At 69.3% G+C, this 57,671-nt stretch carries 44 protein-coding genes and 1 pseudogene (2 of these 45 running past the window's edge); 26 read left to right on the top strand and 19 right to left on the bottom strand.

The genetic code is table 11. From position 1 onward, the window contains the following. From AC6CH2_RS02315 to AC6CH2_RS02215, 21 genes are all read left to right on the top strand, one after another. Window positions 1-370, top strand: partial view of a phage tail protein gene (locus AC6CH2_RS02315; protein ID WP_435393752.1) — the 3' portion only. Its footprint begins 83 nt before the window's first position; 370 of the gene's 453 nt are visible here — the last part of the coding sequence; its start codon lies off the left edge, out of view; the stop codon is at window positions 368-370. Between the two features lie 5 nt (window positions 371-375). Continuing rightward, complete coding sequence (locus AC6CH2_RS02310; RefSeq protein ID WP_498267751.1) at window positions 376-3,306, top strand: phage tail sheath C-terminal domain-containing protein; 2,931 nt, start codon at window positions 376-378, stop codon at window positions 3,304-3,306. Between the two features lie 2 nt (window positions 3,307-3,308). Continuing rightward, window positions 3,309-3,770, top strand: a complete 462-nt coding sequence (locus AC6CH2_RS02305) for a phage tail protein (RefSeq protein WP_498267750.1) — start codon at window positions 3,309-3,311, stop codon at window positions 3,768-3,770. 19 nt (window positions 3,771-3,789) lie between these two features. Then, window positions 3,790-4,674 carry a CIS tube protein gene (locus AC6CH2_RS02300; RefSeq protein ID WP_498267749.1) on the top strand — a complete coding sequence of 295 codons (885 nt, stop codon included), beginning with the start codon at window positions 3,790-3,792 and terminating at the stop codon, window positions 4,672-4,674. Between the two features lie 11 nt (window positions 4,675-4,685). Continuing rightward, complete coding sequence (locus AC6CH2_RS02295) at window positions 4,686-4,862, top strand: hypothetical protein (protein ID WP_498267748.1); 177 nt, start codon at window positions 4,686-4,688, stop codon at window positions 4,860-4,862. 18 nt (window positions 4,863-4,880) lie between these two features. Further along, window positions 4,881-5,948, top strand: coding sequence for a phage late control D family protein (locus tag AC6CH2_RS02290; RefSeq protein ID WP_498267747.1), 1,068 nt, complete (start codon window positions 4,881-4,883; stop codon window positions 5,946-5,948). 3 nt (window positions 5,949-5,951) lie between these two features. Beyond that, on the top strand, window positions 5,952-6,674 hold the full coding sequence (locus AC6CH2_RS02285) for a phage baseplate assembly protein V (protein WP_498267746.1): 723 nt from the start codon (window positions 5,952-5,954) through the stop codon (window positions 6,672-6,674). 61 nt (window positions 6,675-6,735) lie between these two features. Next, window positions 6,736-8,793 carry a hypothetical protein gene (locus AC6CH2_RS02280; RefSeq protein WP_498267745.1) on the top strand — a complete coding sequence of 686 codons (2,058 nt, stop codon included), beginning with the start codon at window positions 6,736-6,738 and terminating at the stop codon, window positions 8,791-8,793. Continuing rightward, window positions 8,790-9,179 (top strand): GPW/gp25 family protein, encoded by a 390-nt coding sequence (locus tag AC6CH2_RS02275; protein WP_435393744.1) that lies wholly within the window; start codon window positions 8,790-8,792, stop codon window positions 9,177-9,179. Before AC6CH2_RS02280 ends, AC6CH2_RS02275 begins: the two co-directional genes overlap by 4 nt. Before the next feature lie 10 nt (window positions 9,180-9,189). Beyond that, window positions 9,190-11,502, top strand: a complete 2,313-nt coding sequence (locus AC6CH2_RS02270) for a baseplate J/gp47 family protein (RefSeq protein ID WP_498267744.1) — start codon at window positions 9,190-9,192, stop codon at window positions 11,500-11,502. Then, window positions 11,502-14,561, top strand: coding sequence for a phage tail protein (locus AC6CH2_RS02265; protein ID WP_498267743.1), 3,060 nt, complete (start codon window positions 11,502-11,504; stop codon window positions 14,559-14,561). Before AC6CH2_RS02270 ends, AC6CH2_RS02265 begins: the two co-directional genes overlap by 1 nt. Window positions 14,562-14,586: 25 nt before the next feature. Then, the gene (locus tag AC6CH2_RS02260; protein WP_498267742.1) at window positions 14,587-16,062 is read left to right on the top strand and encodes a hypothetical protein; all 1,476 of its coding nucleotides are present in this window, start codon (window positions 14,587-14,589) and stop codon (window positions 16,060-16,062) included. Window positions 16,063-16,069: 7 nt separating this feature from the next. Then, window positions 16,070-17,425 carry a hypothetical protein gene (locus AC6CH2_RS02255; RefSeq protein ID WP_498267741.1) on the top strand — a complete coding sequence of 452 codons (1,356 nt, stop codon included), beginning with the start codon at window positions 16,070-16,072 and terminating at the stop codon, window positions 17,423-17,425. A 21-nt stretch (window positions 17,426-17,446) separates the two neighbouring features. Beyond that, entirely contained in the window at window positions 17,447-18,400 is a 954-nt protein-coding gene (locus tag AC6CH2_RS02250) for an IPT/TIG domain-containing protein (protein WP_498267740.1), read from the top strand. A gap of 35 nt (window positions 18,401-18,435) precedes the next feature. Continuing rightward, window positions 18,436-20,919: a hypothetical protein gene (locus tag AC6CH2_RS02245; RefSeq protein ID WP_498267739.1), complete on the top strand. Its 2,484-nt coding sequence runs from the start codon at window positions 18,436-18,438 to the stop codon at window positions 20,917-20,919. Window positions 20,920-20,943: 24 nt separating this feature from the next. Continuing rightward, window positions 20,944-23,022: a hypothetical protein gene (locus tag AC6CH2_RS02240; protein WP_498267738.1), complete on the top strand. Its 2,079-nt coding sequence runs from the start codon at window positions 20,944-20,946 to the stop codon at window positions 23,020-23,022. Between the two features lie 9 nt (window positions 23,023-23,031). Next, on the top strand, window positions 23,032-25,101 hold the full coding sequence (locus tag AC6CH2_RS02235) for an ATP-binding protein (RefSeq protein ID WP_498267737.1): 2,070 nt from the start codon (window positions 23,032-23,034) through the stop codon (window positions 25,099-25,101). Between the two features lie 2 nt (window positions 25,102-25,103). Beyond that, window positions 25,104-28,280 carry a phage tail protein gene (locus tag AC6CH2_RS02230; protein WP_498267736.1) on the top strand — a complete coding sequence of 1,059 codons (3,177 nt, stop codon included), beginning with the start codon at window positions 25,104-25,106 and terminating at the stop codon, window positions 28,278-28,280. Next, a complete protein-coding gene (locus AC6CH2_RS02225; protein ID WP_498267735.1) occupies window positions 28,277-30,991 on the top strand; it encodes a glycosyltransferase in 2,715 nt (904 codons plus the stop codon). Before AC6CH2_RS02230 ends, AC6CH2_RS02225 begins: the two co-directional genes overlap by 4 nt. Beyond that, entirely contained in the window at window positions 30,988-32,388 is a 1,401-nt protein-coding gene (locus tag AC6CH2_RS02220) for a methyltransferase domain-containing protein (protein ID WP_498267734.1), read from the top strand. The genes AC6CH2_RS02225 and AC6CH2_RS02220 overlap by 4 nt, the downstream gene beginning before the upstream one ends. A 156-nt stretch (window positions 32,389-32,544) precedes the next feature. Next, the gene (locus AC6CH2_RS02215) at window positions 32,545-34,872 is read left to right on the top strand and encodes a glycogen debranching protein (protein WP_498267733.1); all 2,328 of its coding nucleotides are present in this window, start codon (window positions 32,545-32,547) and stop codon (window positions 34,870-34,872) included. Window positions 34,873-35,114: 242 nt separating this feature from the next. Here AC6CH2_RS02215 and AC6CH2_RS02210 read toward each other — a convergent pair whose 3' ends face one another. Beyond that, window positions 35,115-35,909 (bottom strand): AraC family transcriptional regulator, encoded by a 795-nt coding sequence (locus tag AC6CH2_RS02210; RefSeq protein ID WP_498267732.1) that lies wholly within the window; start codon window positions 35,907-35,909, stop codon window positions 35,115-35,117. Window positions 35,910-35,980: 71 nt separating this feature from the next. Between AC6CH2_RS02210 and AC6CH2_RS02205 the strand changes: the two genes are divergently transcribed. Further along, window positions 35,981-37,258: an MFS transporter gene (locus AC6CH2_RS02205; RefSeq protein ID WP_498267731.1), complete on the top strand. Its 1,278-nt coding sequence runs from the start codon at window positions 35,981-35,983 to the stop codon at window positions 37,256-37,258. 54 nt (window positions 37,259-37,312) lie between these two features. After that, a complete protein-coding gene (locus AC6CH2_RS02200; RefSeq protein WP_498267730.1) occupies window positions 37,313-37,891 on the top strand; it encodes an alpha-ketoglutarate-dependent dioxygenase AlkB family protein in 579 nt (192 codons plus the stop codon). A 64-nt stretch (window positions 37,892-37,955) separates the two neighbouring features. Here AC6CH2_RS02200 and AC6CH2_RS02195 read toward each other — a convergent pair whose 3' ends face one another. The 6 genes and pseudogenes from AC6CH2_RS02195 to AC6CH2_RS02170 all read right to left on the bottom strand — a co-directional run. After that, a complete protein-coding gene (locus AC6CH2_RS02195) occupies window positions 37,956-38,147 on the bottom strand; it encodes a hypothetical protein (protein WP_498267729.1) in 192 nt (63 codons plus the stop codon). Window positions 38,148-38,217: 70 nt separating this feature from the next. Continuing rightward, complete coding sequence (locus tag AC6CH2_RS02190) at window positions 38,218-38,841, bottom strand: GIY-YIG nuclease family protein (RefSeq protein WP_498267728.1); 624 nt, start codon at window positions 38,839-38,841, stop codon at window positions 38,218-38,220. A 125-nt stretch (window positions 38,842-38,966) separates the two neighbouring features. Further along, window positions 38,967-39,200: a metallothionein gene (locus tag AC6CH2_RS02185; protein ID WP_498267727.1), complete on the bottom strand. Its 234-nt coding sequence runs from the start codon at window positions 39,198-39,200 to the stop codon at window positions 38,967-38,969. Between the two features lie 105 nt (window positions 39,201-39,305). Beyond that, entirely contained in the window at window positions 39,306-39,683 is a 378-nt protein-coding gene (locus AC6CH2_RS02180) for a DUF3247 family protein (RefSeq protein WP_498267726.1), read from the bottom strand. 12 nt (window positions 39,684-39,695) lie between these two features. Continuing rightward, the gene (locus AC6CH2_RS02175) at window positions 39,696-40,055 is read right to left on the bottom strand and encodes a BON domain-containing protein (protein WP_498267725.1); all 360 of its coding nucleotides are present in this window, start codon (window positions 40,053-40,055) and stop codon (window positions 39,696-39,698) included. A 122-nt stretch (window positions 40,056-40,177) separates the two neighbouring features. Continuing rightward, window positions 40,178-40,348: pseudogene (locus AC6CH2_RS02170) on the bottom strand (HupB); the annotation flags it as partial. Between the two features lie 194 nt (window positions 40,349-40,542). Here AC6CH2_RS02170 and AC6CH2_RS02165 point away from each other — a divergent pair. Then, window positions 40,543-41,019, top strand: a complete 477-nt coding sequence (locus AC6CH2_RS02165; RefSeq protein WP_498267724.1) for an MgtC/SapB family protein — start codon at window positions 40,543-40,545, stop codon at window positions 41,017-41,019. Window positions 41,020-41,022: 3 nt separating this feature from the next. Here AC6CH2_RS02165 and ligD read toward each other — a convergent pair whose 3' ends face one another. The 6 genes from ligD to AC6CH2_RS02135 form a co-directional block, all read right to left on the bottom strand. Then, window positions 41,023-41,883 carry a non-homologous end-joining DNA ligase gene (gene ligD, locus AC6CH2_RS02160; protein WP_498267723.1) on the bottom strand — a complete coding sequence of 287 codons (861 nt, stop codon included), beginning with the start codon at window positions 41,881-41,883 and terminating at the stop codon, window positions 41,023-41,025. Window positions 41,884-41,990: 107 nt separating this feature from the next. Next, window positions 41,991-42,878: a non-homologous end joining protein Ku gene (gene ku / locus AC6CH2_RS02155; protein ID WP_498267722.1), complete on the bottom strand. Its 888-nt coding sequence runs from the start codon at window positions 42,876-42,878 to the stop codon at window positions 41,991-41,993. A gap of 285 nt (window positions 42,879-43,163) precedes the next feature. Then, a complete protein-coding gene (locus AC6CH2_RS02150) occupies window positions 43,164-43,772 on the bottom strand; it encodes a hypothetical protein (protein WP_498267721.1) in 609 nt (202 codons plus the stop codon). Between the two features lie 11 nt (window positions 43,773-43,783). Continuing rightward, window positions 43,784-44,233: a low affinity iron permease family protein gene (locus AC6CH2_RS02145; RefSeq protein WP_498267720.1), complete on the bottom strand. Its 450-nt coding sequence runs from the start codon at window positions 44,231-44,233 to the stop codon at window positions 43,784-43,786. Beyond that, window positions 44,230-44,598: a hypothetical protein gene (locus tag AC6CH2_RS02140; RefSeq protein ID WP_498267719.1), complete on the bottom strand. Its 369-nt coding sequence runs from the start codon at window positions 44,596-44,598 to the stop codon at window positions 44,230-44,232. Before AC6CH2_RS02140 ends, AC6CH2_RS02145 begins: the two co-directional genes overlap by 4 nt. Window positions 44,599-45,516: 918 nt before the next feature. Beyond that, entirely contained in the window at window positions 45,517-49,971 is a 4,455-nt protein-coding gene (locus AC6CH2_RS02135) for a DEAD/DEAH box helicase (protein ID WP_498267718.1), read from the bottom strand. 272 nt (window positions 49,972-50,243) lie between these two features. Here AC6CH2_RS02135 and AC6CH2_RS02130 point away from each other — a divergent pair, with 272 nt between their 5' ends. Together AC6CH2_RS02130 and cueR are read left to right on the top strand one after the other, a co-directional pair. Then, a complete protein-coding gene (locus AC6CH2_RS02130) occupies window positions 50,244-52,781 on the top strand; it encodes a heavy metal translocating P-type ATPase (protein ID WP_498267717.1) in 2,538 nt (845 codons plus the stop codon). An 11-nt stretch (window positions 52,782-52,792) separates the two neighbouring features. Continuing rightward, window positions 52,793-53,242, top strand: coding sequence for a Cu(I)-responsive transcriptional regulator (cueR, locus tag AC6CH2_RS02125; protein ID WP_498267716.1), 450 nt, complete (start codon window positions 52,793-52,795; stop codon window positions 53,240-53,242). Window positions 53,243-53,605: 363 nt separating this feature from the next. Here the strand turns inward: cueR and AC6CH2_RS02120 are convergent, their stop codons facing one another. The 6 genes from AC6CH2_RS02120 to AC6CH2_RS02095 all read right to left on the bottom strand — a co-directional run. Next, window positions 53,606-53,911 (bottom strand): hypothetical protein, encoded by a 306-nt coding sequence (locus AC6CH2_RS02120; protein ID WP_498267715.1) that lies wholly within the window; start codon window positions 53,909-53,911, stop codon window positions 53,606-53,608. Then, window positions 53,908-54,147 (bottom strand): hypothetical protein, encoded by a 240-nt coding sequence (locus AC6CH2_RS02115; RefSeq protein WP_031373914.1) that lies wholly within the window; start codon window positions 54,145-54,147, stop codon window positions 53,908-53,910. Before AC6CH2_RS02115 ends, AC6CH2_RS02120 begins: the two co-directional genes overlap by 4 nt. Window positions 54,148-54,387: 240 nt before the next feature. Further along, window positions 54,388-55,143: an SDR family oxidoreductase gene (locus tag AC6CH2_RS02110; RefSeq protein WP_498267714.1), complete on the bottom strand. Its 756-nt coding sequence runs from the start codon at window positions 55,141-55,143 to the stop codon at window positions 54,388-54,390. 25 nt (window positions 55,144-55,168) lie between these two features. Continuing rightward, entirely contained in the window at window positions 55,169-55,888 is a 720-nt protein-coding gene (locus tag AC6CH2_RS02105) for a histidine phosphatase family protein (protein ID WP_498267713.1), read from the bottom strand. 1 nt (window position 55,889) lies between these two features. Further along, on the bottom strand, window positions 55,890-56,987 hold the full coding sequence (locus tag AC6CH2_RS02100; protein ID WP_498267712.1) for a phosphotransferase family protein: 1,098 nt from the start codon (window positions 56,985-56,987) through the stop codon (window positions 55,890-55,892). Further along, window positions 56,984-57,671: the 3' portion of an SDR family oxidoreductase gene (locus AC6CH2_RS02095; RefSeq protein WP_498267711.1), read on the bottom strand. 149 nt of this gene lie beyond the right edge of the window; the window shows 688 of its 837 coding nt (coding positions 150-837); its start codon lies off the right edge, out of view — the gene reads right to left on this strand; it ends in the stop codon at window positions 56,984-56,986. The genes AC6CH2_RS02100 and AC6CH2_RS02095 overlap by 4 nt, the downstream gene beginning before the upstream one ends.

Raw genomic sequence — 57,671 nt, 5'->3', positions numbered from 1 at the left:
CGGTTTCCAGGAACTCAGCGGCATCGGCATGGAAGTGACCGTGTCCGAGTACCGCACCGGCAACGCCAAAGAAAACAGCGTGATGAAGATCACCGGCATGAACAAGTCCACCGACGTGACGATGAAACGCGGGGTGATCGGTTCGCTGAACCTCTATCAGTGGCTCGACCAGATCCGCAACGGCGACCAGAAGGCCATGCGCACGGTGACGATCCATCTGCAGAACGAGGACCACACCCAGATCGTGCAGACCTGGAAGTTGCTGCGGGCGCGGATCATCAAGCACACCAGCGGGCCGTTCAACGCCAAGGGCACCGACGTGGCCCTGGAAGAGCTGACTCTGTCCTACGAACGGCTCGAGATGGAGTGAGGACCGTGGCGAACGCGCGCCGGCTGCCCGGCATCCAGGTCGACGTGGCGCCGCCGCTCGCGGCGGAGGCGCTGCCGCGCCTGGACGTGGCGGTGTTCGTCGGCTTCGCCTCGACCGGCCCGCTGCACCTGCCGGTCGCGCTGGAAAGCGCGGCGCAGTACGCGACCGTGTTCGGCGCCGACGCGCCGCTGGCCTGGGACGCACGCCGCGGCGAGCGCGTGCATGCGCACCTGGGGCCTTCGGTGCGCGCCTTCTTCGCCAACGGCGGCCGCCGCTGCTGGGTGATACGGGTAGCGCACAGCGCCGAAATGGAACGCGTGCGCGCCGAGGTCGATCCAAATGCCGATCCCTCGCTCGCGCTCGCCGTCGCCAACCGCTTCGCATTGTCCGGGATGCTCTCGATCGCCGCGGCCGGCGGCGAGGCCGAGCCGGCGATCGTCGCCGCGCGTTGCGAAGGGTCCTGGTCCGATTCCCTGCGCGCCAGCGTGTCGGTGCAGTCGCGCGGTTTCGCCCTCGATGCCTGGTCCGGCGTGGATTCGCCGGCCTCGGGCCAATACGAATTCCTGACCCGGCAGCCGCTGCGCAACGGCGACCTGCTGCAGTTCGGCCGGCCCATCGGCGACTGCGCTTATGCCCGGGTCGACGCCGTCGCCGCAGGCCCGACCCCGGCGTCGCCGTATCGCGTTTCGGTCCGCATGCTCGCCGCGTTCGGGCGTATCCTCGCCGATGCCTCGCCGGCGGGCGATGTCGCCGGTGTCGCCCGTCTCGCCGGCGTCGAACTGCCGTTGACGGCGACGCTGTTGGCGCCGCCGGCTTTCGACGAAGATCCGGAGTCGGCCGCCGAACCGCCTCCGCTGAGCCTGCGCTTCGACCAGGCGCTGCCCGAATCCGCGTTCGAAATCGGCGCCTGGGTGCGTTTCGACGCGGCCGGCGCGGTCCACTGGTTGCGCATCGACGAAGCCGACCGCGCACCCGACCTGTCGGCGAGTCCGCCGGCGGCGAGCACCCTGCAGATGCTCGCGACCGTGCACGGACCGGCCTGGCGCGAGGTCGAGCTGGCCGCCGCGCCGTTCGGCACGGTGAGTTCGGCGCAAGTGGTGGAGATCGAACTGCGTGCGACCTCGGAACAGGGACCCCAGGCGCGGCTGCGCAAGTTGGGCCTGACCCCGGAGCGGCCCGGCAACTTCTGGGAACTGCAGCGCGACAGCGAATTCTATCGCATGCACGACGATCTCGCCGCCACGCCGGCGCAGTTGCAGCGCTTTCCGCTGGCGCCCGACGAGGCGCCGCCGCCCCTGGCCTGGCTGCCGCTCGGCGCGAGCGGGTTGTTCGGCGCGGCCGTCGGCCCCCTGCATCGCGAACAGACTGCGCTCGAACGCGACGGCCTGGCTGGGTTCGGCGCCGGGCTATTCCTCGACCCGGAGCTCGCCGACGACGGCGTCGACGCCCTGCTGGGCCATGCCGACGACATCCGCCTGATCCGCGAGCGCACGCGCCCGCTGTACGGGCTGCATGCGGTGTTCGGCATCGGCGCCGGCGGCCTGTTCAACGAGGCCAGCCTGATCGCCGTGCCCGACGCCGTGCACTGCGGCTGGCAACGGCGCGGCGCGGACGACCCGGAACCCGCGCAAGCACCGCCCGTGACGACGCCGGCGCATTGGCGCGCGCATCGCGGCGCCTGCCTGGCGACCGTGGCCGCCGATTCGGTCCTGGCGACGCCGGATTTCGGCCGCTTCCTCGATTGCAGCACGCGCCTGATCGAAGCGCCGCTGCTCGACGGTCCGCACGCGTCGGTGCCGCCCGGCACCTATCGCCTGAGCTGGACCGAGAGCGAGCCCGGCGCGGTCTATGCGCTGTTCGAAGCCGGCAGCGCCGACTTCAGCGACGAGCGCGAGATCTACCGCGGCGCCGACGGCGAATACCTGGCGATGAGCCAGCGCGAAGGCCTGTATCACTATCGGGTGTTCGCCTGGGTCGGCGACGAGAGCAGTCGGGGTTCCAATCCGGTCGCAGTACGGGTGCGCGCCGACGACTGGGAACAGGTGGCGCCCGAGTCGGCCGGCGACCTGCACGAGACCGACTGGCTGCAGGTGCACCGGGCCAGCCTGCGCCTGGCCGCGGCCTGCGGCGATCTGTTCGCGGTGTTGTCGATGCCGCGCCATTTCCGTACCGCGCAGGCGTTGCGCTACATCCAGCGCCTGCGCGCCGTGCGCACGCCGACCGATCGAATCGGGCCGGGCGACCCGCAGGCCTTCGGCTTCGACGAGGCCCGCGCGCTCAGCTACGGCGCGCTATATTTCCCCTGGCTGCAGTCGGATGCGCGCGCGAGCGGCGCCGACCGCGCCAGCCAGCGCCCGCTGCGGGTGGTGCCGCCGGACGGCGTCGCGGTCGGTGTGCTGGCCAAGCGCGCCTGGCTGCGCGGCGCCTGGATCGCCGCCGCCAACGAACCGATGAAGGACGTGGTCGCGTTGACGCCGCCGATCGCCGAGAGCGACCGCCAGGCGCTGCAGGATGCGCAGATCAATCTGCTGCGCAACGATCCGCGCGGGTTCTTCGCCCTGTCCGCCGACACCCTGGCGCTGGACGAGGCGCTGCGGCCGATCAACGTGCGCCGCCTGTTGATCCTGCTGCGACGCATGGCCCTGCGCCACGGCACCCGCTACGTGTTCGAGCCCAACGGCCCGGTGCTGTGGCGTTCGGTGCAGCGCGGCTTCGAGTTGCTGCTGAGCGAGCTGTTCCGCCGCGGCGCCTTCGCCGGCGCCACCGCCGCGCAATCCTTCCGGGTGGTCACCGACGAGGGCGTCAACACACCGCAGTCGGTAGACGCAGGCCGCTTCGTGGTCGAACTGCGGGTGGCGCCGTCGCTGCCGATGCGCTTCATCGCCGTGCGCCTGGCCCAGAACGGCGAGCGCCTGGCCGTGATCGAGGAGCTCTGAGCATGGCCGCCCAGCCCTACCCGTTCACCAATTTCAACTTCGCCGTCGAGATCAACCGCGGCGACGACGCCAAGCCGCTGGCCGCCGCCGCGTTCGCCGAGTGCGACGGCCTGGAAATGAACATGGAGGTCAAGACGATCCGCGAGGGCGGCGCCAACGATCGCCAGATCCGCCTCAACGGCATGGTCAGCTACGGCCAGCTGACCCTCAAGCGCGGCATGACCGAGAACTTCGACCTGTGGCGCTGGTTCAAGGACAGCGTCGCCAATCCGCGTTTGCGCGCCAATGCCGAGGTGGTGCTGTTCGCCGCCGACGGCAGCACCGTGCGCGCACGCTTCCTGCTCTCGCGCTGCGTGCCGGTCAAGCTCAAGGCGCCGGCGCTGAACGCGCGCGACGGCCAGGTCGCGATCGAGGAACTGCAGGTGGCCTACGAGACCCTGGCCCTCAAGGAGCTCGAGGCATGAAACGCGCGGAGGCCACGCCATGAGCCTGGAAAAAGCCCAGCTGATCGAACTCGACCAGAGCTTCGCCAACGAAAAGTCCGGCGGGCGCAAGGTCGCGGTGCAGTTCAATCCGGAAACCCTGAAGGTCACCTTCGCCAACCAGATCGTGCAGCCGCAGGGCGGCGACCAGGCCGCCGGCAACGCCGGCCGCCAATTCGTCGGCGCCGGCACCACCAAGCTGGCCCTGCAGCTTTGGTTCGACGTCACCGCGATGGAGAAGGACGCGGTCGACGACGTGCGCCGGCTGACCCAGGACGTGGTCTATTTCATGACCCCGCAGAAGTCCGAAGAAGACCCGAAGAAACTCTCGCCGCCGGGGCTGCGCTTCCACTGGGGCACGTTCCTGTTCGACGGCATGGTCGAGGGCATGGAAGAGACCCTGGAGTTCTTTTCGCCCGACGGCAAGCCGCTGCGCTCCAGCATCACCATGACCCTGTCGCAGCAGAAGATCCTCGAAGCGAAATTCGAGGGCGAAGGCAAGGTGCCGAACCAGCCCGGCCAGGCGCCGCTGAAGAGCGCCAACGAAGGCGATTCGCTGCAGTCGATGGCCGGCAAGAGCGGCAAGCCCGACTGGCAGGGCATCGCCTCGGCCAACGGCATCGAAGATCCGCTGCGCATGTCGCCGGGCCAGCTCGTCGATCTCAATCTGTCCGCCGGCGCGTCGATCGGCGGCGGCGCCGGCATCGGTGTCGGCCTGGGCATAGACGCGGGCATCGGCGGCAGCGCTTCGCTGGGCGCCGGCTTCGGCAGCGGACTGGGTGCCGGCCTCGGCGGCAGCGTCGGCCTCGACGCCGGAGCCAGCGCCGGCGCCGGCCTCAACGCATCCCTCGGCGGCAGCGCCGGCGGCTCGATCTCGTTCGGATAAGGAGCCCGGTCATGGCGGTCGTCATCAACGAATTCGAAGTGCTGGCCGAGCCGCGTCCCGCGGCCAAGCCGGACGCTGGCGCCGGCGCCAGGTCCGAGGGCGAGCCGCCGGAAAAACTCGAACCGCGCGACGTGCAGACGGCGTTGCGCCAGATCGACCAGCAGTCCCTGCGCGTCTGGGCGCACTGACGGAGCCATAGCCGACCCATGGGCGATACCGCGACATTGCCGATCAAAGCTTCGCGTCCGTCGGTGGAAATCGACGGCAAGCGCGAAGCCACGCTGACCAGCTCGCTGATGTCGCTCGACATCGTCGAGTCCGAGGCCGGCCTGGCCCGTTGCGAGTTGGTGTTCGGCAATTGGGGCGGCCCGGACAAGGGCGGCTTCCAGCATTTCGGCCGCGACCTGCTCGAGTTCGGCAAGCCGCTGACGATCACGCTCGGCGACGGCAAGTTGTTCGAGGGCCGGATCAGCGCGCTGTCGGCGAAGTTCCCCGATGGCGGCACGCCGCAGATCGGCGTCTGCGCCGAGGACCGCCTGCAGGACCTGCGCATGACCCGGCGCACTCGCGCCTTCGCCGATGCCAGCCTTGCCGACATCCTGCGCAGCATCGCCGGCGACCACGGCTTGCAGGCGCAGGCCGACGTGCAGGGAGAAACCTATAAGTTGCTGGCCCAGGTCAACCAGAGCGACCTGGCGTTCCTGCGCGACCTGGCCCGGCGCGAGGACGCGCAGATCTGGGTCGAGGGCAGCCAGCTGAAGGCGGCGCAACGCGCGCAACGCAACGGCCAGTCGCTGGAACTGTCCTGGGCCGGGCCCTTGCGCGAGTTCGAAGTCTGCGCCGACCTCGCTCATCAACGCACCCGCCTGGTCGGCGCCGGCTGGAGCGTCGCCGACAAGCGCGTCGCCAAGCACGAGGCCGACGAAGCGGCGATCCGCGCCGAACTCAACGGCGGTCCCAGCGGCGCGGAGACCCTGCAGCAGGCCTTCGGTGCGCGCGTCGACGCGCTCGCGCACGGCCTGCCGAGTTCAGACGGCGAAGCGCGCGCCCTGGCCGAAGCCAGCTTCCGCCACATGGCGCGGCGCTTCATCACCGGTCACGGCGTCGCCGAGACCAAGGACGCGCTGCGGGTCGGCACCAAGCTGAGCATCAAGGGCGTCGGGCCGCTGTTCGAAGGCGACTACACCGTGACCGAAGTGCAGATCCGCTTCGATCCCAAACTGGGCGTGCGCACCGAGTTCTGGTGCGACCGGCCCGCGATCGGACGGGGCTGAGCCATGCGCATCGTCGAGCTGCCGCCGTTCGAACAACTGCTCAGCGAACGCCTGCCGAGCGGCTGGGGCGGGCGCTGGTACGGCGTGCTGGTGGCGTTGGTCACCGACATCAAGGACCCCGACCAGCAGGGCCGGGTGCGGATCACCCTGCCCTGGTCGCCCGATGCCGGCGGCCAGCGCTACGAGGGCTGGGCGCGGCTGGCGACGATGTTCGGCGGCAACAACCGCGGCAGTTGGTTCGTGCCCGACGTCGACGACGAGGTGCTGGTCTGTTTCGAACACGGCGACCCGCGCCGGCCCTACGTGATCGGCGGGCTGTGGAACGGCCGCGACCAGCCGCCCGAATCGATGGACGGCGCCGGCAACAACTACAAGAAGGTGCTGCGCTCGCGCAACGGCGTGAAGATCACCCTCGACGACCAGGACGGCCGCGAACAGTTGCTGCTGGAAACGCCGGGCGGCCAAAGCATCCTTCTCAAGGACGGACCGGGCGCGGTCGAGATCGAAGACGGCAACGGCAACTCGGTCAAGCTGGAAATGTCCGGCATCACCGTCACCGCCGCGGCCAAGGTCACCGTCAACGCCAGCCAGGTCGCGGTCAGCGCCGGCATGGTCACGGTCGACTCGGCGATGTCGCGCTTCTCCGGCGTGGTCCAGGCCGACACGGTGATCTGCAACTGCATCATCAGCGCCTCCTACACCCCCGGCGCGGGGAACATCTGGTGAAGCCGATGACCGCCAGCCGCCGAGATCGCCGAGATCGCCACGCCCGCCCGCGGAGGACGCCATGAACGCCCATCCCCTGCGCTGGCAGGCGCCGCAACCGCTGTGGTCGCGCTTCGGCGACGATGCCGCCGGCGCCGCGGCCAGCCCGGAACAGGCGCGCCCGGCGATCCTGCGCTTCGCCAGCGACGACTTCATGGAGCAACTGCTCGGCACCCTGGCGCGCGACCCGACCCGCATCGACAAGCTGGTCGCCCGGTACGAGACCTGGCGCAAGCCGATGGTCGACCCGCCGGACCTGGTCGAGCGCGCGCCGATGCCGCAACTGGTGCAGGCCTCCAGCCGCGCCGCCGCGGCCAGGCAACCGAAGCCGCGGCTCGTCCCGGCCGACGCCGAGGCGCCACCGCTGAAGCTGTATCAACCCGCGCATCAGCGCCATTACGTCGCGACCGCGAGCCTGGTCTGCGGCATCCAGGGCCTGCCCGAACATGCGCTGGTGCGCGGCGGCGGCGAAGAAGTCGGCATGGTGCTGCGGCGGCTGATGCCGGTGCCCGGCGATACCAGCGGAGCGCTGCACGAGTTCGCCTATCTGAAAGACCTGCAGGGCGCGCGTTGGCAGCGCTGCAACGACAACGCCGACTTCGTGCCCGGCGAGGAACGCCTGCCGGCGTTCGCCCTGAGCTTTCTCGACGACAGCCAAGGCCGCCGCGCACTGTGGGCCGGCAGCGTGCCGGTCGGCCGGCGCGAGGAATACCTCGGCTGCCGCGTCGATACGGCGCCCTCGCCGGCCTACGCGAGCGCCCAGCGGGAGCAGCTGTCGGCCAGCGTTCCGGCTCCGGCCAATTCCAAGCTCGCGCGCACCGCGCAATTCCAGATCGACGTCAGCGAGCCGTGGAAGACCATGATCCGCTCGGCCTTCAAGCTCGCCGCCGCGCCGGCCTCCACGCCGACCATCGGCGACGAAGCCGAGCCGCCCGGCGACCGCGTCGCCCGTGCATTCAATTTCAACCTGCAACAGCAGAGCGCGTCGTGGCTGGTGCTGCTGGATTGCGCCGACCATCTGCAGACCTATCTGCCCGACGTCTGGAACGCGATCGACCATAACGGCGCCGGCTATGCCCAGTTGCCGGCGAACCGCCGCGTCCTTTACGACTGGCTCGGCACCGTGGTCATGAGCGCGCCCCTGATCGCCGCGCTGCAACCGACCGCGCAATATCCGGTCGCGGCCTCGATGCGCGCCGCGCTCAAGGCCATCCGCGCGCCCGGCGTGCGCGAAAAGCTCGAAGCGAGCACTGCGACCTTCGCCGCCACGCCCGACACCCGCGGCCTGCCCGACTGGCCGCGCTTCAGTTTCTGCCTGGCCGGGGTCGAGCAAAGCCTCGCCGCGAACGGGCCCTACAGCGCGCTCGACAGCCTCGGCGAAGACGCCTCGATCGATCCCGACCCGGTCGCCGGCAACGTGCCCGGGCAGGACGTCGCGCGCAAGGTCGACCGCTTCACCGCGCTGTACGCGCGCGCCCTCGAAGCCACCGCCGAAACCGACGCGCCGCCGGTGCCGTTCGCACTGCAGGTCAAGAACGCGCTCGGCAACAGCCTCGGCGCCAACCTCGGCGACGGCGGCTGGTTCGTGCTGCGCTTCGTCCACGGCCGCCGCGACTGCGGCCCGCTGCATCCGCCGCTGTTGTCGGCACCGAGCGAACGCTTCCGCCTGGCCAGCTTCTTCGATTCCGATGCGCCGGCGCGGCCGATCCGCATCTCGCTGCCGGCCGACACCAGCCCCGCCGGCCTGCGCAAGTATCAGAAGAACACCGCCTTCGTGCTGTCGGACATGCTCTGCGGCCAAGTCCAGCGCGCCAAGGGCATGGGCCTGGTCGACCTGGTGCTGTCGGTGTTGCCGTGGCCGTTCCACAAGGACCTGCCGGCCGGCGACGGCGCGCCCTGCCAGAGCGGCGGCATCAACATCGGCATGATCTGCTCGCTGTCGATTCCGATCATCACCATCTGCGCGCTGATCCTGCTGATTATCATCGTCATCCTGTTCGACCTGATCTTCCGCTGGCTGCCCTACTTCGTGATCTGTTTCCCGGTGCCCGGGCTCAAGGGCAAGAAGGACTCGTCATGAGCAGCATCTTCGGCCAAAGCCTGTCGTTTCCGCCGCGGGTCGGCGCCGACGGCCGGTTCGTCTGGTCCTCCGGCGAGGACAACATCCGCGAATCGATCGCGGTGATCCTCAAGACCGAACCCGGCGAACGGGTCGGCGTGCCCGAGTTCGGCGCCGGCCTGGCGCGGTTCCTGTTCGAACCCAACAACCCGGCCACTCATGCGCGCATGCGCGATGCGGTGCAGCGCGCGCTGACCCGCTGGGAACGGCGCATCGAGGTCGAAGCGGTCGAAGTCGCCGCGCACCCCACGCAAGCCGAGACCGCAGTGGCCACGATCACCTACCGGCTGGTGGCGACCGCCTCGCGCGAACGCATCAGCCTCGCCATTCCGCTGGCCGTGACCTGAGGCCCGCACCATGCCGCTGACGCCCCCGCCCATCGACGATCGCCGCTTCGCCCAACTGGTGGAAGACACGCTGGCGCGGGCGAGCGTGCACACGCCGGAGTGGACCAACTTCAACCAGAGCGACCCGGGCGTGACCCTGGTGCAGTTGTTCTCCTTCCTCACCGAGAACCTGCTGTACCGCGCCAACCTCACGCCGGAACGCAACCGCCTCAAGTTCCTGCAGATGCTGCGCATTCCGCTGGCCAGCGCGAGCGCCGCGCAAGGCCTGGTGGCGATCGCCAACGAGCGCGGCCCGGCCAAGGTCGAGACCTTGCCGGCCGACCTGGAAGTGCGCGCCGGTTCGGTGCCGTTCCGCACCCAGCTCGGCCTGGACGTGCTGCCGGTCGAGGCGCGGGTCTACTTCAAGCGCCGCCTCGACGATCCCTCGCAGGAACTGCTGGATTACTACCGGCTGCTGTACGCCTCCTACCAATTGCCGTTCCCGTCCGAGGTGCAGCTGTACAAGACCCTGGCGCTGGATCGCAAGGTCGTCGACAGCGTCGACCTCAATGCCGACACCGTCGACCGCTCGCTGTGGATCGCCCTGCTGGCGCGCAAGACCGACGCGCCCGGCGAGCCCGACGATCCGTGGAAGGCGCTGCGCGATGCGCTCGGCGGCCGTACCCTGACCCTCGGCCTGGTGCCGGCGCTGGACACGGTCGGCGCGCAGCTGCTGCCGGCCGGCAACGCCCAGAGCCGGCAACTGCTGCGCTTCGAACTGCCGAACGTGCCGGCCGACGGCCGCGTGCCGCGCGACGGCAGCGACCGTCCGGCGCCGAGCTATCGCCAACTCGAACCGCGCACCGAAGTCGATCTGTTGTCGGTGCCGGGCGTGGTGCAACTGGCGCTGCCGCCGGCCGCGCAACTGAAAGTCTGGCAGGACATCGACCCGCTCGAAGGCGGCGTCGGCGACATGCCGCCGACCCTCGACGACGCGGCCCTGGCCGGGCGCGTGATCACCTGGCTGCGCGTGCGCGCCGACGGCGCGGCGCAGGCACGGATGCGCTGGGCCGGCATCAACGCCACCCCGGTGCGGCAGATCCAGCGCATCGCCGCCGAACCGCTCGCCGACGGCGACGGCCGGCCCGATCAAGTGCGGCGGTTGTCGCGCCGGCCGGTACTGCGCCACTCGGTCAGCGTGTCGACCCGGGTCGGTGCGGCGGCGCCGCGACGCTGGAGCGAAATCGACGACCTCGCCGCGGCGGCGTCGGAAGTGCCGGTGTCCGACCCGCGTTCGAGCGCGCGCGACCTGGCTTGCGTCGAGACCGGCCCGACCGAGGTGTTCGAACTCGACCCGGAAGCCGGCGAACTGCGTTTCGGCGACGGCCTGCGCGGGCGCCGCCTGCCGCTCGGCGCGCGGGTGTTCGCCGCCTACGAATTCTGTCTCGGCGCCCAGGGCAATGTCGCCGAAGGCAAGATCGACAACGCGCCGCAACTGCCGTCCGGCTTCGCCGTGCTCAACCCGGTGCAGACCTGGGGCGGCGCCGATGCCGAATCGGCCGACACCGGCGAGAAACAGGTGCGCCGGCATCTGCAGCATCGCGACCGCATGGTCAGCATCGACGACTTCGAATCGGTCGCCTATCGCGCCCCCGGCGTGCAGATCGGCCGCATCGAAGTGTTGCCGGCGTTCCATCCCGACCTGGCGCCGAACGAACCCGGCTCGGCGCCCGGCGTGGTCACCTTGATGGCGATCCCGCGCTCCGATCCGGCCCAGCCCGACGCGCCGCGCGCCGACCGCCTGTTCCTCAACGCGCTGTGCCGCCATCTCGATCCGCGCCGCCTGGTCACCACCGAGTTGGTCGTGCGCGGCGCCGACTACAAAGGCCTGTGGATTTCGGTCGGCATCGAAGCCGCCGCGGGCTACGCGATCGCCCAGGTCGTCGACGACGTCAAGCGCCGCCTGCGCGAAGTGCTCGCACCGATCGGCCCGGCCGGCGCGATGCCGCGCAACGGCGCCCTGTTCACTCCGCGCGGCGCCGACCCCGCGCGCGGCTGGCCGCTGCGCACCGCGGTCGCCAGCCGGGTGCTGCTGGCCGAAGTCGCGCGCGTGCCCGGGGTGACCTCGGTCGCCGACGTGCTGCTCGCCGAGGGCGAGCTCAGCGCCAGCGACGTGATCGAGATGAGCGGGCTGGAGTTGCCGCGCATCCTCGGCATTTCGGTGGTCGCCGGCGAGGCGATGTCGCTGGATGCGCTGCGCGGCGGCGGCAACGCCGGCGGCGGCGGTTCCACCGGCGCCGCGACGCCGCTGTTGCCGGTGCCGGTCGTGCCGGAGACCTGCTGATGAACGTCAACGGCGCCCGCTTCCAGATGCTGTACGGCCGCGACGACTGGGCGCGCTGCACCACCGCGGACGCAGACGAGGCAGGCTTCAACGAGGCCGTCGTCGCGCAATCGCTGTCGTTCTGGTGGGAGCTGTTCGCCAGCCCGATGCCGGCGGCGCCGGCCACCCTGCCCGGCTGGGACCCGGCACGCAGCGAGATCACCCTGCAGCCGCAGGCGATCGAATTGCCGGCGACGCTCGGCGAAACGCCGCTAAGCCTGGACGCGCGCCGCCCGGCCGCCGCCGACCGCCACGGCAATGTCTATCGCGTCGCCGACGATGCTGCGTCCCTGCGCGTGGTGTCGAGCGAAGGCGGCGACGAAACCGCGTTCTGGCCGGCCGACCCGGCCGATTGCGCGCAGACGCGGCGCGAGCGACGCCTCGCCTTCGAGACCCATCAGGCCGCGCAGGCGCCCGCCGCAGATCGCTACTTCGCCGTGGTCGTGACCGAAGACGACTACCTCGTCGCCGCGTTCGCGCGCGGCGACCTGCGCGGCCTGATGAGTTTCGACCTGATCTCCGGCGGCCCGCCGCTGGAAACCGGCTGGCCGGCGGCGGTGCCGTTCGAGCCCTTCGACCTGTGCCCGCGCCATGGGGGCGGCGCCTGGGTGCTGGATCGCGCGCACCGGCGCCTGTGGGAACTCGACTGCACCCTGGCCGTGGTCGACCGCGGACAGACTGCCTTGGCGTTGGCGGCGGCGATGATCGACGACTTTCAACCGCATGCCGGGCCACTGCGCGAGCAAGCCGCGGTGAGGTTCCCGGCCGGCCTGGATCTGTCCGCGCTCGGCGTGCCCCTGCTCGATCCGATCGCGATCGAATCGACCGGCGCGGGCACGGTCCTGCTGCTCGATCGCGATGCGCCGCTGCAACGCTCGCGGGTGGTGCGGCTGCGCCGGGAAGGCTCGGCCTGGTCGGCGGATGCCTCGCAATGGCTCGACGCCCTGCCCGCGCTCGCTCACGACATGGTCCATGCCAGCGGCCTCGGCCATGCCGCGGCCGCCGAGCCGGCACCGCCGCGCTTGTTCATCGCCAGCGAAGTCGGCAACCAGGTCCACGCCTTCGAGGTGGTCGATAGCGACGGGCAGTTCGCCCTGCGCGCGCCGGCCGAGCTGTATCCGCTGCGCCGCTACGGCGGCCGCGCGCTGGTTTCGGTCGCGGGCAAGGCCCACTACGACTGCGGCCTGAGCCTGCCGCGCTGGACCCCGGTGGTACAGCAGCACCGGCAACGCTACGCGGCGCAGGCGGTATTCGTCACCCCGGTGTTCGACAGCAACGAGCTCGGCACGGTCTGGGACAAGCTGCTGCTCGACGCGGCGATACCGCCCGACACCGCGATCGCCATCGAAAGCCGCGCCGGCGACGAGCTCAGCGGCTGGTTCGACGGCGAAGCGCAACCGGCGGCGGATGCGCAGGTCATCGGCAGTTGGCTGCGCGAACCGATGCCGCGCTTGCGCGCGAGCGGCCCGGAGCTGCCCTGGCTGCGCCGCGAGGCCGCACGCGCGACCCGCCGCGAAGCCGGCGCCGGCACCTGGGAGCTGTTGCTGCAGCAGGCGCACGGCCGTTATCTGCAATTGCGCGTGACCCTGGTCGGCCGCAACGGCACCGCCACACCGCGCCTGCGCGCGCTGCGGGTGTGGTCGCCGCGTTTCTCCTATCCGCAGCGCTTCCTGCCGGCGCTGTACCGCGAGGACGGCGCCAACGGCGATTTCCTCGAACGCTGGCTCGCCAACTGCGAAAGCACCCTGACCCAGATCGAAGACCGCGTCGCCAACGTGCAGTCCCTGTTCGATGCGCGCACCGTGCCGCAGGACGCGCTCGCGTGGCTCGCCGGTTGGTTCGACCTGGCCCTGGACCCGTCCTGGGACGAACGCCGTCACCGCCTGCTGGTCCGCCACGCTATGGATTTCTTCCGCTGGCGCGGCACCGTGCACGGCCTGCGCGTCGCCCTGAGCCTGGCCTTCGAGCCCGGCTTCGACGCGGCGATGTTCGACGGCCCCGATCCCGGCGACGAAGGCGCCGGCCGCATCCGTATCGTCGAGGCCTACCAGACGCGTTTGGTCGAGACTCTGGTCGCCGAGGCTGCGCTCGCCGGCGCCGCACCCGACGATGGCCTGCGCAACGTGATGCGGCAAAGCCTGTGGACGCCGGCCGAAGGCAATGCCGGGCTGGTCGACCGCTATGCCGCCTGGCAGCAGCGCAGCGCCACCGCGCTGGAACAGATGACGCCGTTCTCGCTGGCGCCGCCGCCGAACACCGCCGCGCACCCGGATGCCGCGCAGGAATGGAAGGCGTTCTGCTCGACTCACCTGGGTTTCGTGCCGGGCGTCGGCGCCGCCGACCGCGGCCGCTGGCAAGGCTTCCTGCTGTCGCGCTACGGCAGCCTGCAGGCTTTGAACCTCGCCCATGCCAGCGCTTATGCGCAGGTCGCGCAGATCCTGCTGCCGAGTGCGCCGCTCGCGCGCGAAGCCGCCGCCCAGGACTGGCAGGACTTCTGCGCACGCAGCGACGGGGCGCGCGAGCGCAAACGGTGGCACGACTTCCTGGCCCGGCGCTATCGCCGCATCGAGCGTCTGCGCAGCGCGCACCTCGCCGCCTGGCCCGAGTTCGAACAGGTGCCGCTGCCCGACCGCCTGCCGGCGAGCCTGGCCGCGCAGACCGACTGGCTGCAGTTCGAGCGCCAGTTGCTGGCGATGCACCGCACCGCGCACCGCTTCTCGGTATTGCTGCCGGTGGCGAGCGTGATCGCCGATCCCTACCGCCTCGACGAACGCCTCGGGCTCGCCCGGCGCATCGTCGAACTGGAAAAACCCGCGCACACCGTGTTCGACGTGCGCTTCTACTGGGCCTTCAACCGCGTCGGCGAGGCGCGGCTCGGGCTCGATACACAGTTGGGTGCCGGCAGCCGCGCAAGCGAGCTGATCCCCGATGCCGTGGTGGGCCGCGCCTACCTCGGAGCCAGCTTCGTCGGCGGTGCGCCGCGCCCTCAAGGGCGCGACCGGCTGTCGCTCGAATGCTGAGCCGCCAAGACTCCAGGAGCGAATCATGGGCTGCTGCAACGAACCGGTGACCACGCTGACGGGCCTGCCCGCAGACCCGACCCAGCATGTCAATTACGAGCGCGGCATGGTGCTCGGCGTGGACGACTTCACCCAGGAGTTCGCCTACCTGGCCGGACGCGACCAATGGCTGGCGCGCGAGGCGCTCGGCTACGGCACCTTGAGCGGACTGCGCATCCAATTCGAGAACGACGGCAGCGAAGGGCCGCGCCTGCATGTCGCCGCCGGCTCGGCGCTGGTGCCGAGCGGCAAGCTGGTATGCGTGCCGGCCGATCAGTGCGCGGCGCTCAACCGTTGGCTGGCCAAGCCGGAGAACGCGGCGCTGGTGAACCGTCTGCTCGATCCGGGTTCGCCGCCGTTGTCGCCGCCGTTGTCTCCACCTCTGTCCCCGCCGGCGGTGAGCTCGGGCGAGATCTCGTTGTACCTGACTCTCTGCCATGCCGACTGCAAGACCCGGCCGGTGCCGATTCCCGGCGAGCCCTGCCGCTCCGAAGACGAGCTGATGAAACCCTCGCGCGTCGCCGACGACTTTCGGCTGGAGCTGCGCGAACACGCCCCGGCCCAGGTCGAAGAAGACGCCTTGCGCGATTTCGTGCGTTGGCTGCGCCGCAACATCGCGGTGCTCGACAGCAGCCCGCCGCAGATCGCCGATCCCGCCGCCTGGCTCGAGGCGATGCGCGGCGCGGTGCAACCCTGGCTCGATGCGCAATCGATGTCGCCCCCGCTGTCGCCACCGGCCTCGTTCGCGACCCTCGGCGATTATCTGTTCGACCTCGGCTCGCCGCGGCTGAGCCTGGCGCGCGAGCAACAATGCGAATTCCTGCGCACCGCCTTCCGCTTCTGGGTGACCGAACTGCGGCCGCTGTGGACGGCGATGCGCTGCCATCGTCCGCAATACCCGGATGCCGACTGCGTGCTGTTGGCGCGGATCAGCTTCGAGGTGGTCTGGGTCGGCGGTTCGCCGAGCGGCGCCTGGCAGGTCGACGGCAGTCCGGCCGGCCTGCGCATCGACGAAGGTGCGCGTCCCTTCCTCGCTCATCTGCGCCTGCTGCAGGAGTGGGCGCTGTGCGGCTGCGATTGCGCCGGCAGCGGCGACGGCGCCGGCGACGGGGCCGCGTTCGGCGGACCGATGGCGATGGACTTCATCGCGCCGATGACGATTTCGCCGATGCAGGTGCCGATCCAGTTCTTCGATCAGGACCTGGCGCTCGACGACAGCCAGTACCTGGTGATCGGCCGCAACGCGGCCAAGCTCGCCCTGAACTTGCCGGCCTCGGTGCCGGCGACCGCCGGGCGCACCTACGTGATCAAGAACCTCGACGTCGGCGCCCTGACCGTATTCGCCGACACCGTGGTCGGCGACGGCATCGACGGCTTGCCCGAGTTCTCGGTCAAGAAGAAGAAAGCCGTTACCCTGGTCGCCGACGGCGCCGGGCAATGGCATTCGATCGGGACCGCATGAGGCCGCCATGAGCACTCTCGACAACGTCCTGCAGTTGCAACAACCCGTCAAGGAAGGCGGCATCCGCAGCGTCAACTTCTTCAACGGGCGCCTGCTCACCAGCAAGGACCTGACCCGCGAACAACTCGCCCGTCGCGACGCCGATGCGCGGCTCGGACTGGCGCTCGGCGACGGCGTCGCCTTCGGCCTGGAGGCCGCGCGCGACGCCGACCTCGACCAGGCCAACGCACCGGTGTTGCGGGTGCGCGCCGGCCTGGCGGTCAATCGCGCCGGCCAGACCCTGTGCCTGACCGCCGACACGAGTGTCGCCCTGACCCGGCGTTTCGACGCCGGCGAAGCCGCGGCCTGCGACTGCGTGTTCGCCAACTGCAATCCGCTCGCCGACGGCGTCTACGTCGCCGGCGCCGGGGTCTACGTGCTGACCATCGCGCCGGCGCAGACCAGCGAGGGCCGCGCCCCGACCAACGGGCTCGACCCGGGCAACGTTCGCTGCAACAGCGATGCCACCGTCGACGGCGTGCAGTTCCGCCTGCTCGCGATCAACCCCTTGCGCTTCGCCGACCTCGATCCCTCGTCGTCGCAGTTCCGCAATCGCCTAGCCTACCGCTGCTTCGGCATCGAGGCGCGCGAGCGCAACGCGCTCGACCCGTGGCAGAGCGACCCGCCGGACTACGGCCTGGTCGACGAACTGCGCGACAGCGCACTCAGCGACTGCGACGTGCCGATCGCCCTGGTCTACTGGACCAGCGCCGGTCTGAACTTCGTCGATACCTGGGCGGTGCGGCGGCGCCTGCTCGAACCCGATGCCCTCTCAGGCTACGCCTTCCACCGCAACCCGCTCGACCCGGCCGAACTGTCCTCGTTCGCGTTCCAGGCGCGCGCCCGCCGCCTGGTCGAAACCCATGCGATGTGCGCGCAGTTCCAACAGCATCTCGCCGACTTGCTCGCCGCGTCGGCGGCGCCCTCGGCCCTGATCGCGACCCAGTATTTCCGCTACCTGCCGCCGTTCGGGATCGTGCCCCTGCACAGCCTGTCCCTGCGCGGCTTTTCCGACACGACCTTCTTCACCGGCATCGTGCGCCGGCCCGCGCCCGGTTCCGGGCAGAGCACGCCGTTCATCGACGCGCGCCTGCTCGGCGCGCTGCAGGCCCAGGCCATGGCCTCGACGCCGACCGACGTGAACCAGAAGGAGTTCGTCTGGGTGTACCGCCCCTGGCAGAACCTCAAGGCCGTGCGCGAAGGCGAGCCGGTGCAGCCGATGCTGGTCTTCGCAAGCGGGCAACTCCCCGACATCGCGGTCGCGCGGTTCGACATGGCGCGCCTGGACTACAGCAACCTGGCCGGTTGCTGCGGCGCCCCATAGCCAGCACTCAGGAGAACTTCCATGGCACTTCCCTCACAGGTACAGCCCGGCGATGTGGTGTCGTCGGACCTGATCAACGCGATCCTGGATGCGCTCGCGCAACTGCAGGGCGGCCCCGGAGGCGGCACCCAGACGGTGCCGAACCTGTTCGGCTCGCTGCTGAGCGAGGCCCGCGCGATCCTGCTGCAACCCGGGCGCCAGCTCACCCTGGGCTTTACCCTCGATGTCGCCGGCGCCGCGGTGGACCCGCTCGCCGCCGCCAACGCGAACCTGGTGGTGCTCAACCAGAGCCCGCCGGCCCAGATGCGCGTCGCGCCCGGCACGCCGATCAACCTGGTGGTGTCGCGCGCCGCCGGCAGCGTGCCGAATCCGGGCAACCAGCCGCCGACCATCTCGCGCACCGAAACCGTCAGCGGCGTGGCCTCGACCAGCTTCGCGGTGAATACGCCGCTGGCGATCGTCGGCACCAACTTCAGCGCCACCGCGGCGCAGAACACGGTGACCTTCAACAATATTCCGGCGGCCTCGGTGAACCCCGACCCGGCCGACCCGACCCGGCGCCTGCTGGTGGTGGTGCCGGCCGGCATTCCCGGCGCGCCGGCGACCGGCGGTGCGCCGCCCTTGCCCGGAGTCACGGTCCGCATCGTGACGCCGAACGGCACGCCGGCGACGACCCAGATCACCGTCACCGCACCGGTCGCGGCGCAGCCGACGATCAGCAACGTCGCGCCGGCCGCCCAGCTCGAAGGCAACAACATCACCATCACCGGCACCAATTTCACCGCCGCCGCGCAAGTGCGCATCCGCGGCACCAGCGCGGCGATCGTCAGCGCCAACGCCACCACCATCGTCGCCACCGTCCCCAACTTCCCCGACATCCCGCAGGGTCCCGTGGTTTCGGCGACCGTGATCGTCTCGGTCCCAGGTTTCAGCGACATCGCATACACCGGCACCTTCAACGTAGTGGGCGCCTGAACCAGGAGAGTTCCATGACACGCATGACACGTCCTATGGGTTTTTCCCGCGCCGCGTCTTGGCTGGTCGGCGGACTGCTGGCGATCGGCTCGTCCGCCGCGTGGGGCCAGACCTTGACCTTGCAGGTGCCTTCGCGCGGGCCCAGTCCGCCCACCATGCAGACCGCGATGTCGGCGATCGAGTTCGACGCCGCCTCGATCGGCGGCGGCTCGACGATATCCGTCGACGGCACCAGCATCGCGGTCGCCGACGCCGGTTGCGCCGGGGTGGCCTGCAAGGCGGTCGGGGTCAGCCCGACCGGCGACATCGCCACGGTGACCCGCATCAGCGGCACTCAGCGCGCGCGCCTCGACATCAGCTACAAAAGCGTGTTCCCGGGCAACTTCTGCGCACCGACCATCGGCCCGGGCGGCCTGTCGATCACCCTGGAACTCACCGGCTTCACCTTCGGCGCCGGAAAGGGCTATCGCATCACCAGTTTCATGGCGCCCTCGGATGCGTCCTGCGACGTGGCCTATGTGCGGGTGCCGACCAGCCGGCCGTCGATTTCCGGCGCCGGCGTCGCTTATATCGGCCGCCTGCCGCTCAACATCGTGCTGGTGCTCGACAAGTCGCCGAGCATGGACTGGGTCATTCCCGGTTCGCCGGACAAGCGCTGGGACCGGCTGAAATCTTCGGTGCAGCTGTTCGCCTCGGTCTGGGACGCGGTCGGCGCGCCGCCACCGCCGGCGACGGTCTCCTCCGAAGGCCATGTCGACGATAGGCTCGGCATGGTCCTGTTCGGCGGCACCGCAGTCGAATCGCCGCTCGACGGCGCCAATTTCTTCAAGCAGCGGCAAGCGATCCCCGCGCCCTGGGCCGGCCCGGTCGCGGCCGGCCTGGCCGACGACAGCTACATCGGCGGCACCTCGATCGGTGCCGGCACAACGATGGGACGCGCGCGCCTGGTTCCGGTCGAACAACTGGTCGGCGACACCGCCATCGTGCTGTTCACCGATGGCGAGCAGAACAACCCGCCGTGCATCTCGCGCCAGGGCGAGGTCCTGGCGCCGGTCGAAAAGCCCTATCCGGGCAAGCCGCCGGGCACCACCTACCTGGACAAATGCGCGGTCGCCGCGGCGATGCCGAGCAGCGCGCTGCTGACCTTGAACGGCGGCATCCTCGCCCGCGACGTGTTGCCGCGCGGCCCGGTCTTCACCATCGGCCTCGGCGAAGGCGGCATGGCCGCGAGCGCCGAGCTGCTCGACGAAATCGCCGGCGAAACCGCCGGCCGTTCGGCGTTCCCGAACAACGGCGTGGCGATGGACAACAGCTTCGTCGACAACCTGGTCACCCACCTCAAGGGCGGCACGGTGTCGCTGCTGGACCGCACCCTGGGCGAGCTGGCCGCCGGCACGCCGGCGTCGACGCCGTTCGGCTTCATCGTCGATCCCTCGCTGACCCGCGTCACCTTCGTGCTCAGTTGGGAAGGCAGCGCACGTGAGGCCGGGCTGGAGATCCGCCGCCCCGACGGCACCATGACCACCGCCATCCATAACGCCGCCGGGCCGAACTTCCGCGTCGCGACCGTCAATATTCCGCAGGCCGGCCCGGCCGGCGACTGGAAGGTCACGGTGCGCCAGTTCGGCACCGCCGGCCTCAAGTACCAGCTCTCGGCCTACGGCGTGGAAAGCCGCTTCGGCGCGCGCGTCACCGAAACGCCGCGCCTCGGCACCGCCAGCCCGATCGGCGTCGTCGCCGAAGTCGGCTGGGACCACGGCCCGCTCGCCGACCTGCCGGCCGGCGCGATCCGCGCGATCATCGAACGTCCCGGCGCCAACCTCGGCACTTTGCTGCACGACGCCGGCGCCCAGGCCATCGCCGGCGAGGTCCGCAACGATACCTCGCCGCTGTCGATGAAACTCGACCAGCTGATCCGCAATGCCGGCCTGCTCGACAAGATCGAACCCAGGCCGGTCGGCGACGCGATCGAGCTCAAGCATGTCGGCAACGGCCGCTACGAAGGCAAGTTCGACGCCACCAACGTCGGCGGCCGCTATCGCATCCGCATCGAGTACGACTGGAACGACCCGCGCACCGGCACGATCCGCCGCCGCGACCTGGCCGAGCGCCAGGTGCCGGTGATCCCAACCGCCAAGGACTCCGCGGTACGGGTGCAACGCGAGCCGCGCAGCGAAAATGCGTTGATCGTGATCACACCGCGCGACCGGTTCGGCAACTATGTCGGTCCGGGCCATGAGGGCGGTTTCAACGTCAAGATCGACGCCGGCACGATCGCCGGCGCGCCGGTCGACCACGGCCTCACCGGCGAATACACGATCAAGGTAGGCGGACTCGCGCCGGGCGACGACCCCAAGGTCAGCATCGTGTTCGCCGACCAGACTCTGCGCGACGGCCCGTTGTCGAGCCTGGGCACCGGCACCGAGCCGCCCTCGCACGAGCCGTGGTGGAAGCGCTGGTGGTGGCTGATCCTGATCCTGGTGTTGCTGGTGCTGTTCCTGCTGTTGCGGCGCAAGTAAGCGCCGCGACCCGCCGAGGCCCGCATGCTCCGACCGGACACGCGCCGCGAACCGAACCGACTGCGCAGCGTCAGGCTGCGCAGTGCGGAGCGCGACACGCTGCGGGCCCGGCAGAGCCTGGAGCGGGCCTTGGCGGCTGTCGACTGGAGCCTGAGCGAACTGCCGCCGAATGCGTTGCTGCTGGTGCGCAGGCTGCGGGCCGGGCCTCATGCCACGGCTGCGTTCGGCGCGCAGGTGTCGCAAGCCCTGCGCGAGCAGCAACGCAAGGCGAAACGTCCTTGGCGCGACGACGGCGCCGCGACCGCCGAGGCGGTCTGGTTCGACGACGGCGAACTCGCCGCCTGCCTGGTGCGCGACTGGTTGCGCGGCCATGTCTCGCAACACTGGTGGTGGCGCACCGTGCTGGGGCGTGCCGCGGTGGACGAATGGCTGCGCGAGCAGGTGCTCGACGACGGCCGGCAGGTCGCAGCTACGCTGAGCCTGTTGGCGCCGGACGGCGACGCCGCGGCCTGGCTGTCGCGCCTGCACGACGGCGACACGCGGCGCGGCTTGAACGCGCTGGCGCGGGATTACCAGGCGCCGCTGGCTTTGCTGTCCGGTCATGCGGTTCCAACGGCAGATCCGGGAGACGGCATCGACGCTGCGACTCCGGACTCGCAACATGCATCGCCTTCAACGCCTGCGACGATTGCCGCGCCCCCCGACCATCGCGTCAGACCAGCGACCTGCGCCTCGCGTCGCGACGCAGCTCGCCTGCTCGCGGCGATGCCCGAGTTGCGCAATGAGGCCTTGCGGCCGACGACGGTCCGCCTGCTGGCGTTCGCCCTGGCCGCGGTGCGCGAACCCGGCTGGCTGCGCAGCGCCGACTTCGCCGATACGGTCACGGCGTGGACGCAGTCCCGATCCGCTGCTGCGCCGAAAAAGCCGAGACCTGCGCCACCGGGGGCTGCGCCGCTGGCCCATCCGCAGCGCGGCCGCCCGACGCGGCCGGCGGCAGCCATCGCCCCCGACACAGCGCTCGTGTCATCCGTTGAAGCCATCGCGGCGACGACGGCCGCCAAGCCGCAGATCGGCTTGGAACCATCGGCGGCGTCACCGCCCGGCCCGTCGCTGCCGCCCGAAATCGCCTCGGCCGCCAAGCGCAGCAAGCGCAGCCCCACAGCGGTTGCACACGACAGGCGATCTCGGGTCCGCGCCACCGGCGACACTGCAGCGGCCGTCCACACGACCGCGGCGGCAAACGACGCGCGCGGAACTGAAACGCCCACCGGAATACCGGCTTTCGATACCGCCACCGCGACCGACGCCGAGCCCGCACCCGCCGACACCACGCCGCAACCGACCTTCAACCTCGGCGACGGCGTGCGCATCGACAGCGACTACGGCGGCCTGCTGTATCTGCTCAACGCCGCCCTGGCCCTGGAGCTGTACGGCGATTTCACCATGCCGCGCGCACGCGGCCTGGCCTTGTCGCCATGGAACTGGCTGGCGCTGGTCGGCGAGGCTTGGTTCGGCGCGGCGTTTCGCCGCGACCCGTTATGGCGGCTGTTGGCCGATCTGGCCGGCCGCAAACCGCAGCAGGCGCCGGCCCACGGTTTCGTCGCAGCGCGCGACTGGGCCGTCGACGCAGCCTGGCTGCAGCCTTGGGACGCGGTCGATGCGCTCGGCTACCGCGCCGGACCGCGACGCTTGCGGCTGTGGCACCCGCAGGGCTTCGTGCTCGCCGACCTGCCCCGCTCGCCCGCATCGACTCCGTCCGCACAGGCCGTCGCCTGGTGCGCCGAACGCGCCGGCTTGAGCGCGGCCCGGCTCGTCCGCCTCGCGCACGCGCCGTCGCACTCGCCGCGCCAGCACAACCGCCGCTGGCTGCATTACTTGCTCGCCTATCTGGAAGCGCGTCTGGCCCGCGCACTCGCCGTCGACGCCGCCGAGGTTCCTGCGCTGGTGTGCCGTCACCGAGCGCAGGTGCACTGCAATCTCGTCGACGTCGAGGTGCGCCTGTCTTTGGAGGCGCTGCCGCTGCGCCTGCGCCTGGCCGGGCTGGACCGCGACCCCGGCTGGATCCCGGCCGCCGGCCGCAGCGTCCGTTTCCGTTTCGCCTGAGGGCCGCGCATGAACGCCTTCCTCGCTCCGACCGCCACCGCCTTCGCCGGCACGCCGTTCACCGCGCCCGCGCATCTCAAGCTGGCGCTGTACGGGGTGGTGGCGAGCATCGCCGAGGCCTGCACCGACGGCGACATCGACGATGCCGTGCAGGCCTATCCCTTCCTCGCCGATTACCTCGAGGAGATCGAGCGCGAAGTCGGCGCCGGCCCATCGCTGTCGACACGCTGGCAGTCCGCGCTGAGCGAATGGGAAGGCCGCGCCGCCGCCCAGGCGCAACGTCTGCCGCTGTCGGCGCTGCGCCGCGCCGGCCTGAACCCGCTCGACGTCGAACTGCTGCTGGCGATCGGCCTGATCGAGGAAGATCCGCGTTTCGGCCTGGTGTTCGAGCAGGCGCAGCGCCGCGACCAGCGGCCGAGCTTCGGTCTGCTGATGGCCTGGTGGCGCGAGCGCGGCGACGGCGACGATCGCATCGACGAGGTGCGCAAGTCGCTGCAAAGCCTGATCGAACACGGCCTGGTGCAGCTGTCGAACCCGGAAGCGCCGCGCCCGGACTGGACTCCGAACGTGACCCTGGCGGTGTGGGACGGCCTGCGCGGCGAACTCGGCTCGACCCGCTGGCTGCACCATATCGCCCACGCGCAACTGCCGCGCTTGAGCGATTACGTCTTCCCCGTCGCCAGCCTCGATGGGCGGGCCATCCTCGATGCGCTGCATACCGGCGCTTGCGCGCCGGCGCTGCTGATCCGCGGCCCGATCCACAACGGCCGCAAGACCCTGGCCGGCGCACTCGCCCATGCGCTCGGCAAGGGCGTGCTGGTCGCCAGCGAAGCGGTGTTCGAAGACGAGACTCGTTGGCGTCTGTTCGGCACCCTGGCGGCGATGCTCGACGCGCTGCCGGTGGTCGAAGCCGACTCCCCGCCTGGCGAGACCCGGCGCCTGGCGCCGCTGCCGCTGGTCGACACGGCCTTGTTCGTGGTCACCGGGCGCCATGGCGCTTGGGCCTGCGAAGACCGCCGGCCGATGCTCGACATCGAGCTGCCCCTGCCCGGCCCGGCGCAACGGCAACGCCATTGGGCGGCCTGCCTGCCCGAACCATCGGCGCAGACCCTGGCCGAGCTGTCCGGGCGCATGCGATTGTCGAGCGGCCACGTGCGCCAGGTCGCGGCGGCGGCGAACGCGTTCGCCCGCCTGGCCCAGCGCGAGCGCCCGCAACACGACGACCTGCGCCGCGCTTGCCGCAGCTTGCAGACCGCGCGCCTGGAAACTCTGGCCACGCGCCTGCAGACGGCCGGCTCGCTCGACGACCTGATCGTCGACGACGCCACCCGCGAAGAGATCGACGCGCTGGCCACGCGCTGCCGTTGGCGCGAACCGCTGGCGAGCGGCTCGGCCGAGGTGGCGATGCACGGAGTCGGCGTGCGCGCCCTGTTCGCCGGCGCCAGCGGCACCGGCAAGACCCTGGCCGCGCGCCTGCTGGCCGCCGAACTCGGCAAGGACGTCTACCGCATCGACCTGTCGGCGACGGTCAACAAATACCTCGGCGAGACCGAGAAGAACCTCGACCAGGCCTTGAGCGCGGCCGAAGAACTCGACGTGGTGCTGCTGCTCGACGAAGGCGACGCGCTGATGGCCAACCGCACCGAGGTCGGCTCCTCGCACGACCGCTACGCCAACCTGGAAACCAATTTCCTGCTGCAGCGCATCGAGTCGTTCGAAGGCATCTTGCTGGTCACCAGCAATGCCGCCGACCGCATCGACCGCGCTTTCGCCCGACGCATGGACGTGGTGGTCAACTTCCGCGCCCCCGACGCCTGGCGGCGATACGAGATTCTGCGCCTGCACCTGGGCAGCGATGCGTGCGACGAAAACTGGCTGCAGGATGCCGCCAGCCGCTGCGCCCTCAGCGGCGGCCAGTGGCGCAACGTGGTCATGCATGCGCGCCTGCTCGCCCTGCAGAGCGGCAACGGCATCGCCGCGGCGCACCTGCAGGCGGCGCTGACCCGCGAGTACCGCAAAATCGGCGCGAACTGCCCGATGCGCGCGCTCGATCCCCCGCGCGGCGGCCCCGGACATTGACCGTGGCCGTCGCGCGCGTCGCCAAACGGGCCAACCCGCGCAACGACCCGCGCTACAAGCGCGTGGTCGACAAGCTCAACGCCGACAGCCGCAAGCTCAAGCAGCATCCGCCGCCGTCGCGCAAGTCCGACGAGTCCGGCAAGGCCGCCAAGGGGCCGGCCAACGAAAAGGCCGCCGGCGCGCGCGCCAAGCAGGTCGACCAACTCGAAGAGGCCGAGACGCCGAAGCCGCAGACCGCGAGCTTCCTGTCGATCCTGCGCGCCGAAATCGCCAAGGTCATGCCCAAGACGCTCGGCGACACCGAGAAGTTCATGAAGGGCGGCACCGGCAACCAGATCAAGGGCTCGCTCAAGGGCGAGGTCGGCAACCAGAAGGAAGCCGCCACCGGCGATCTCAAGCAGACCTCCAACGCGCCGCCGTCGGAGGCCGGGGTCCCGGCCAAGCCGGTCACGCCGATCCCGCCCGAACCCGGCGTGCCGCCGCCGCAGGTCGACGCCGCCGCCGCGATGCCCGCGCCGAAGCCCGCCGCCGAGATCTCGCTGGAGGCCAGCAAGACCGAAGTCGCCGACGCCAAGAAATCGACCAAGCAGACCGATACCCGGCTCAAGAACGCCAACGACCCGCGCTTCTCGGCGGTGATGGCCGCCGAGAAGGCGGTCCAGAAGGATTCCGATGCCGGTCCCGGCAAGTACCGCGGCAAGGAAGGCGCGACCCTGGCCAAGGCCGCCGGACAGGCCAAGACGGTGGCCGGAAAGGGCGTCAGCAGCCTGCTCGCGGTCAAGGGCGGCAGCAAGACCAAGGTGCTGTCCAAACAGGAACAGCAGAAGGCGCGCGAAGAGCTGGAGCTGAGCAAGTTCAGCAATTTCGTCGTCGCCACCTTCAACACCGCCAAGGCCGCGGTCGACAAGCGCCTGGAGAACCTGGAGACCTCGGTCAACACGATCTTCGACCAGGGCACCGACGCCGCCCTGGCGCAGATGAAGAGCTATGTCGAAGACGCGCTGTTCGACTACAAGCTCAGGCGTTATCTGCTGATACCCGGCGGTTCGCTGCTGTGGATCAAGGACCAGATCCTCGACCTCCCGCCGGAGGTCAATCGCTTCTACGAGGCCGGGCGCAACCTGTTCACCGCGGCGATGGACGCGCTGGCGGTCAAGGTCGCCGACCTGGTCGAGCGCGAACTCGCCGCGGCCAAGGCCGAGGTCGCCCAGGCCCAGGCCAAGATCGCGACCGCGCAGGCGGCGCTGTCGCCGGGCGTGCGCGCGCGCGGCGCCCAGCTCACCGCCGAGTACGCCGAGAAGTTCAACGAACTCAAGTCCGGCATCGAGGACAAGAAGCAGGCGCTGGCCGAGGGCCTGGCGCAGAAGTACAAGGAAGCCTTCGACAAGGCCGACGAAGCGCTCAAGGCGATCCAGGACTCCAACAAGGGCCTGGTCACCCAGGCCAAGGAGAAGATCGCCGAAGTCGCCAAGGCGCTGATGGAGTTCAAGGACAAGCTGATGGGCATCCTGCGCAAGGGCGCGGACACCATCGACCTGATCCTCGACAACCCCGGCGGCTTCCTTTCCAACCTGATCTCGGCGGTCAAGGGCGGCTTCTCGGCGTTCGCCGGCAACATCCTCGGTCACCTCAAGCGCGGGTTCGTGAAGTGGCTGTTCGGCGCGTTGGCCGGCACCGGCATCGAGGTGCCGAGCGACCTGTCGCTGGTCTCGATCCTGAAGATGGTGCTCGGCGTGCTGGGCATCACCTACGAGCGCATGCGCGCCAAGGCGGTGAAACTGCTCGGCCCGACCGCGGTGGCGGTGATCGAGAAGTTGGTCGGCTATCTGCAGACCCTGATCGGCGGCGGCCCGGCCGCGCTGTGGGAGCAGATCAAGGGCGACCTGTCCAACCTCAAGGACATGGTGATCGGCGCGATCCAGGACTGGATCGTCACCACCATCGTGCAGAAAGCGGTGGCCAAGGTCGTGTCCATGTTCAACCCGGCCGGCGCGATCATCCAGGCGATCATGATGATCGTCAACGTGGTGATGTTCGTGGTCGAGCGCGCCGCGCAGATCATGGAATTCGTCGAGTCGGTGATCAACTCGATCCACGCCATCGCCACCGGCTCGATCGGCGGCGCCATCGGCAAGGTCGAACAGGCCCTCGGCAACGCCGTGCCGATCCTGATCGGCTTCCTGGCTTCGTTGATCGGCCTGGGCGGCATCAGCGCCAAGATCAAGGGCTTCATCACCAAGGTCCAGGGCAAGGTCGACCAGGCCATCGACAAGGCGATCAAGAAGGCGGTCGCCTACATCAAGAAGCTGTTCGGGAAGTTGACCGGGAAGAAAGACGAACCGCCGGCCGAAGGCAGCGAGGAACACAAGAAGGCCGTCGCCGCGGCGCTCAAGATGCTCACCAGCGAAACCCAGGCGCGCAGCAAGAAACAGCGCATCGAGGAAAAGGACGCCAAGGCCGTCGCCGCCAAGGTCAAGGGAGCGCACAAGATACTGAAGTCCTTGACCGTCGTGGACGACAAGGAAAACTGGAACTACGCCTATGTCGCGAGCCCGAAGCGGGAGCACAAGGGCGCGCACAAGGGGTCGGGCGTTCTCAAGATCGTCAAGGTCAACGTCAAGGACCCGAACATCAAGGGACTCCTGAGCCGCGCCAAGACGGCTGCCGTGGACAGAGGCAAGAGATGGGCCGCCGCGGCGAAGAAATTCGTCGACAAACTGATGTTGATCAAGATCGAAAAGCGCGTCGGCGCGGTCATCCTGCCCAGGGACCAGTTCAGCAAAATGCCGTCTGCCCAGTACGAAGCACGTCTGAACTACGAAAAGAATCTGGTCGCCGGAGAACCCTTCGATAACCGACCCGATGCGACCGCGGAGATTTTGACCCCGCCGGGAACCAAAAAGGCGGTCGCTCAGGTCATTGTGTTCGAGTTCACCGTGGTCGAGGACTTCCACAAGACCGACGCGACCGGGAAGCCCGACAAGTTCGCGATGCACAAGATCGATCAGTATTTCAAGACGGTCACCAATCTACTCGCCAAGTACGGGCCAGACACGCCGATCACCTATTATTTCGTCGCACCGCGCGAACCGACCGACGACACCAAAGACTACCTGGTCGGCGTATTGCGCGACAAAGGCGCCAAGAACGTCACCGTCGTGTGGGTGGTGGCCGGATGAAATCTCTCACCGCCAACGCCTGTGCCGGCGTCCGCCTCGATGCCTACCGTTCACTCCACGATGGCGCCGATCTCGTCGTCTGCGGCTGCGGCCCTTCCCTGCTGCACCTGACGCGGCCGCAGCGCTACCTGACCATCGGCGTCAACGACGTCGGCCGCCTGTTCGACCCGACCTATCTGGTGGTGCTGAACCCACGCCAGCAGTTCAAGCACGACCGCTTCCGCTACGTCGAACAGTCCAATGCGCAGGCCTTGTTCACCCAGATCGAACTCGGACGGGTACGTCCGCCGGTGGTGCGGTTCCGCCTGGGCCAGTACGCCGGCACCGAAGCCGGTACCGACGACGCCCTGCACTACACCCAGAACTCGCCCTATGTCGCGGTCTGCCTGGCCGCCTACATGGGCGCGCGGCGGATCGGCCTGATCGGCGTCGATTTCACCGACGATCACTTCTTCGCCGCGACCGGTCGCCATGCCCTAGCTGCCCGACTCAAGGAAATCGACGGCCAGTACGGCAAGTTGGCCGCGGCGTTCGGCCGCCGCGGCGTCGAGCTGCTCAACCTCAGTGCGATCAGCCGGCTGAAATCGCTGCCGCGGGCATACATCGACGACGCCGGCGAATGGCGGCGCGATCCCGCCGTCCTGCACCGGCTGGCCACGCCCGCGCCGCCGCCAGCGCGCTCACCCACTTCGGCACCCATCCGCGCGCCCGCAAGGAGCCACGCCATGAAAGTCGCGATCGAAAAACGCACCGCCGGCCTGGTCGGCGATCTGTTCGAGGCCCTGGCCGGCTCGGTCGCCGCACTGGGCCACTGCGTCAGCCGCGACCCGCGCGCGACCGCGCGAAACCCGCGCGTGCTGTCGATCGTCTGGAACGGGCGCGGCCATAGCCTGCTGGGGCCGGCTCTGTACTGCGAGCACGGCTGGCTGCCGCGCGCCGACTACCAGATCAGCCCGCGCGGCATCAATGCCGATTCGCATGCCGCGCCCTTCGTCTGGGACGGCCGGCCGCTCAGCGCCGAACAGGACGCCGCGCTGGATCGGCGCCTCGCCGCGATCAAGTCGACCGGTTTCAGCGGCTACTACCAGTACATGCAGGCCAATCGCGAACACCGCATCGAGCTGCCGGCGCAATTCCTGCTGGTGCCGCTGCAGATCGAGTCGGACACCAACATCATCCGCCACGCGCCCTCGTCGCTGCGGACCATGCAGGCGCTGATCGACCACGTCAGCCGGCTCGACCCGCCGTGGCCGGTGATCTTCAAGCAGCATCCGGCCGACGCGCGCACCCGCAACCGCCATCTGCGCCTGCACCTGCGGCGCAAGCAGGACCTGCTGTGGCCGCAGGCACGCGGCAACATCCACGAGATGCTGCGCAGCGGCGCCTGCCGCGGCATCCTCACCCTCAACAGCAACGTCGCCCACGACGGCCTGCTGTGGGACGTGCCGGCGATCGTGCTCGGCCGCAACGTGTGGCCGCGCAGCGGCGCGGTCAAGCCGTTCCTGACCGAAGCGCCGCGCGATTGGGCGCTGCTCGCCGACAGCGCGACCAGCGCCGAGGCCATCGCTTGCCGCCGCGCCTATGCACACCATCTGATCGCCCACCAATGCAGCCTGAGCGAAGCCGGCGATCCGCAGCGCGTGGCCGCGCTGCTGGACCTGGCCCTGCGCGAACGGCCACTGGCGCCGACCGGCACGGTGATTGCGCGCGCTCAGCCGCGTACCGCCGTGCGCAAGGCCGCGCCGGTGCCTGCGCCGTCGTTGCCGACCCTCAACGTCGTCGCCGAGAACAAGGGCTGGCTGTTCGAGCACTGGAAACAGGCGCTGGCGGCGGTCGCGCCGCCGGGCTACCGCGTCGCCGCCACCCAGAAGCCCCTGCCCCAGGCCGAGGCTTGGATCTTCCTGCGCGCCCGCGAGGCCGCACGCAGCCCGGACCCGATGCGCAGCGTGGTGCAGTTGCACGACATGAGCGGCCCCGAGGCCTACCGGCGCGGCGGCGCGCGCGCCGATGTCGCCCGCTGCGGCGGTCTCGTCCTCGCCCATCCCGGTCAGCAGGCGATCCTCGCCGCGAGCGGGATAGACCTGTCGAAACGGCAATGGATCGTGCGCCCCGTCGGCTGGGGCGAAGCCGTGCCGGCGCCGCCCAACGACGATGCGCTGCCGGTGCTGGCCTGGATCGGCCGGCCGGCGAACCAGCAAGGCCGCGACACGAGCGGCCTGGCCGAGTTCGTCGCCGCGGTGCAACGCGTCCGCTCGCCGATGCGCGTCAAGTTGGTCGGCGAGCGCCTCGACGCGGCTGCCGCGAGCCTGCGCCGCGCCGGCATCGATTGCACCGTGCTGGGCCTGTCGCAATGTCCGCTGTCGCGCTGCGGCGAATGGATCGGCCGCTTCGACGGCGTGGTCGTGACCAGTACCAGCGACTGCGGCCCATGGCCGTTGTTCGATGCGGTGCGCGCCGGCGTGCCGGTCGTCGCCCCCCGGATCGGCTGGGCCGAGCAACTGCTCGGCGACGGCCGTTGCGGCCACCTGGCCGACGGCGTCGACGCGATGGCCGAGGCGATCGACGCGGTGCTCGCACGACGCAGTCATTGGCGGGAGCGACGCCTGACCCTGCCGCCGCAATGCCCCGACTACGGCATGGCCGCCTGGGCCGAGGCCAATCTGCTGCTGGCGGTCGCGCTTGCGACCGGCGGCGAGCGAGCCGTGGCATGAAGACGCCTCCGCTGCGCGCCGTGATCGCGCCACCCAAATCCAGTCAGAAGCCCAAGCCGAAGCCGCAACCACTGGCCCGGATCAAGCCGCGCAAGGCCGGCAAGCGCAAAGACCCGCCGCCGCCGTGGCTGGCCGATCAGGCCCTGAACTTGTTGCTGACCCAATACGAGTTCGACAGCGTGCTCGACGTCGGCTGCGGCGACGGCCTGCAGGCGCGCCATTTCGCCAAGCACGGCAAGCGCGTCACCACGATCTCGTTCGAGTCCTATGGCGCGTACCGGCCGGACTTCGTCGGCGACTTCGAGGACTTCGCCAGCGACCAACGCTACGACCTGGTCTGGTGCTCGCATGCGCTTGAACACCAGGCCAACGTCGGCCAGTTCCTGCAACGCCTGCTGAGTTTCGTCGCCCCCGGCGGACTGCTCGCGATCACCGTGCCGCCGGCGCGGCCCTATATCGTCGGCGGCCATCTCACGGTGTGGAACGCCGGGCTGCTGCTGTACAACCTGATCGTCGCCGGCGTCGACTGCCGCGAGGCGCGGCTCAAGGTCTACGGCTACAACATCTCGCTGATCGTGCGGGTGCGCCGGGCCGAGTTGCCGGCGCTGCGCCACGATATCGGCGACATCGAGCGGCTCGCGCCGTTCTTCCCGATGCCGGTGCAACAGGGCTTCGACGGCCGCATCGAAGAGATCAACTGGGAGCGGCCGCGCGGCGCAGGCGCTTCGGCTAAAGCGGCGCCGGTGATAGAGGCCGGCACGACGCTCGACCCGGCCGCGTTCCTGGCCTTGCCGGCGGCGCATGCGAGCGACCTCGACAGCCTGCTCGCGGTGACCCGCGCGCATTGCCCGAGCGGGCATGTGATGGAGTTCGGCGTGTTCCGAGGGCGCTCGCTGAGCGCCCTGGCCCGCGCCTTGCCGGAACGCCGAGTGCATGGCTTCGACACCTTCACCGGCTTGCCGATCCCCTGGCAGCGCAGTGCGGGCAGCGTCTACCCGGCCGGGCACTTCGATACCGGCGCCCTGCCCGGGGTGCCGGCGAACGCGAGTCTGTGGCCCGGCGAATTCGGCGCCAGCCTGCCGGCCTGGCTGGACGCGCACCCCGGCGCCGCCGCGCTGCTGCACATCGACTGCGATCTGTACGAATCCACGGCCACCGTGCTGAGCCTGATGGACGAACGCATCGTGCCCGGCACCGTGCTGGTGTTCGACGAACTGTGCGACTGGACCGAGTCCGGTGTGTACCCGGCCTGGCGCGAAGGCGAATGGCGGGCTCTGCGCGAGTGGCTGCAGCGCCGCCCGCGGCGGCTGCGGCTGCTGGCGCGCGGACCGAAGTTCTCCGCCGCGATCCAGATACTCGCCCCGCCTTCGCGAACGTCCTCACCGACATGCCCCTGAACATCCTCCCGAACGTCGCCGCCGCGAGCCGCGCCGGCGATCACGGATCGCGGCGTTGAATACGATTGCAGCGGCTCCGGAGCAGCGCAACAACGGCCTTAGAGTGAGGCGGCGCGCGTATCGGCGCGCCTTCCGACTCGACAGGAGTGCGTGGCGATGGGCGATCAGACGCGGTGGTGGAATGGCGCGGCGGGCGTGGCGTTGGCGACGATGCTGGGCCTGCTGTGCACGGGCGAGGCGCGCGCCGCCATCGACGCCCAGCAACTCGGTGCGCGCTACGACGCGAGCCGGAGCAATCTGAATTTCCGGGTCTATTCCTCGCGCGCCACCCGCATCGAAGTCTGGCTGTACAAGACCGCCTCCGGCGCGCAGGAAGTCGCGCGCCTGAGCATGACCAAGGACGCCGCGACCCAGGTCTGGTCGAAGTCGGTCGCGACCGGCACCATCAAGACCAGCTACGGCATCGCCGGCACGGTTTACTACGGCTATCGCGCCTGGGGCCCGAACTGGCCCTACGACCCCGCCTGGCGCAAGGGCAGCGGCACCGGCTTCGTCAGCGACGTCGACGCCAGCGGCAACCGTTTCAACCCGAACAAGCTGCTGATCGACCCCTATGCGCGCGAGATCAGCCAGGACCCGAACACCGCCGCCTGCGCCGACGGCACGATCTACGCCAGCGGCGCCAGTCATCGAAACAAGGACAGCGGCGCTTGCGCCAGCAAGAGCGTGGCCCTGCTCGCCGATACCTCCTCGACCGGCGCCAAGCCGACGCGCGCGCTCAAGGACGAGGTGATCTACGAGGTGCACGTGCGCGGCCTGACCCGCAACGACGCCAGCGTGCCCGCCGCCGAACGCGGCACCTACGCCGGCGCCGCGCGCAAGGCCGCCTACCTGGCCGGCCTCGGCGTCACCGCGGTCGAATTCCTGCCGGTACAGGAGGCGCAGAACGACCAGAACGATGTCGACCCCGACTCGACCGCGAACGACAACTACTGGGGTTACATGACCCTGAACTATTTCGCCCCGGACCGCCGCTACGCCGCCGACAAGAGCGCCGGCGGGCCGACCCGCGAATGGAAGGCGATGGTCAAGGCCTTCCACGACGCCGGTATCAAGGTCTACGTCGACGTGGTCTACAACCACACCGGCGAAGGCGGCCCCTGGGGCGGCAGCGACGGGCTGACCGTCTACAACCTGCTGTCCTGGCGCGGCCTCGACAACCCGGCCTATTACTCGCTGACCGCCGACCTGAAATACCCCTGGGACAACACCGGCGTCGGCGGCAACTACAACACCCGCAACGCCGTCGCCCAGAACCTGATCGTCGATTCGCTGGCCTACTGGCGCGATACGCTCGGCGTCGACGGCTTCCGTTTCGACCTCGCCTCGGTACTCGGCAACAGCTGCCAGCACGGCTGCTTCAACTTCGACAAGACCGACGCCGGCAACGCGCTCAACCGCATCGTCGCCGAGCTGCCGCCGCGGCCGGCCGGCGGCGGCGCCGGCCTCGACCTGATCGCCGAGCCCTGGGCGATCGGCGGCAATTCCTATCAGGTCGGCAACTTCCCCGCCGGCTGGGCGGAATGGAACGGCCTGTACCGCGACGCGCTGCGCAAGAAGCAGAACAAACTCGGCGTGGAGGCGGTCACCCCGGGCATGCTGGCTTCGCGCTTCGCCGGTTCCAGCGATCTTTACGGCGACGACGGCCGCAGGCCCTGGCATTCGATCAACTTCATGGTCGCCCACGACGGCTTCACCCTCAACGACCTGTACGCCTACAACGACAAACAGAACAACCAGCCCTGGCCGTACGGCCCGTCCGACGGCGGCGAGGATCACAACCTCAGTTGGGACCAGGCCGGCGTGGTGCTGGAACAGCGCAAGGCAGCGCGTACCGGGCTGGCCTTCATGATGCTGAGCGCCGGCGTGCCGATGATCACCGGCGGCGACGAAGTGCTGCGCACCCAGTTCGGCAACAACAACACCTACAACCTGGATTCGGCGGCGAACTGGCTGTACTGGACCCGCGACAGCGTCGAGGCCGACCACGAGACCTACAGCAAGCGCCTGATCGCGTTCCGCAAGGCGCACCCGGCGCTGCGCCCGGCGAATTTCTACAGCGGCGCCGACGGCAACGGCAATGTGATGGAGCAGTTGCGCTGGTTCAAGCCCGACGGCGCCCAGGCGGATGCGGCCTACTTCAACGGCAGCGCCAATCACGCCATCGCCTGGCGCATCGACGGCAGCGAGTTCGCCGATCCGGCCAGCGCGATCTACGTGGCCTATAACGGCTGGTCGGGCCCGGTGAACTTCGTCCTGCCCTGGCCCGGCGCCGGCAAGCAGTGGTACCGCGTCACCGACACCGCGACCTGGAACGAAGGCCCGAACGCGGTCGCGCTGCCCGGCTCGGAAACCCCGATCGGCGGCGAGAACGTCGCCTATGGCATGCAGGCGCGCTCGTTGCTGCTGTTGATCGCCAAATAGCGGGCGCAGGGCGCGCCGGCTCGGCTTCGGCGCAGCGGGATGGTTGCGTCTCGCTGCGCCGGGGCTGCATCGTTGTCGCAGTTGCTCGGTCGCGGCTTGCGCCGCTCCTACTCCTGAGCGCGTGCTTCCCGGCAGGAGCGGCGCAAGCCGCGACCGCGAAAACCCGATAGCGGCGCGCAGCCCGCAATCGCCCGCGCACCGGCTGCGCCGGCCAGACCGCGTCGTTCCCGCATCGTCCCGGCTCAGGCGCCCGCCCGCGCGGCCCCATCCGACATCGCCAGATACCGGCTCGGCGGCATCCCGATCAGGCGCTTGAACATGGTCGTGAACGCCGAAGCGCTTTCGTATCCCAGGTCCAGCGCCAGCGCGGTGATCGGCTCGCCCGCGGCCAGGCGCGGCAAGGCGGCGAAGATCGCCGCCTGCCGGCACCACTGGGCGAAGCTGGTGCCGGTCTCGGCTCGGAAACGCCGGGTGAAGGTGCGCCGGCTCATCGCCAGGTCGCGGCACCAATCGTCGATGGTGTCGTGCGGCGAGGGATGCGCCAGGTACGTGCGGCAGCGCCTGGCCAGGCGCGCATCGGCCGGGAACGGAATATCCAGCGGCAACACCGGCGCGCGTTCGATCTCCTGCACGATCAGCGAATAAATCAGGTCCGTGCGCGAGCCGCTCTCGGCCTGCGGCGGCAGGTCGCGGGTTTCCAGCAGCAACTGCCGCATCAGCGGCGACACTCCGATCACCCGGCAACCCTGCGGCAGCGCCGCGCCGACCTCGGGCTCGATGTAGACGCTGCGGGTGCTGATCGCGGCCAACACCTGCACGTCGTGAGCCATGCCGGCGGGAATCCAGGCCGCGCGCTCGGGCGGCACGATCCAGCGCCCGGTCTCGGTGCCGACCACCATGATGCCGTGCGCGGCGTACAACAGCTGCGAGCGGCGATGACGATGGCGGGCGATGCGGTGATGGCTCGGGTAGTCGTTCGAGGTGGCGACGATCCAGCCCGGCAAGGCGTCGACCTGGCTCGCAAGGACGTTGCGCATTGGCCCGATCTCGAAGATTGTTGACCTGAACAATAGTGCGGGCACGGCCGCGGCGAAGTCTACTGGTCGGCATGACTACGCTCGATCTCCGCAACGCCGTCTCCGACGCGCCGTCCGACACCTCCGCGGCCGCCGCCCTGCCCGGCTTCGACACCGCGGAAAAACCCGCCGAGGCCGCCGGCCGCATCGCTTTGCCGATCTTGGCGATGCTCAGCGTCTGCCACCTGCTCAACGACATGATCCAGTCCTTGCTGCCGGCGATCTATCCGCTGCTGAAGGACGCGTTCAAGCTCGATTTCGGCCAGATCGGCCTGATCACCCTGACCTTCCAGGTCACCGCCTCGCTGTTGCAGCCGCTGGTCGGCATCTACACCGACAAACGGCCGATGCCCTACTCGCTCGCGATCGGCATGGGCTTCACCCTGATCGGCCTGTTGCTGCTGTCGCGCGCCTCGAGCTTTCCGATGCTGCTGCTCGCCGCGGCCCTGGTCGGCTCGGGCTCGTCGGTGTTCCATCCGGAATCCTCGCGGGTGGCGAGCATGGCCTCGGGCGGCCGCCACGGCCTGGCCCAGTCGCTGTTCCAGGTCGGCGGCAACGTCGGCTCCGCGCTCGGCCCGCTGCTCGCCGCGTTCGTGGTGATGCCTCGCGGACAGGGCAGCGTCGGCTGGTTCGCGTTCGCGGCGCTGACCGCGATCGTGATCCTGAGCCGCGTCGGCGTGTGGTACCGCGAACAGATCCCGTCGCTGCGCAAGAAGCAGGCGAGCGCCGCGCGCGCGACCCTGCCGCGCAAGACCATCGTGGGCAGCATGGCCGTGCTGGCGGTGCTGATCTTCTCCAAGTACTTCTACATGGCCAGCCTGTCGAGCTATTACACCTTCTACCTGATGGAGAAATTCCAGCTCAAGGCGCAGGACGCGCAACTGCACCTGTTCGTCTTCCTCGGTGCGGTCGCCGCCGGCACCCTGCTCGGCGGGCCGATCGGCGACCGCATCGGCCGCCGCTACGTGATCTGGTTTTCGATCCTCGGCGTGCTGCCTTTCACCCTGCTGCTGCCGCACGCCGACCTGTTCTGGACCACCGCGCTGACGGTGGTGATCGGCCTGGTCCTGGCCTCGGCGTTCTCGGCGATCCTGGTCTATGCGCAGGAGCTGGTGCCGGGCCGCACCGGGGTCATCGCCGGCCTGTTCTTCGGCTTCGCCTTCGGCATGGGCGGCCTCGGTGCCGCGGCGCTGGGCCAGCTCGCCGACCGCATCGGCCTCGCGGCGGTGTACGAGCTGTGCGCTTACCTGCCGGCGATCGGCTTGCTGGCCTGGTTCCTGCCGAAGCTGGAGAAACCGGCGGCGGCCTGAACGCGGCGCGGTCATCGTCTCACAGGGTGAGAATGCTTCGCCGCATCATGGGCCATGCATCAGCATTCGCTGTTCGACACCGACCCGCAGCAACCGGTTCGCGACGCCGAAGGCGGCGTACGCTATCTGCCGGGCGTGTTCGATCGCGAGTGGTCGGCGCGCCTGTTCGCGATCCTGTTCGAACAGGCGCCGTGGACCTCGCAGCAGCGCATGATGTACGAGCGCCTGGTCGACGTGCCGCGGCGCATGGCGCTGTATCGCCTCGATCGCGACACCTTGCCGGAGATGCTCGGCGCCACCGCCGAGCGTGTCGGCGCGCTGCTGCAGACCCCGTTCAACAGCGTCGGCCTGAATCTGTATCGCGATGGCCGCGACAGCGTCGCCCTGCACAACGACAAGCTGCATAACCTGGCGCCCGGGCGGCCGATCGCGGTGCTCTCGCTCGGGGCCACCCGGCGCATGACCGTGCGGGCCAAGCGCCCGCCGCACGCGACCTGGCAACTGGAACTCGAACCCGGCAGCCTGGTGGTCATGAGCCATGCCTCGCAGCAGCATTACGATCACGGCATTCCGAAAGCGCCCGGCGTGGTCGACCCGCGCATCAGCCTGGCGTTCCGAGTGCGAACCGGCTGAATGCTCGCCGGTCGATTGTCGGGGACCGGTCGCAGCACCCGATCGATGCGCGCGGGCCGCGGGCTCAATCCTCGGTCGAAGCCTGCAGCGCCGCCGCCAGCGCGGCATCGCCGGACACCAAATCGTTCCAGCTCAGTGCCACGCCTTTGCGCCGGCCTTTTTCCGCCAGTTTGAGACCGTCGGGATCGAGCGTCAGGGTGTACAGCTTGCCGTCGATCTCCACTTCGCGTCGCAGCGGCTTGTCGAGTCGGGTCATGGTCGTATCGCTCCTGTAGGCGGCGGGTGGCCCTGTTGAATCTGTCTGTTGTCGAGTGGCGGCGCGGACCTCAGCCCCGCCCAGTCGTGCGGTACCAGTCCAGCAAGGCTTCGGGCAGGCGCGGTTCCAGGTCGACGCCCAAGGCGGCATGGGCATCGAGCGAGTCGAGCCAGTTGCGCCGCAAGGCGCGCAAACCGGGTTGGTCGAGCAGCGCCGCATCGCCTTGCAATTGCGACATCAGAGCCGCGCTGCGATCGTAGAGGCTGTCGCCGCGTGCGGCGAGTTCATGACGCAACCACTCGCGCAGCGGTCGGTGCACGCGGTGACCGGCGGTTTGCAGGCGCGAAGCCTCTTCGCTCAAGAATCGATAAGCGCCGCGATACCACTCGCTACGGCCGCCGGCCTGCGCGTTCACGGTCAACGGCGCCGGTGCGTTGTATTCGCCCAGGCGCCGGCGCAGGTCCAGTTCCAGCCTGCGCGCATCGCCCACGGTTTCGGTCTCGACCAGGAAGGCCCGGTCCAGATCGAAGAATTCGAAGAAGCGCGCCTGCAGCGCCTGGATGCGCCCCAGCGGGCCGCGCGAGAAGCCCAGCTTGAGCAGATCCTCGTAGGCGCAGGGCAGCACGTACAGGTAGCAGACGCCTTCGCTGGCGCTGCGGATTACATCGGGATCGGACGATCGGATGACGCGCATGCGCCTAGCATCGCCGATCTGCGGTGAAGCCGGAAGCATGATCGATAAGCGCCGTGCAGAGAGCGCTGCTAGCGTTCGCGAGCGCGGGAACGTATGGACCCGCTGCAATCGGCGGGACCCGGGATTCATGCGCGATCGGCGACCCCGGTGACGCCGGCGCTCTTGGCGCAGTGCGCGCAACAGTAAAAGGTGCCGTCGTCCTCGATGCCATGGCCGACGATGCGGCAATCGCAATGCGCGCAACGCGGCGCCATCGCGTGGATCGCGCACTCGAACGAATCGAAGGTACCGCTGCGCTCGCCCATCGATATGGTGAACGACTTGTCGTAACGGTTTCCGCATACATCGCAAACGGCCATGACGTGCTCCTGTGGGTATCGATCGACGGGCGCCGGCAGGCAGCCCTCAGAGGACGGGTCGGCTCTCGCCGCAGTTTCAGTCGCGGCTCGGACAATAGCGTCCGGCTAGTTGCTTATCGGCTTGCCCGGCGCCGTGGTTCTAAAGGCTGCGCCGAACTCGCGCTCGTCGGAATGCAGCGGGCGCACTTTGACGATCTCGTCGAGCCACAGATACGCGACCCGCCCCTCGCCGTGGACGTCTTCCAGGCGCAGCACCGCATTGGCGCCTTCGTTGCCGTCCGCATCGAGAAAGGTCTGCAGGCTCGGCCGGGTCGCGACGACCCCGACCTGCCGACTGCCATCGACCAGAACGATATCGACCAAGCCTTCGTCGGGCAGCCGCTCGATCAAGAGACTCAATCGGCGGATCTCGGCGGGATCGGTGTGCACACGATCGGCTAGCTGGGTCATCGTTCCGCTCCGTGCGGCCGGCAGGCCGGGCATACCGCTTACTTGTTACTTGCTGCTGGTGCGCTTGGCTGCGACCAAGGCGGTGCTGTCGACCTTCTTGACGCCGTCGACCTTGCCGGCGATGTTGATCGCCTTGTCGGCCTCAGCCTTGCCGTCTACATGGCCGGACAGCCTGACCACCCCGTTGACGGTCTCGACGTTGATGTCGGTGCCGGACACACCTCCGGTGGCCAGCAGTTCGGCCTTGACCTTGGTGGTGATCCAGGTGTCGCTGACCGGTTGCGCCGATTCGTTGCCGGTCGCGGTGGCCGGGTCGTTGGCGGTGGCGGCCGACTGCGGCGCCGCCAGAGCGGCGCCGGATACGGCCAGGGTGAGTGCGAAAATCGTGAGACGTATGGATTTCATGTTGGAGACCTCTTCGAGGATGGTTTCGCAATGGATACCGGCCGGCGCCTAGATCGGCACAGCACGGCCCGTTTCGATGGTTTTCGGTTCCGATGGTTTACGGCTGCGACTCAGTGGTGGTCCTTGCGTCCCGAGCCGGATTTCTTGCCGCCGCCGTCCTGCTTGTTGACCGTGGCCCAGGCGCGTTCTTCGGCTTCCTTCTTGGATACGCCGTCCTTCTGGTACTGCTGCTCGATATGCTCGGCCTGGCGTTTCTGTTTGTCGGTATAAGACGATTTTTCTCCACGAGGCATAGCTGCTCTCCTGATCGGATCGGTTGGATCCGTTAGCGATGAGCCGACGCTAGCCGCTCGGGAGTTAAGGCCAGGGCAGCACGTCGTTAGCGCGGAGTAGTCGGTTCATCTGCGTGCCGTCACGGCGGCGGCGGTCACCGACGCCTCACATCGCCCCGGTTATCAAAGATATTCACTCGGCCGGGAGCGCATGCATGGAGTGGATGAATCAGCTGTGGGTCGTCGGCGGCACCGCCTACGCGATGGTGCTCGGCGGCACCATCGGACTGGAACGCGAACTGAAAAATCGGCCGGCGGGCTTCCGCACCCACATGCTGGTCGCAGGTGCGTCTTCGCTGCTGGTAGGCGTGGGCCAGCTGGCGATCATGGATCCGCGCTTCCGTATACCGTTCCTGGTCAATATCGACCCGCTGCGCCTGGTCGAGGCCGTCGTCGCCGGCGTGTCCTTCATCGGCGCCGGCACCATATTCGCCCAGCGCGGCGGCCAGGCGGTCTCGGGCATCACCACCGCGGCCTCGTTGCTGATGGTCGCGGTTATCGGCGCCAGTACCGGCCTGCGCTATCACCTGCTCGCCCTCGCCGCGACCCTGCTGACTCTGCTGGTGCTGTTCCTGCTCAACTTCGCAGAGCGCAAGGCCGGCACCAAGCCGCCGCCGGACGAATCGGCCTGAGGCTCAAAGCCTGGGCAAGCGTTGCCGGCTCTCGGCGAAGCCTTCCCAGGGGTCCGTACGCAGGCGCGAGGCGCGGCGCAGGGCCTTGGCCAGATCGAAGTCGGTCGAGGAGCGCGCGCGCCCGAACTCGTCCCAACGCAAGGGCATCGCCACCGGCGCGCCTTCGCGCGCGCGCAGCGACCAGCTGGCCACGCTGGTGGCGCCGCGCGCGTTGCGCAGCCAGTCGATGAAGATGCGTCCCTTGCGCGCGGCCTTGGACGCGGTGGCGAGGTAGCGCTGCGGCGACTCAGCGGCCATGGCATCGGCGAAGCCCTCGCTGAAGGCCTTCGCCGCAGCCCAATCCGGGCCGGGCCGGAACGGCGCCACCACGTGCACGCCCTTGCCGCCGGACAGGCGGAGCCAGCTGTCGAGCCCGAGCTCGGCCAGCCGGTCGCGCACTTCGCGGGCGGCGCGCTTGAGTTCGCTCCAGGCGATGTCCTCGGCCGGGTCCAGGTCGAACACCAGCCGATCCGGCTGGTCCGGCGTTTTCCGCTTCGCGCCCCAGGGATGGAACTCGAGCGTGTTCATCTGCACCAGCGACAGCACGCCCCCGAGGTCGCGCACGTAAACATAGTCGGCCTGGCCGGCGGATTCGCGCAGACTTACCGGGTGCACACCGGGGCCCAGGCTGTCGGCATGGTGTTTCTGGAAGAAACACTGCCCGGCGATGCCGTCCGGGCAGCGCAGCAGGGACAACGGCCGGTCGATCAGCTCCGGCAGCAGCCAGGCCTCGACCGCGCGGTAATAATCGGCCACCTCGCCTTTGCTGATCCCCGCGCCGGGATAGACGATGCGTTCGGGATGGGTGAGTCGGGCCTCGCTCATTCCACGTCTCCTACGAGGACCGGCCGGAAGCCGCCCCGATTCGGTCGGCCGCGACGGCGCTCCAAGACGTCGTCGTCCGGCGTATGGCGACGCGCCGATTCAGCCCGTCACGCCGACTTGCGCGCGCGCTTCTTGGTCGCCTTCGCGGTCTTCTTGGCGGCCTTCTTGGCCGGGCGCTTGGCCGCGCCCTGCCCGCCCTTCTTCTCCAGGCTGCGTTTGAGCAGCTCGGCGAAGTCGATGACGTTGGTCGCGGCGTTCTCGGGCAGTTTCGATTCGTCCACGGCCTTGCCGCGAACGACTTTCTTGGACTTCACCCGTTGCTCGATGACCTTGTGCAGCCGCTGGCGGAAGTCGTCCTTGTACCCGTCCGGCTTCCACTCCCCGCTCATCGACTTGATCAACTGCTCGGCCATGTCGACCTCGCGCGGGGAAATCTTCCACTTCGCCAGCCCGCCCTCGGGCAATTTGTAGTCGCTCGGGTCCACCAGTTCCTGGGCGTAGCGCAGGATCATCAGCATCAAGGCCTCGCCCTGCGGCACCACCGCGGCCAGGTATTCGCGGGTGCGGATCACCACCCGGCCGATGCCGATCATGCCGGTGCGCTTGAGCACCTCGCGCAGCAGCACATAACCTTTCTCGGCCTTCTTGCCTGGTTCCAGCACATAGGGTTTTTCGTAGAATTCAACGCCGATCGAGGAGGCCTCGACGAAGGTGTCGATGTCGACGGTTTCCTTGTGATCGGGTGCGGCCGCGGCGATGTCGGCCTCCTCGATGACCACGTAACTGCCCTTGTCGTACTCGAAAGCCTTGACGATCTCCTTCCACGGCACTTCCTCGCCGGTTTCCTCGTTGACCCGCTCGTAGCGGATCGGCGCTTTGTTGCGGCTATCGAGCATGCGGAAATGCAGGTCGACGCGGCGTTCGCCGGTCATCAGCTTGACCGGGATGTTGAGCAGGCCGAACGACAGGGTTCCGGTCCAGATCGGGCGCGCCATGAGCTACCTCGCAAGGCCGGCGCGAATCGCCGGCGGGAACATCGGGGGCTCGACTGTGCCGCCGTGGGCGTTGAACCGAGGTGAACGGCCGGCGAGCCGGATCGCACGCGGGCCATCGCGAGGCATCGGCTAATACCGGAATTCATCGCCGGCAAGCGGGTTCGCGGCCGACTGCACGCATCGCGGCGGCATCGCGGAGGCCTCCGGTAGGGCCGCCATCCTGCGCTGCCGCGCCGCCGCCTTACGATGCGGCGGCCGCAGCAACGCAGGCCGCGCTCCCCTGCATTAGAGCATCCGGTCGCGCGCCTGTTCGGCGCGGGCCGCGCCGATCGCGGTCTCGACCTGCTTGACCTCTTCCGGCGGCGGTAACACCGCAGGCAGCCCCAGGGATTCGATCCACAGCTCGCGGGTCCAACCGGTGGTGTGATAGAGGTGATGGTCTTCGTCGGACTCGACCGCCTCGTGCGCCTGCTTCAGGACCTCCAGGCCATCGCCCTTCGCGTGCTCGACCAGGTGGCCGATCAATTCCCAGTTCATGTGGTCCTTGGTTTCGGCCAGTACCACGCATTCGGCCGCGACCAATTGCGCGGCGTCCGGATCCCCGGCCTGCTGGGCCATGCGGATCGCCTTGACCAGGGACTGGCCGATATGCCCGACGACCTCGCGGCCCGGCGTGCGCTGCTTCGGGTCCAGGCCGAGCTGCTCGAACACGTTGAGCAAGACGCGCTCGTGGGTGCGGGTCTCGTCCAGATAGCCTTGCCATTCCTTGTGCAGGTCCTCGTTGACCGCGCATTCGACCGCGGCTTCGTAGATCTTGATGCCGCCCTGCTCGGTCTCCAGCGCCTGATACAGCAATTCGCGGACTTGCGGGGCGTGCGGCTGGGTCTTTTTCATGCTGACGGTCCTCATTGTGCAAGCGGCTGGGAATCGTTTTGGGGGGTGGTGTTGGAGGCGGGCCCGGATACGGGGCGCACATCGCAGGGCGCGCCGGCGCGGGCCCTGCGGGCGAGGCGCTCGTAACGCTGGCGGAACTTCTCGAGCGTTTCCTCGTCGAGTTCCTCGAGGTCGAGCAAGGCGTCCTCGGCCGCCTGGGTCGCGCGTATCAACTCGTCGAGCTTGATCTGCACCGCGGCGGCGTCGCGGTTCTGCGAGTTCTGGATCAAGAACACCATCAGGAAGGTGACGATAGTGGTGCCGGTGTTGATGACCAGTTGCCAGGTGTCGCTGAAACCGAACAAAGGGCCGGACACGACCCAGGCGAGCACCACGCCGACCGCGAGCGCGAAACACAGCGGCTGCCCGGTAAAGCGGCAGGCCGCCTTCGCACCGCGCTCGAACGCGTGACGCAGGCTCATAGGCGGGCAGTCCTTCGTTCGAGCCGGTTCCAGGCTGCCTCGACCACGGTGCGGGCTTCGTCCCATTCCAGCCGCGACGCTCCGCGGGTGCGGCGATAGCCCACGTCGATGCCGTCGCGCATCTCGTCCAGGGTCCTGCCGCGGCTGCGCATGTAAGCGTCCAGCCCGATTTTCACCGCGGGTTCGTAGTCGCTGTAGCGCAAGCCCGGCCTATCGACCAGGCCGCGATAGTGATTGCGCCAGTAGCTCAACTCGGAATCGAGGTCCAACACTTCGAAGCCGGGCGTCGTCTGCACGGCATCGCCGGTCGATGCTTCGATGGTTGCAACATCCGTTTCGGGGAAGCGGTTGGTATAGACGGTCATGATCGGCTCCTTGAACAGACCCAGGCGCGTGGCGAGCGACAGCCGCGTGGGCAAAGCGGTTGGGGCGAAACATCACCCGATGCCGCGGCGAATGCGATGAGTTGCGGGGCGGCACGCTCGCGGTTGGACGTAACAAGTTCCGGAATCACAGTGCCACCGCCCCGCGCGAAGGCGATGTCATCGTCGCGGCGAAACGGTATCGATTCATTCATCAAGTTCAAGACGATTCGGCGCGCTGGCTTAACGCTTCAGCGGGAAACGGCGACGCAGTTCGCAGTCGCCTATTCAGTTGGTCGAATGGGATTGAGCGGTGCGAGTCGCGGCTCCGACCGCTCCTGGACCGGCGGTTCGCCGCCAGGCTTGCTCATGTAGGAGCGACGTGAGTCGCGACTAGGGTCGCGCAGAGATGACGAGGCCGTCGTCGTGCGTCGAAGCGGCATGCTATCGCAGGGTAGGAGCGGCGCGAGCCGCGACATCGCTGCGGCGATCTTGCAGCGCATTGCTCGATCGGGCGAGATCAAAGATCAAGATCAAACCCAAAGCTTCCGCCACTAAAGCGGCGGGTTACTTTCTTTTGTCTAAAGCAACAAAAGAAAGGTAACCAAAGAAAAGTGCTTTGTTTTGAATCACAGGCCCGCGCGTTCGATGCATACGCGGTGATTTTTCATACGGGACATCCCTGTCCCGATGAAAAACGGCCCGCATCCCTGCGGGCCGCCCTCCGGGTCTTCTTTGGCCTTCGCTAGTGCCCGGCTGCGCACTGCCACAGCCACAGCCACAGCCAAGATAAAGACAACAGCGATAGCAACAGCAATAGCAATAGCAATAGCAAGCAACAGCTACGGCGGCGGCAACTAAAACCAAAACCAAAACCAAAACCGAATCATGGGCCGAACGCCGAAACCTGTCGCCGCCCGCTTACCGCCGCGCCAAATTCCGCATTACTTCATCGATGCTGGCCTCGGCCGCGGCGGCGGCGCTGCCGGGTCGGCGTAACAGCAGACGGTGGACTTCGCGCTGGGCGTCGGCCGGCAACGGGGCCAGTTCTTCGACCTGGCCGGCGAGCAGGCTGGCGACCGCGACGCCGTCGCGGAAGGCGATGCGGGCGCCGGGGATACGCGGCACCTTGACGCCGGCCAGGACGCCGCCGGTGAGGTTCAGGGGGTCGGCGGCGGAGACGCAGATCGTCGCGCCGTCGTGCGCACGCTGACGGATCTGGCGCAGGCTGTTGACCGCATCGGGCAAGGCGAACTGCTCGCCGGTCATGCCGCTGACGAAACGGCCGCCGCGGATTTCGCCGCGCGCCTCCAGGCGCCGGTAGACGCGCAGCAGCTCGCGCCAGGGCGGCAGCCAGGCGGCTTCGCGCTGAATCAATCGCCAGAACACCACGCCGTAGCGTTCGAGCAGGCGCCAGGCGATGTGTTCGTTGGCCTCGGCGCTGCGGCCCGCATCGGCGGACTCGCTTTCGGCGTCGGCCGGACGGGTCAGCGACCAGCGGCCGGCGTCCTGCAGGTCGGTCAACAAGGCCCGGCGCCGGCGGCTGCCGTGGGTGGAGGAGCGCTTGGACGGCGGCACCAGCAAGGCGCGCAGCCCGGCGAAGCTGTCGCAAGTGATGCGGCCGCGGGTGACCAGTTCGCCCAGCGCTTCTTCGAGCTCGGTGCGCAGCAGATGCGCGTCGCGTTCGAGTTCGTCGAAGAACGAGGCGCCGCGCGCTTCCAGGACGGCGAGGACGCGCTGCGCGCGCGAGGACACCGGCGCCGGGTCGGCCTTGCGGCCGGCGGCAAGACGCCAATCGGCCAGGGCGCGCCGCGGCAGCAGCACGATCGGCGTCTGCCGCACGCTCGGCACGCCCTGCGGCACGGGCGCCGCCGGAGTGCCGTTGCCCGCAGCCTGGCTCGCACCATTGGCCGCGCCATTGGTTGCGCCGGCGTTCGCGTCGGGACGCAGGCGCGCCCAGGTCACCCGGCCGGCAGCGCAGAGTTCGTCGAGCCAGCTCGAATCGTAGTCGGCGATGCGCGCCGGCAGCAGTTCGCTTTCCCAGACCGAGGCCGGCGCTTCATAGCCTTCGAGTTGTTCCAGCACCGCGCGCAGGGCCTGGGGCCCGTTCATCCGAGTCGACGCCGACAGGTGCTGCCAGTCGAACAGGAAGCGGGCGAAATCGCGCGGTGCGACCGGTTCGATCTCGCGGCGCAAGCGGCCGACGGTGTAGCGGTGAATGCGGGCGAGCAGATGGCGCTCGCACCATTCCTCGTCGCCGCCGAGCAGGCTGTCGCGGCCGAAGCGGCCACGCATGACATAGCCTTCCTGTTCCAGCCGCAGCAGGCCCAGTTCGATCTCGCCCGGGTCGCGATGCGCGTCGCGGGCCAGCGCCGCCGCGGTGACCGGGCCGAGCGCGGTCAGGCGCGAGCGCAGCAGTTCGATCGAGGCCTCCTCGCGGCTCCACACGGTCGCGAGGTACTCGTCCGGCACCGTCACCGCCGGTTCGGCCACGGCGTCGGCGAACAGCGCCTGCGCCTGCGGCAGGTTTTCGGTCGCGACCCACCAGGCCGGCGGCTCGCTCGGCGACAGGCGCAAGGCGGCGGCGCGGCCGCTGTCGGCCAGCGCGCTCAACCAGGGGGCCCAGTCGTTCGCCGCGGCTTCGGCCACGGTGACGAAGCCGAGCCCCATCAAGGCTTCGTGCATTTCGTCGGCGTCGCGCACTTCCGGCCAGGCTTCGCCGCGGACCGCCTCGATCGCTTCCGGGTCGAGCCGGCCGAGGTCGTCGGCGCTGTCGGCTTCGGCATAGCGCCGCGCCATCACCGCCTGGGTGCGGCGTTCTTCCAGCGGCGCATCGTCGAGGAAGGCATAGGGCCGCGCATTGATCGCTTCGGCCGCGATCGGCGACGGCGCGGTGACGTCGCGCCCGATCACCTGCAGCTCGCCCTGCTCCAGCCGCCGCAACATGCGCAGCCAGCCGGCGCTGTCCATCGCCTCGTACAGGCAATCGTGCAGGGTCTGCGCGACCAGCGGATGGTCCGGCACCTCGCGCTCGCCGACCAGGTTCTCGGCGCAGGCGACCTGGTCGGGGAACACCGTCGCCAGCAGGTCTTCGCTCTTCATCCGCTGCAACTGCGGCGCGACCTTGCGCCCGCCGACGAAGCGCGGCAGGGCCAGCGCGGTGGTCGCGTTCCAGCGCCAGCGCACCGCGAACAGCGGCGCATCGAGCAGGGCCTGGGTCAGCACGTCGAGCGCAGAAGCCGAATGCAGGTAGCGGGCCACGTCTTCGAGCGGGAAACTGTGGCTGGTCGACAGCGACAGCACGATCGCGTCCTCGGTCGCCGCGGCCTGCAACTCGAAATTGAACTTGCGGCAGAAGCGCTTGCGCAGGGCCAGGCCCCAGGCGCGGTTGATGCGGCTGCCGTAGGGCGAATGGATCACCAGCTGGGTGCCGCCGGACTCGTCGAAGAAGCGCTCGAACACCAGTCTTTGCTGGCTCGGCACCACCCCGAGCGCCTGGCGGGTGCGGCCGAGATAGTCGACCAGCTGGATCGCGGTTTCGGCGTCGAAACCGAAGGCCTCGCTGAGCGCCCGCGCCGCCTCGCCGGCCTGGCGCGACTCGGCGAGCAACGCGTCGACCGCTTCGCGCAGGCGCGACACGCTGGCCGACAATTCGTCGCTGCGGCCCGGCGCTTCGCCGAGCCAGAACGGGATGTTCGGCGGCTGGCCCTGGGCGTCCTCGACCCGCACCCGCCCCGGCTCGACCCGCAGGATGCGGTAGCTGGCGTTGCCGAGCTGGAACACGTCGCCGGCCAGGCTTTCGACGGCGAAATCCTCGTTGACGTTGCCGATGGTGACGGCCTCGGGTTCGAGCAGAACGCTGTAGTCGCCGGTGTCGGGGATGGTGCCGCCCGACATCACCGCGGTCATGCGGCTGCCGCGGCGCGCGCGCAGGCGGCCGTGCACGGCGTCGCGGTGGATGTAGGCCGAACGCGGCCCGCGCCGGGTGGTGAAGCCGTCGGCGAGCATGCGCACGATCGCGTCGAAATCCTTGCGCTGCAGCCCGGCATACGGCCAGGCGCGGCGCAGGCAGGCGAACAGCGCGTCCTCGCTCCATTCCTGCGCGGCGACCTCGGCGACGATCTGCTGGGCCAGCACGTCCAGCGGCGCCAACGGGATCCGCAGCGCGTCCAGTTCGCCGCGGCGCACGCTGTCGAGCAAGGCCGCGCATTCGACCAGGTCGTCGCGGGACTGCGGGAACAAGCGCCCTTTCGGCACCCCGCCGACATGGTGGCCGGCGCGGCCGACCCTTTGCAGGAACGAGGCGATCGCACGCGGCGAACCGAGCTGGCAGACCAGGTCGATGTCGCCGATGTCGATACCGAGTTCCAGCGAGGCGGTCGCCACCAGCACGCGCAGCTCGCCGCGCTTGAGTCGTTGCTCGGCGTCCAGGCGCAGTTCGCGCGACAGGCTGCCGTGGTGCGCGGCGACCGCATCCTTGCCGAGGCGGTCGGCGAGATGGCGCGCGGCGCGTTCGGCCATGCGCCGGGTGTTGACGAACACCAGGGTGGTGCGGTGTTCGCCGACCAGCGCCGCCAGGCGCTCGTAGACCTCGTCCCATTGCTCGTGCGACATCACCGCCGACAGCGGAGAACCCGGCAGTTCCAGGGCCAGGTCGCGCTGCTTGGCGTAACCGATATCGACGATCGTGCAATCGGGGCGGCCGTCCGAGTCGACCGCATCGGCGCCGACCAGGAACCGCGCCACTTCGTCGACCGGCTTCTGCGTGGCCGACAGGCCGATCCGCACCGGCGGCTGCGCGCACAACTCGCGCAGGCGTTCGAGAGTGAGGCTGAGATGGCTGCCGCGTTTGTCGTCGGCAACCGCATGGATTTCGTCGACGATCACCGTGCGCACGGTCGAGAGCATGGCCCGGCCCGACTCCGAGCCCATCAGCACGTACAACGACTCGGGCGTGGTCACCAGGATGTGCGGCGACTTGCGCCGCATCGACTGGCGCTCGCCGGCCGGGGTGTCGCCGGTACGCACCGCGGTGCGGATGCCGGTGTCTTCCAGGCCCATGCCGCGCAAGGCCTGGCCGATCCCGGCCAACGGCGCGACCAGGTTCAAATGGATGTCGTTCGACAGCGCTTTCAACGGCGAGACATAAACCACCGCGGTCTCGTCGCGCAGGCCGTGTTCGAGCCCTTCGCGGACCAGTGCGTCGATCGCCGCGAGGAAGGCGGTCAGGGTTTTGCCCGAGCCGGTCGGCGCCACGACCAGGGTGTTGCGCCCGGCACGGATCGCCGGCCAGGCGAGCTCCTGGGCCTGGGTCGGCGCGGGGAACGCCGAACGGAACCAACTGGCGATGGCGGGGTGGAAATCGTCGAGGACCATGGGTTCGCCGCGTCGCCGCGGCCTGATGTCGTCCAGCCTTAGATGGGGTCGATTCTGGCATCCCTAAACCGCCTCAAGCCTGGAATCGGAGGGTTTTCGCTGGCCCGGTGAACGATTCAGCCGGGTCGCGGGCGCCTGGGCGGCATCGCGCATAGCCCTGATCGTCGCAACCGCCAGACCGCGTCGTCACGCCGGCCGAATCTTGACCTTCCCATCATGGGAAGCCACAACCTGCACGGCATCCGAACCCGGACTTCCGTGAGGACTCCCGCATGAATGCCGCCCGCCGACCGCAGCGACACCCGCTCCAGCAGCATCCGACCCAACAGCATCCGACCCGGCAGCACCCGCCCGCCGATCCGGCGCCGACAACGGCTGCGCATTCGCTGCGCGTCGGCATCGTCGGCATGACCTGCGGCTCCTGCGTGGCGCGGGTCGAGAAGGCCTTGCGCGCGGTGCCCGGCGTCGAGCGCGCCAGCGTCAACCTGGCCACCGAAACCGCCGAGCTAGACTCGGCCACGGCCGTCTCAGCGGCTGAGATCGAACGTGCGGTGGCCGCGGCCGGTTATGCCGTGGTCACCCGCGAGGTCGTGCTGGAATTACGCGGCATGAACTGCGGCTCCTGCGTGGGCCGGATCGAGAAGGCGCTGAGCGCGGTCGCCGGGGTGGTCGCGGCTTCGGTCAATCTGGCGACCGAACGGGCGACGGTAAAGGTGTTCGACGGGGTCGAGCCGGCCACCTTGCTCGACGCGGTAGAGCGCGCCGGTTACGTCGCCGCCCTGCCCGTCGCGGCTTCGTCCGGCGGCAGCGACGGCGATGGCATTGGCAACGCCCCCGCGCAGGCCGGCCATGCCGAAGCCCCGACCTCGCCGGCGATGTCGCGCGAGACCCGACACTTGTGGATCGCCGCCGCGCTGTCGCTGCCGCTGGTCGCGCCGATGCTCGGCCTGCTGTTCGGCGAGCACTGGATGCTGCCGGGCTGGCTGCAGTTCGCGCTCGCCACGCCGGTGCAGTTCTGGCTCGGCGCGCGTTTCTATCGCGCCGGCTGGCATGCGCTGCGTGCGCGCAGCGGCAACATGGACCTGCTGGTCGCGCTGGGCACCAGCGCCGGTTACGGCCTGAGCCTGTATCACCTGCTGCGCGGCGACAACAGCGCGCTGTACTTCGAGACCTCGGCGGTCATCGTCACTCTGATCCTGCTCGGCAAATGGCTGGAAGCGCGCGCCAAGCGCCAGACCACCGCGGCGATCCGTTCCTTGCAGGCGCTGCGTCCGCTCAGCGCGCGGGTGGTGCGCGACGGCGTCGAGACCGAACTGCCGATCGCGCAACTGCGCATCGGCGACCGGGTGGTGGTGCGCCCGGGCGAACGCATCGCCGCCGACGGCCGCATCGAGGAAGGCCGCAGCCATGTCGACGAGTCGCTGATAACCGGCGAATCGCTGCCGGTCGCGTGCGGCGAAGGCGACCGGGTCACCGGCGGCGCGGTCAACGGCGAGGGCCGCATCGTGGTCGAAACCCTCGCGGTCGGCGCCGAGAGCGCCTTGGCGCGGATCATCCGCCTGGTCGAGGACGCGCAGGCGAAAAAGGCGCCGATCCAGCGTCTGGTCGACAAGGTCAGCGCGGTCTTCGTGCCGGTGGTGATCGTGTTGGCGCTGGCCACCCTGCTGGCCTGGGGCCTGTCGAGCGGCGACTGGAATCAGGCCATCCTCAACGCGGTGGCGGTGTTGGTGATCGCCTGCCCTTGCGCGCTCGGCCTGGCCACGCCGACCGCGATCATGGCCGGCACCGGCGCAGCCGCGCGTGCCGGCCTGCTGATCAAGGACGCCGAGGCATTGGAGCTCGCGCATCGCATCGACACCGTCGCCTTCGACAAGACCGGCACTCTGACCGTCGGCGAGCCGGTGCTGGCCGAACTGGTCGCCATCGACGGCGACCGCGACGCGGTGCTGGCGCAGGCCGCGGCGCTGCAGTCGGGCAGCGAGCATCCGCTGGCGAACGCCGTGGCTCAGGCTGCCGCCGGGCTGACGCTGCCCTCGGTCTCGGCGGTCGTCGCCGTGCCCGGACGCGGTTTGCGCGGCCAAGTCGAGGGCCGTTCGCTGTTGCTGGGCAGCACGCGCATGCTCGAAGAACTCGGCGCTGAACTGGCACCATGGCGCGCCCAGGCCGAACGCCTGAGCGCGAGCGGCCACAGCGTGTCGTGGCTGGCGTCCGAGGAAGCGCCCTGCGCTGCCGCGAACGTTCGCGTACTCGCCCTGCTCGGCTTCCGCGACACCCCGCGCGCCGACGCCAAGGCCGCGATCGAGCGCCTGCATGCATTGGGCCTGCGCACCGTGATGATCTCCGGCGACCATGCCGGCGCCGCGCGCAGCATCGCCGATGCGCTCGGCATCGACGAGGTCCGCGCCGAGGTATTGCCCGAACAAAAGGCCGCGGTAGTCGCCGAACTGGCGCGCCACGGCACCGTGGCGATGGTCGGCGACGGCGTCAACGATGCCCCGGCGCTGGCCGCGGCCGATGTCGGCATCGCCATGGGCAGCGGCACCGACGTGGCGATGCATGCCGCCGGCATCACCCTGATGCGTGCGCAGCCGGGCCTGGTCGCCGACGCGATCGACATCTCGCGCCGCACCACCCGCAAGATCCGTCAAAATCTGTTCTGGGCGTTCGGCTACAACGTGGCCGGCATCGCCCTGGCGGCGATGGGCTGGCTCGACCCGATCGTCGCCGCCGCGGCGATGGCCTTCTCCAGCATCAGCGTGCTCGGCAATACCCTGTTACTGCGACGCTGGCGCCCGGCCGCCGCTCGATGAGGACCGTATCCATGCCCCTTAAGCCACTGCCGCCCGAACTCGCCCAGGCCAAGGCCGACGGCCTGCACAACATCGGCGAAGCCGCCGCGCTCAGCGGCGTCAGCGCGAAGATGATCCGCCACTACGAAAGCATCGGCCTGATCCCGCCGGCCGGGCGCAGCGTGGCCGGCTATCGCTTGTACAGCGACAACGACCTGCACCGCCTGCGCTTCATCAAGCGCTCGCGTTCGCTGGGGTTTTCGATCAAGCAGATCGAGACCCTGCTGGGGCTGTGGGACAACCGCTCGCGCGAAAGCGTCGAGGTTAAACGCTTGGCGCTGGCCCATGCCGAGGAACTCGCCGGCAAGATCCGCGAAATGCAGACCATGCAGCGCATCCTCGAAGAACTGGCGCACCGCTGCCACGGCGACCACCGGCCGGATTGCCCGATCCTGGAGGATCTGGCGGCGCCGAACGCCTGAGCGCCGTCGAGGCTCCAGGGCTTCAAGGGTAGGAGCGGCGCGAGCCGCGACCGTGATCTGCGGCTGCGGTTGATGCCCATTCACGCTGCGGCAGTCGGGTGTGTTGTCGGTTCCAGAGACATGCGCCGCTCTACAGGGATAGCGGCGTCGCTGCCCGAAGTTTGTAGGAGCGGCGTGAACCGCGACCATGATGTTTGGGCCGTGGTTGATGGACCAGCCAGGTCGCACTGGACGCACACGCGTCGGCTGCAAAAACATGCACCGCCGCCCGCATTGGCGCGGTCGCGGCTCACGCCGCTCCTACAGGGATAGCGGCGTCGCTACCCGAAGTTTGTAGGAGCGGCGTAAGCCGCGACCGCGATATCAAACGTGGTTGCGCGCCACCACCGCCAGGGCCTGGCGGGTTTCCTCGCCGTCGCGGCGGCCCATGGCTTCGGCGGTTTCGGCGAGCCAACGCTTGGCTTCCTCTTCACCGTCCCGGGCGACCCGGTCCAGGTATTCAGGCGTGATCCGCGCCAGCTCTTCGCGCAGGCGCTGCGCACGCTCGTCGTATTGGCGGATCAAGGCGTTTTCGTCGGACGCCTCGATCGCACCGATTTCGCGCATCGCCTGCAGACGCTCGAGCCACTCGCGACGGCGTTGCTCCGGGTCCATCGCGGCGCGGCTCAATTGAAGCCGATGTCGTAGGCCGTGTTCAGCACGAACTTGGCCGCTTCGGGCAGGTCCGAATCCTGCGCGGCGTCGTTCGCCAGGCCGAGGAATTGGTCCGCGGCGCCGGCGACGAAATCGCCGATCACCCCACCGATTTCTCTGCCGATCATCGTACCCAAGGGACCGCCGAGCGAACCGATGCCCGCGCCGAGAGCCTGACCGATGCCGCTCGCTAGATCGCCGAAAAGGGACATAAACACTCCTTTGCTGGGGGATGGCGTGTGATCCCAGTGTCGTCACGACGAAATCCGGGTCAATCTGGGAATGACCCTAGGCACATGCGGCGACGATGCTGAATCGGCAGCGGTCGGTAGCTGAACGAGATGACGGACGATGGTGCAGCAAGCGCACGCGAACTCGTCGCCGCCCCGTCGCCGCAGTGCGGACGGCCTCGAGCGCGGTGCATCGCCATGACGCGAGCCTCGACGCGACGCTCAGTTGAGTTTGGCCACCCACGACAACGGCATGCGTTTCATCAGCCAGCCGAGCAAGGCCCAAGGCCACCACGGCACGTAGGCCTTGGCCGGTTCCTTGTCGATCGCGTGCACCAGCAAGCGGCAGCCGGTGGCCTCGTCGATGATGTAGGGGGTCTGCTTGGCCGGCGCCCGGTCGTTCATTTCGGTACGGATATAGCCCGGGAAAATCGTGCTGACCTTGATCGAAGGCTTGCGCAGCATGTCGGTGCGGATGCCTTCGGCGAGCGAGGCGACGCCGGCCTTGCTCGCCGCATAGGCGGTAAGCCCGCCGCGCATGCCGCGCATCGCGCTCATCGAGGAGATCAACACCAGATGGCCGAGCCCGGCTTCGCGGAAGATTTCCATCGCCGCCTCGCATTGCGCGAGCGCGGCGAGGAAATTGGTCTCGACGATGTTGCGGTTGAGGGCGAACTGGCCTTTGCCGACCGGCGCGCCCTGGCCGATGCCCGCGTTGACGATGATCCGGTCGAGCGCGCCGAGCTCGGCGCGCAGGGAACGGAACACTGCGAACACCTGCTCGTGATCGGTGACGTCGAGACTGCGGATGGCGACGCGAATGCCGGGGTGCGCGGCTTCCAGTTCGGCCTTGAGCGCTTCCAGGCGATCCAGCCGCCGCGCGCACAGGGCCAGGTCGCTGCCGGCACGGGCGAACTCGCGCGCCATGCCGCGGCCGAGTCCGGAACTCGCGCCGGTAATGAGGATGTGTTTGCGCATGCGGCCGGCTCCTGAAGCGGTCGGTTCAGCGATAAGTGACGAGGCCTTCGCGCGCCTGCAGATGCGCGTGACCGTTGAAGGTGGACAGCCGCAGGCCGCTGCGCGCGACGTGCAACTGGGTGACGCCGGCATTGACCAGGCTCCAGCTCAGGCGCAGCGCCTGCGCGTCCGGCGCATCGAGCAGGCCTTGCACGACCGCGGCGATCGGGCCGCCCGAGGTGAACACCCACACGTTGGCCGAGCCCGCCGCGGCGTCGGCCGCGGCCTGCAAGGCGTCGCGACAGCGCTGCCGGAACGCCGGCCAGCTCTCGCTGTAATCGTGGTCGTGCTCGCCGCCGGCCCAGCGCGTCATGGCCGCGGCGAACAACGACTGGAAGGCGCGGCGTGGATCGGCGGCTGCGCCCAGCTCGGCGGTCAGGCGTTCGTGGTCGCCGTATTCGGGGCGATGACGGGCGACGATTTCGCGATGGTCGAACTCGTTCCAGCGCGGGTCGATCGCCACCTCTGGCGCCCGCGCCTCGAGCCCTTTCCCGCGGCCCGAGTGCATCGCCGCCAGGCATTCCTCCGCGGTCTGCCGATGCCGGCGCATGCCGCCGGCGATGACCCGGTCGCCCTCGCGCCACAGCGACGCGAGCGCGGCGCCGAGCAAGCGCGACTGTTCGCGGCCGCGCTCGCTGAGTTCGTCGTAGTCGGCCGCGCCGAACGCGGCTTGCCCGTGACGGACCAGGTGGATGCTCGCCGCCATCTCAGGCGCCCGGCCCGCGGCGGTCGCGCGCGATCGCGCGGCGGCAACGCCAGTGCAGATAGTTCACCGACAGCCAGAAGCGCTTGAACGCCGGGTTGCGGGTCTGGCCGTGGTGATAGCGGTAGTAGATCTGTTGCGCGATCGCCGACAGGCGGAACAGGCCATAGACCTCGTAGAAGGCCCAGCTGCGCGGGCGCAGGCCGGTGCGTTCGCTGTAGTACTCCATCACTTCGCGGCGGCTGAGCATGCCGGGCAGATGGGTCGGTTGCCGGCGAGTGCTCTGGGCGATGAAGTCGTCGCCGGCCTCGACCCAGTAAGCCAGGGTATTGCCGAGATCCATCAGCGGGTCGCCGAGCGTAGCCAGCTCCCAGTCGAGCACGCCGATCACCCGGGTCGGGTCCCGCGCATCGAGCACCACGTTGTCGAACCGGAAGTCGTTGTGGGTGAGGCAGATGCGCTCCTCCTGCGGCAGGTTGGCGCGCAGCCAGTCGACGATCGCGCGGCCGCTCGGCACGTTCCAGGTGCGGGCATCGGCATAGCGCCGGCTCCAGCCGTCGATCTGGCGCTGGACGTAGCCCGCGCCGGCGGCAAGGTGTTCCAGCCCCGCTGCGCGGTGGTCGACCTGGTGCAAGGCGATCACGGTATCGAGCACGTTGACGCACAGGCTGCGCACCTGTTCGCGCGACAGCTCGACACCGCGCGGCAGGTTCTTGCGCGGGATCGGGCCGTCCAGGCGCTCCATCACGTAGAACTCGGCGCCGATCACCGCTTCGTCGGCGCAATGGGCGTGCATCGCCGGCACGAACGGGAATACCGGTTTCAAGGCCTGCTGGATCCGGTACTCGCGCCCCATGTCGTGCGCCGACTTGGCCTTCCTGCCGGCCGGCGGGCGGCGCAGGATCAGGTCGTCGTTGTCGTAACGCAGGCGGTAGGTCCAATTGGACGCGCCGCCGGCGTACTGACTGACCACCGGCGTGCCGCGCAGATGCGGCAGGCGTGGTTTCAGCCAGGCGTCGACGGCGGCGGCATCGAGTTCTTCCCCGGCTCGCACCGCGCGGCTGCCGTCGCCGGCGGCATCGTTGGCGACGCGCTCGCTCATGCCTTGCCGTCCGCGCCGGCCGGCTTCTTCCTGGCGCGGCCGCCCTGCCCGGCGCGGCGCATCGCCGCCTCGTAAAAGCGATAGGGCAGCAGGCGCTTGAGCATCCAGAAACGCCGCGCCGAGGCGTGAGTCAGGATGCGGAATTCGCCGCGGGCGACGCCGTCGCGGATCATCGCCGCGATCTCGTCGGCGCCGATGCCGGCCTCGTCGACCAACTTGCGCATCCAGCGCGCATAACGCGGGTCGGTGTTGCGCAGGCTTTCGCCGAGGTTGGTGCGGAAGAACGCCGGACAGGCGACGGCGAGGCGGATGCCGTCGCCCCCGAGTTCGGCCTTGAGGGTCTCCGACAGCGCCACCACCGCGGCCTTGGTGGCGTTGTAGGCGGCCGCGTACGGCGGGTGGATCAGCCCGGCCATCGAGGCGATGTTGAGAATCGTGCCGCCGCCCTGGCGGCGCAGGATCGGCGCGAAGACCTTGCAGCCGCGCACCACGCCGAGCAGGTTGATGTCGATCATCCATTGCCAGTCGGCGATGGGCATCGCTTCCAGCGGGCCCATGTCGGCGACGCCGGCGTTGTTGACGACCAGGTCGACGCCCTGCCATTGCGCCAGCAGCCAGTCGGCCGCGGCCTGCAGGTCTTCTTCGCGGGTCACGTCGCAATGCAGGCAGTGCGCGGTCGCGCCG

The organism is Lysobacter sp. GQ73 (assembly GCF_059758755.1).
The sequence above is the reverse complement of the archived record's forward strand: the minus strand, read 5'-3'. Positions and strand labels throughout refer to the sequence as shown.

Coding starts and splice junctions, on each gene's coding strand:
- AC6CH2_RS02305 (WP_498267750.1), top strand. CDS start 3,309: ATGGCCGCCCAGCCCTACCCGTTCACCAATTTCAACTTCGCCGTCGAG.
- AC6CH2_RS02300 (WP_498267749.1), top strand. CDS start 3,790: ATGAGCCTGGAAAAAGCCCAGCTGATCGAACTCGACCAGAGCTTCGCC.
- AC6CH2_RS02295 (WP_498267748.1), top strand. CDS start 4,686: ATGGCGGTCGTCATCAACGAATTCGAAGTGCTGGCCGAGCCGCGTCCC.
- AC6CH2_RS02290 (WP_498267747.1), top strand. CDS start 4,881: ATGGGCGATACCGCGACATTGCCGATCAAAGCTTCGCGTCCGTCGGTG.
- AC6CH2_RS02285 (WP_498267746.1), top strand. CDS start 5,952: ATGCGCATCGTCGAGCTGCCGCCGTTCGAACAACTGCTCAGCGAACGC.
- AC6CH2_RS02280 (WP_498267745.1), top strand. CDS start 6,736: ATGAACGCCCATCCCCTGCGCTGGCAGGCGCCGCAACCGCTGTGGTCG.
- AC6CH2_RS02275 (WP_435393744.1), top strand. CDS start 8,790: ATGAGCAGCATCTTCGGCCAAAGCCTGTCGTTTCCGCCGCGGGTCGGC.
- AC6CH2_RS02270 (WP_498267744.1), top strand. CDS start 9,190: ATGCCGCTGACGCCCCCGCCCATCGACGATCGCCGCTTCGCCCAACTG.
- AC6CH2_RS02265 (WP_498267743.1), top strand. CDS start 11,502: ATGAACGTCAACGGCGCCCGCTTCCAGATGCTGTACGGCCGCGACGAC.
- AC6CH2_RS02260 (WP_498267742.1), top strand. CDS start 14,587: ATGGGCTGCTGCAACGAACCGGTGACCACGCTGACGGGCCTGCCCGCA.
- AC6CH2_RS02255 (WP_498267741.1), top strand. CDS start 16,070: ATGAGCACTCTCGACAACGTCCTGCAGTTGCAACAACCCGTCAAGGAA.
- AC6CH2_RS02250 (WP_498267740.1), top strand. CDS start 17,447: ATGGCACTTCCCTCACAGGTACAGCCCGGCGATGTGGTGTCGTCGGAC.
- AC6CH2_RS02245 (WP_498267739.1), top strand. CDS start 18,436: ATGGGTTTTTCCCGCGCCGCGTCTTGGCTGGTCGGCGGACTGCTGGCG.
- AC6CH2_RS02240 (WP_498267738.1), top strand. CDS start 20,944: ATGCTCCGACCGGACACGCGCCGCGAACCGAACCGACTGCGCAGCGTC.
- AC6CH2_RS02235 (WP_498267737.1), top strand. CDS start 23,032: ATGAACGCCTTCCTCGCTCCGACCGCCACCGCCTTCGCCGGCACGCCG.
- AC6CH2_RS02225 (WP_498267735.1), top strand. CDS start 28,277: ATGAAATCTCTCACCGCCAACGCCTGTGCCGGCGTCCGCCTCGATGCC.
- AC6CH2_RS02220 (WP_498267734.1), top strand. CDS start 30,988: ATGAAGACGCCTCCGCTGCGCGCCGTGATCGCGCCACCCAAATCCAGT.
- AC6CH2_RS02215 (WP_498267733.1), top strand. CDS start 32,545: ATGGGCGATCAGACGCGGTGGTGGAATGGCGCGGCGGGCGTGGCGTTG.
- AC6CH2_RS02210 (WP_498267732.1), bottom strand. CDS start 35,909: ATGCGCAACGTCCTTGCGAGCCAGGTCGACGCCTTGCCGGGCTGGATC.
- AC6CH2_RS02205 (WP_498267731.1), top strand. CDS start 35,981: ATGACTACGCTCGATCTCCGCAACGCCGTCTCCGACGCGCCGTCCGAC.
- AC6CH2_RS02200 (WP_498267730.1), top strand. CDS start 37,313: ATGCATCAGCATTCGCTGTTCGACACCGACCCGCAGCAACCGGTTCGC.
- AC6CH2_RS02195 (WP_498267729.1), bottom strand. CDS start 38,147: ATGACCCGACTCGACAAGCCGCTGCGACGCGAAGTGGAGATCGACGGC.
- AC6CH2_RS02190 (WP_498267728.1), bottom strand. CDS start 38,841: ATGCGCGTCATCCGATCGTCCGATCCCGATGTAATCCGCAGCGCCAGC.
- AC6CH2_RS02185 (WP_498267727.1), bottom strand. CDS start 39,200: ATGGCCGTTTGCGATGTATGCGGAAACCGTTACGACAAGTCGTTCACC.
- AC6CH2_RS02180 (WP_498267726.1), bottom strand. CDS start 39,683: ATGCCCGGCCTGCCGGCCGCACGGAGCGGAACGATGACCCAGCTAGCC.
- AC6CH2_RS02175 (WP_498267725.1), bottom strand. CDS start 40,055: ATGAAATCCATACGTCTCACGATTTTCGCACTCACCCTGGCCGTATCC.
- AC6CH2_RS02165 (WP_498267724.1), top strand. CDS start 40,543: ATGGAGTGGATGAATCAGCTGTGGGTCGTCGGCGGCACCGCCTACGCG.
- ligD (WP_498267723.1), bottom strand. CDS start 41,883: ATGAGCGAGGCCCGACTCACCCATCCCGAACGCATCGTCTATCCCGGC.
- ku (WP_498267722.1), bottom strand. CDS start 42,878: ATGGCGCGCCCGATCTGGACCGGAACCCTGTCGTTCGGCCTGCTCAAC.
- AC6CH2_RS02150 (WP_498267721.1), bottom strand. CDS start 43,772: ATGAAAAAGACCCAGCCGCACGCCCCGCAAGTCCGCGAATTGCTGTAT.
- AC6CH2_RS02145 (WP_498267720.1), bottom strand. CDS start 44,233: ATGAGCCTGCGTCACGCGTTCGAGCGCGGTGCGAAGGCGGCCTGCCGC.
- AC6CH2_RS02140 (WP_498267719.1), bottom strand. CDS start 44,598: ATGACCGTCTATACCAACCGCTTCCCCGAAACGGATGTTGCAACCATC.
- AC6CH2_RS02135 (WP_498267718.1), bottom strand. CDS start 49,971: ATGGTCCTCGACGATTTCCACCCCGCCATCGCCAGTTGGTTCCGTTCG.
- AC6CH2_RS02130 (WP_498267717.1), top strand. CDS start 50,244: ATGAATGCCGCCCGCCGACCGCAGCGACACCCGCTCCAGCAGCATCCG.
- cueR (WP_498267716.1), top strand. CDS start 52,793: ATGCCCCTTAAGCCACTGCCGCCCGAACTCGCCCAGGCCAAGGCCGAC.
- AC6CH2_RS02115 (WP_031373914.1), bottom strand. CDS start 54,147: ATGTCCCTTTTCGGCGATCTAGCGAGCGGCATCGGTCAGGCTCTCGGC.
- AC6CH2_RS02110 (WP_498267714.1), bottom strand. CDS start 55,143: ATGCGCAAACACATCCTCATTACCGGCGCGAGTTCCGGACTCGGCCGC.
- AC6CH2_RS02105 (WP_498267713.1), bottom strand. CDS start 55,888: ATGGCGGCGAGCATCCACCTGGTCCGTCACGGGCAAGCCGCGTTCGGC.
- AC6CH2_RS02100 (WP_498267712.1), bottom strand. CDS start 56,987: ATGAGCGAGCGCGTCGCCAACGATGCCGCCGGCGACGGCAGCCGCGCG.